The organism is Pseudomonas sp. SLFW (genome assembly GCF_009905615.1).
Lineage (GTDB): Bacteria > Pseudomonadota > Gammaproteobacteria > Pseudomonadales > Pseudomonadaceae > Aquipseudomonas > Aquipseudomonas bambusae.
On sequence record NZ_JAAAKW010000027.1, the window covers coordinates 1 to 53,169 of the forward strand.

At 62.0% G+C, this 53,169-nt stretch carries 38 protein-coding genes and 3 tRNA genes; 22 read left to right on the forward strand and 19 right to left on the reverse strand.

Annotation, left to right across the window (positions count from 1 at the left end; genetic code table 11):
* Both efeU and GVN17_RS26765 read right to left on the reverse strand, forming a co-directional pair.
* Positions 1–818, reverse strand: an 818-nt coding sequence (efeU, locus tag GVN17_RS26760) for an iron uptake transporter permease EfeU (RefSeq protein ID WP_166598303.1), incomplete at its 3' end; no start/stop codon positions are given.
* A gap of 405 nt (positions 819–1,223) precedes the next feature.
* Positions 1,224–2,117, reverse strand: coding sequence for a LysR family transcriptional regulator (locus GVN17_RS26765; protein WP_166598338.1), 894 nt, complete (start codon positions 2,115–2,117; stop codon positions 1,224–1,226).
* A 209-nt stretch (positions 2,118–2,326) separates the two neighbouring features.
* Here GVN17_RS26765 and GVN17_RS26770 point away from each other — a divergent pair, with 209 nt between their 5' ends.
* Genes GVN17_RS26770 through GVN17_RS26780 form a run of 3 tightly spaced genes read left to right on the forward strand, consistent with a single transcriptional unit; the run spans position 2,327 to position 5,304 of the window.
* Positions 2,327–3,619: a CitMHS family transporter gene (locus GVN17_RS26770; RefSeq protein WP_166598304.1), complete on the forward strand. Its 1,293-nt coding sequence runs from the start codon at positions 2,327–2,329 to the stop codon at positions 3,617–3,619.
* The gene (locus tag GVN17_RS26775; RefSeq protein WP_166598305.1) at positions 3,620–4,978 is read left to right on the forward strand and encodes an acyclic terpene utilization AtuA family protein; all 1,359 of its coding nucleotides are present in this window, start codon (positions 3,620–3,622) and stop codon (positions 4,976–4,978) included.
* Positions 4,975–5,304, forward strand: coding sequence for a hypothetical protein (locus GVN17_RS26780; protein WP_166598306.1), 330 nt, complete (start codon positions 4,975–4,977; stop codon positions 5,302–5,304). Before GVN17_RS26775 ends, GVN17_RS26780 begins: the two co-directional genes overlap by 4 nt.
* Before the next feature lie 112 nt (positions 5,305–5,416).
* Here the strand turns inward: GVN17_RS26780 and GVN17_RS26785 are convergent, their stop codons facing one another.
* Positions 5,417–6,118: a DUF3142 domain-containing protein gene (locus GVN17_RS26785; protein ID WP_218576430.1), complete on the reverse strand. Its 702-nt coding sequence runs from the start codon at positions 6,116–6,118 to the stop codon at positions 5,417–5,419.
* A 20-nt stretch (positions 6,119–6,138) separates the two neighbouring features.
* Complete coding sequence (locus GVN17_RS26790) at positions 6,139–8,304, reverse strand: outer membrane assembly lipoprotein YfiO (protein ID WP_166598308.1); 2,166 nt, start codon at positions 8,302–8,304, stop codon at positions 6,139–6,141.
* Positions 8,305–8,624: 320 nt separating this feature from the next.
* On the opposite strand from GVN17_RS26790, the gene GVN17_RS26795 reads away from it, so the two are divergent.
* The 4 genes from GVN17_RS26795 (at position 8,625) to GVN17_RS26810 (ending at position 15,236) form a co-directional block, all read left to right on the forward strand.
* Positions 8,625–10,751, forward strand: coding sequence for a TonB-dependent siderophore receptor (locus GVN17_RS26795; RefSeq protein WP_166598339.1), 2,127 nt, complete (start codon positions 8,625–8,627; stop codon positions 10,749–10,751).
* Positions 10,752–11,392: 641 nt separating this feature from the next.
* Positions 11,393–12,445, forward strand: coding sequence for a LacI family DNA-binding transcriptional regulator (locus tag GVN17_RS26800; protein WP_166598309.1), 1,053 nt, complete (start codon positions 11,393–11,395; stop codon positions 12,443–12,445).
* A 178-nt stretch (positions 12,446–12,623) separates the two neighbouring features.
* Complete coding sequence (locus GVN17_RS26805; RefSeq protein WP_166598310.1) at positions 12,624–13,784, forward strand: mandelate racemase/muconate lactonizing enzyme family protein; 1,161 nt, start codon at positions 12,624–12,626, stop codon at positions 13,782–13,784.
* A gap of 183 nt (positions 13,785–13,967) precedes the next feature.
* Positions 13,968–15,236, forward strand: a complete 1,269-nt coding sequence (locus tag GVN17_RS26810; protein ID WP_166598340.1) for an MFS transporter — start codon at positions 13,968–13,970, stop codon at positions 15,234–15,236.
* 87 nt (positions 15,237–15,323) lie between these two features.
* On the opposite strand, the gene GVN17_RS26815 is transcribed toward GVN17_RS26810, so the two are convergent.
* The gene (locus GVN17_RS26815) at positions 15,324–16,382 is read right to left on the reverse strand and encodes an AraC family transcriptional regulator (RefSeq protein ID WP_166598311.1); all 1,059 of its coding nucleotides are present in this window, start codon (positions 16,380–16,382) and stop codon (positions 15,324–15,326) included.
* A gap of 472 nt (positions 16,383–16,854) precedes the next feature.
* On the opposite strand from GVN17_RS26815, the gene eat reads away from it, so the two are divergent.
* Genes eat through eutC form a run of 3 tightly spaced genes read left to right on the forward strand, consistent with a single transcriptional unit; the run spans position 16,855 to position 20,463 of the window.
* Positions 16,855–18,207 (forward strand): ethanolamine permease, encoded by a 1,353-nt coding sequence (eat, locus tag GVN17_RS26820; protein WP_166598312.1) that lies wholly within the window; start codon positions 16,855–16,857, stop codon positions 18,205–18,207.
* Positions 18,208–18,237: 30 nt separating this feature from the next.
* Positions 18,238–19,626 (forward strand): ethanolamine ammonia-lyase subunit EutB, encoded by a 1,389-nt coding sequence (locus GVN17_RS26825; RefSeq protein WP_166598313.1) that lies wholly within the window; start codon positions 18,238–18,240, stop codon positions 19,624–19,626.
* A gap of 15 nt (positions 19,627–19,641) precedes the next feature.
* Positions 19,642–20,463, forward strand: coding sequence for an ethanolamine ammonia-lyase subunit EutC (eutC, locus tag GVN17_RS26830; RefSeq protein WP_166598314.1), 822 nt, complete (start codon positions 19,642–19,644; stop codon positions 20,461–20,463).
* 305 nt (positions 20,464–20,768) lie between these two features.
* Here eutC and GVN17_RS26835 read toward each other — a convergent pair whose 3' ends face one another.
* On the reverse strand, positions 20,769–21,923 hold the full coding sequence (locus tag GVN17_RS26835; RefSeq protein WP_166598315.1) for a gamma-butyrobetaine dioxygenase: 1,155 nt from the start codon (positions 21,921–21,923) through the stop codon (positions 20,769–20,771).
* Between the two features lie 33 nt (positions 21,924–21,956).
* Entirely contained in the window at positions 21,957–22,928 is a 972-nt protein-coding gene (locus GVN17_RS26840; protein ID WP_166598316.1) for a DMT family transporter, read from the reverse strand.
* A gap of 261 nt (positions 22,929–23,189) precedes the next feature.
* Here GVN17_RS26840 and GVN17_RS26845 point away from each other — a divergent pair, with 261 nt between their 5' ends.
* Positions 23,190–24,092, forward strand: a complete 903-nt coding sequence (locus tag GVN17_RS26845; protein WP_166598317.1) for a LysR substrate-binding domain-containing protein — start codon at positions 23,190–23,192, stop codon at positions 24,090–24,092.
* 6 nt (positions 24,093–24,098) lie between these two features.
* Here the strand turns inward: GVN17_RS26845 and argC are convergent, their stop codons facing one another.
* Positions 24,099–25,022 carry an N-acetyl-gamma-glutamyl-phosphate reductase gene (argC, locus tag GVN17_RS26850; RefSeq protein WP_166598318.1) on the reverse strand — a complete coding sequence of 308 codons (924 nt, stop codon included), beginning with the start codon at positions 25,020–25,022 and terminating at the stop codon, positions 24,099–24,101.
* A gap of 113 nt (positions 25,023–25,135) precedes the next feature.
* Between argC and GVN17_RS26855 the strand changes: the two genes are divergently transcribed.
* The gene (locus GVN17_RS26855) at positions 25,136–26,020 is read left to right on the forward strand and encodes a LysR family transcriptional regulator (RefSeq protein ID WP_166598319.1); all 885 of its coding nucleotides are present in this window, start codon (positions 25,136–25,138) and stop codon (positions 26,018–26,020) included.
* Positions 26,021–26,113: 93 nt separating this feature from the next.
* Here the strand turns inward: GVN17_RS26855 and GVN17_RS26860 are convergent, their stop codons facing one another.
* Positions 26,114–26,425 carry a hypothetical protein gene (locus GVN17_RS26860; protein WP_166598320.1) on the reverse strand — a complete coding sequence of 104 codons (312 nt, stop codon included), beginning with the start codon at positions 26,423–26,425 and terminating at the stop codon, positions 26,114–26,116.
* A 378-nt stretch (positions 26,426–26,803) separates the two neighbouring features.
* Between GVN17_RS26860 and yghX the strand changes: the two genes are divergently transcribed.
* The 6 genes from yghX (at position 26,804) to GVN17_RS26890 (ending at position 37,392) form a co-directional block, all read left to right on the forward strand.
* Positions 26,804–27,691 (forward strand): YghX family hydrolase, encoded by an 888-nt coding sequence (yghX, locus tag GVN17_RS26865; protein WP_166598321.1) that lies wholly within the window; start codon positions 26,804–26,806, stop codon positions 27,689–27,691.
* 1,119 nt (positions 27,692–28,810) lie between these two features.
* Positions 28,811–30,043: a non-hydrolyzing UDP-N-acetylglucosamine 2-epimerase gene (wecB, locus tag GVN17_RS26870; RefSeq protein WP_166598322.1), complete on the forward strand. Its 1,233-nt coding sequence runs from the start codon at positions 28,811–28,813 to the stop codon at positions 30,041–30,043.
* 179 nt (positions 30,044–30,222) lie between these two features.
* Positions 30,223–32,430, forward strand: a complete 2,208-nt coding sequence (locus tag GVN17_RS26875; protein ID WP_166598323.1) for a cellulose biosynthesis cyclic di-GMP-binding regulatory protein BcsB — start codon at positions 30,223–30,225, stop codon at positions 32,428–32,430.
* Positions 32,431–32,442: 12 nt separating this feature from the next.
* Positions 32,443–34,563, forward strand: a complete 2,121-nt coding sequence (locus GVN17_RS26880; RefSeq protein ID WP_166598324.1) for a glycosyl transferase family protein — start codon at positions 32,443–32,445, stop codon at positions 34,561–34,563.
* Positions 34,560–36,527, forward strand: a complete 1,968-nt coding sequence (locus tag GVN17_RS26885; RefSeq protein WP_166598325.1) for a tetratricopeptide repeat protein — start codon at positions 34,560–34,562, stop codon at positions 36,525–36,527. The genes GVN17_RS26880 and GVN17_RS26885 overlap by 4 nt, the downstream gene beginning before the upstream one ends.
* A 19-nt stretch (positions 36,528–36,546) precedes the next feature.
* Positions 36,547–37,392, forward strand: a complete 846-nt coding sequence (locus tag GVN17_RS26890) for a hypothetical protein (protein ID WP_166598326.1) — start codon at positions 36,547–36,549, stop codon at positions 37,390–37,392.
* A gap of 350 nt (positions 37,393–37,742) precedes the next feature.
* On the opposite strand, the gene GVN17_RS26895 is transcribed toward GVN17_RS26890, so the two are convergent.
* The 10 genes from GVN17_RS26895 to GVN17_RS26940 all read right to left on the reverse strand — a co-directional run bounded on the left by GVN17_RS26895 (position 37,743) and on the right by GVN17_RS26940 (position 50,860).
* Positions 37,743–38,615 carry an NAD(P)-dependent oxidoreductase gene (locus tag GVN17_RS26895; RefSeq protein WP_166598327.1) on the reverse strand — a complete coding sequence of 291 codons (873 nt, stop codon included), beginning with the start codon at positions 38,613–38,615 and terminating at the stop codon, positions 37,743–37,745.
* 70 nt (positions 38,616–38,685) lie between these two features.
* Positions 38,686–39,834: an acetylornithine deacetylase gene (gene argE / locus GVN17_RS26900; protein WP_166598328.1), complete on the reverse strand. Its 1,149-nt coding sequence runs from the start codon at positions 39,832–39,834 to the stop codon at positions 38,686–38,688.
* Positions 39,835–39,861: 27 nt separating this feature from the next.
* Complete coding sequence (locus GVN17_RS26905; protein ID WP_166598329.1) at positions 39,862–40,536, reverse strand: DUF1028 domain-containing protein; 675 nt, start codon at positions 40,534–40,536, stop codon at positions 39,862–39,864.
* Positions 40,537–40,770: 234 nt separating this feature from the next.
* Positions 40,771–41,643: a phosphonopyruvate hydrolase gene (locus tag GVN17_RS26910; RefSeq protein WP_166598330.1), complete on the reverse strand. Its 873-nt coding sequence runs from the start codon at positions 41,641–41,643 to the stop codon at positions 40,771–40,773.
* A gap of 163 nt (positions 41,644–41,806) precedes the next feature.
* Positions 41,807–42,691, reverse strand: coding sequence for a LysR family transcriptional regulator (locus GVN17_RS26915; RefSeq protein ID WP_166598331.1), 885 nt, complete (start codon positions 42,689–42,691; stop codon positions 41,807–41,809).
* Positions 42,692–42,818: 127 nt separating this feature from the next.
* Positions 42,819–44,222 carry an MFS transporter gene (locus GVN17_RS26920; protein WP_166598332.1) on the reverse strand — a complete coding sequence of 468 codons (1,404 nt, stop codon included), beginning with the start codon at positions 44,220–44,222 and terminating at the stop codon, positions 42,819–42,821.
* A gap of 17 nt (positions 44,223–44,239) precedes the next feature.
* Positions 44,240–45,130, reverse strand: coding sequence for an NAD(P)-dependent oxidoreductase (locus GVN17_RS26925; RefSeq protein WP_166598333.1), 891 nt, complete (start codon positions 45,128–45,130; stop codon positions 44,240–44,242).
* Between the two features lie 347 nt (positions 45,131–45,477).
* Positions 45,478–47,961: an EAL domain-containing protein gene (locus tag GVN17_RS26930; protein ID WP_166598334.1), complete on the reverse strand. Its 2,484-nt coding sequence runs from the start codon at positions 47,959–47,961 to the stop codon at positions 45,478–45,480.
* A 303-nt stretch (positions 47,962–48,264) separates the two neighbouring features.
* Positions 48,265–49,752, reverse strand: a complete 1,488-nt coding sequence (locus GVN17_RS26935) for an MDR family MFS transporter (protein ID WP_178115768.1) — start codon at positions 49,750–49,752, stop codon at positions 48,265–48,267.
* A 52-nt stretch (positions 49,753–49,804) separates the two neighbouring features.
* A complete protein-coding gene (locus GVN17_RS26940; protein WP_166598336.1) occupies positions 49,805–50,860 on the reverse strand; it encodes an HlyD family secretion protein in 1,056 nt (351 codons plus the stop codon).
* Between the two features lie 239 nt (positions 50,861–51,099).
* Here GVN17_RS26940 and gltX point away from each other — a divergent pair, with 239 nt between their 5' ends.
* The 4 genes from gltX (at position 51,100) to GVN17_RS26960 (ending at position 53,168) form a co-directional block, all read left to right on the forward strand.
* Positions 51,100–52,581, forward strand: a complete 1,482-nt coding sequence (gltX, locus tag GVN17_RS26945; protein ID WP_166598337.1) for a glutamate--tRNA ligase — start codon at positions 51,100–51,102, stop codon at positions 52,579–52,581.
* Between the two features lie 221 nt (positions 52,582–52,802).
* A tRNA-Ala gene (locus GVN17_RS26950) sits at positions 52,803–52,878 on the forward strand.
* A gap of 86 nt (positions 52,879–52,964) precedes the next feature.
* A tRNA-Glu gene (locus GVN17_RS26955) sits at positions 52,965–53,040 on the forward strand.
* Between the two features lie 52 nt (positions 53,041–53,092).
* Positions 53,093–53,168 (forward strand) — tRNA-Ala (locus GVN17_RS26960).
* Position 53,169 lies beyond the last annotated feature (1 nt).

The window sequence follows — 53,169 nt, forward strand, 5'->3', positions numbered from 1 at the left end:
GGCAGACTCACCACCCGCGCCTGCGGCTTGAAGAACAGGAACAGCGCGAAGACCAGGTAGGCGAGGTACGCCACCAGTACGCTGACGGTCGGGGCATCCTGATAACCGAACATGCCAGCCAGCACCGATCCGGTCGGGCCGTCCATCGGCAGGGTCGCGCTGATGTCGAAGACCACGTCCTGGAAGTGGTTCCAGACCCCGGCTTCGTGCAGCGAACGCACGGAGTTGGACAGAATGCCAGCGGCCACGATGAGGATGAACAGGCCGGTGTAGCGGAAGAAGCGGCTGAGGTTCAGACGCAGGCTGCCTTTATAGATGGCCACACCGATGGCGACCGCGATGATCAGGCCGAACAGCGCGCCGAGCGGGCCGGACACGCCTTCGCTCTGCTGGAACACGGCCAGCAGGAAGAACACGGTTTCGAGGCTTTCACGGGCGACGGCGAAGAACACCATGCCGATCAGTGCGTAGGTCTGGTTTTTCGAACCGGCGAGGGCAGCGTCCAGGGATTGGTGCAGATCATGTTTGACCGAACGCGCCACTTTGCGCATCCAGACGACCATCGAACTGAGGATGACCACGGCGATCAGGCCGACCACGCCTTCGAACAGTTCCTGTTGTTTCTGCGGGAATTCGGCGCTGACCAATTCCAGGCCGCCCCCGACGAACAGCGCCAACGCCGCCGCGAGGAACACCCCGATCCAGACGGCGGGCATCCACTCGCCACGGCCGGTCTGTTTGAGGTAGCTGGCAATGATGCCTACGATAAGCGCGGCTTCAATCCCTTCGCGCAACATGATCAAAAAAGGAACGAGCATTTATCACCGGTGTAAATCTGATAGGGTGTGCAGCCTGAACGCGGTCGCAAGCCATTCGCATTCAGGCAATGTGTAACATAATGATACTCATTATTGAATGAGCATACTTGTTTTTTTGCTTTTTCCTGGATTTGTGCAGGTGTTCAGGTGGCGTTCAGCCACGGGAGCAGCGGCGAGCTTCGAGCTTCGAGCTACAAGCTGCAAGAGGGTCGGCGGCGTACGCTTGCTTTTGATTCTGGCCGGAGGCCGTAGGAGCCGGCTTGCCCGCGATCTGGCGCGTAGCGGCAGTAAAACCTGACGACTCAATAGACCTGACACACCGTTAACACCGACTTTACTGCCGCTATGCGCCAGATCGTAGGCAAGCCAACTCCTACGCCTTCGGCAGAAGCGGGTTGCGTTTTGTCAGTTGGATCGTGGAGGCAGTGACCTCTTCATCATGTCAACGAACTTTTCCGCCGCTGGGCTCATCCTGAACCCCACCCGCGTGATCAATCCGATCTCCCGATTCACCCCCGCATGCTCGACCCGCACTTGTGCCAGATCGCCCCGGCCTTCGTCGGCGGATTCCGGCAGCAGTGTCATCCCCAGCCCTTGGCGCACCAGTGCCATGACCGTGGACATGTAGTTGGCTTCCAGTCCCGGTGTCAGGGTCAGGCCTTCTTCGGCGAACAATTGCTCCACTTTTTCACGCACGCTGCTGTCGCGGCCGGTGAGGATGATCGGTTCGCCGGCGATGTCGGACAGCGCAATCGAACGCCGTTTGGCCAGCGGATGATCGAGGGGCACGAACAGGCTGAGTCGGTCCTCCAGCACCACCTCGAACGCCAGCCCGTGGCTCATGCGCGCCCGCACCCCCAGTCCGAAATCCACTTCGCCGTCGCGCACCAACGCATCGATGCGCTGAGCCACCACGTCCCGCAGCCGCACTTCGACGCCGGGGAATTGCTCGCGGAAAGCCTTGAGGATCGGTGGCAGGGCGCCGGAACACAGCGAGGGCAGGGCCGCTATGGTCACCACGCCTCGACGCAATGCCGCCAGGTCTCGCGAACCGCTGACGATGTTGTCCAGGTCCAGCAGCAGTTTCTCCATCGGCCCGCGGTTGTTCTGCCCGGCAGCGGTGAGGCTGACCTGGCGCGGGCTGCGCTCCAGCAGGGTGACGCCGAGCCATTCCTCCAGTTGCTGGATTTGCACGGTCAGGGCGGACGGCGAGAGGTTCAGTTCAAGGGCCGCTTTGGCGAAACTGCCGCTGTGGGCGACGGCCAGAAAGGCGCGGATGTGCTGGATCGAGTTTTTCATGCGGGCCTCGATGATGGGGTTGATCGTGCCCACGCTCTGCGTGGGCACGCACCGTTCGACGCTCTGCGTCATACCTGCCACGTTCTGTTTTTACGAACACAGCCCATCGAACATTTCAATTTACAAAGCTTACCCCCGTTTCGATACTCGGCGAAAACAACAACAGCTCGTTCCGCCGCCCTTCGGACAGGAATGACAAGGACCCGCCCATGCTCGCCACCCTCGGTGTCATCACCATTCTCTGTTTGCTCGCCGCCGTCATGAGCAAGCGCCTCTCGCCTCTGGTTGCCCTGATCGCCTTGCCGATCATCGCCGCGCTCATCGGCGGTTTCGGTCTGCAAACCAGCGGGTTCATCATCACCGGCATCAAGAACGTCGCCCCCGTGGTCGGCATGTTCGTGTTCGCCATCCTGTTCTTCGGGGTGATGACCGATGCAGGCATGCTCGACCCGATCATTGATCGCATCCTGCGCACGGTGGGCACCCGTCCGACGCGGATTGTCGTGGGCACGGCGCTGCTGGCGTTGCTGGTCCACCTCGACGGTTCGGGGGCGGTGACTTTTCTGGTGACTATCCCGGCGATGCTGCCGCTGTACACACGGCTGGGCATCAACCGGCGAATCCTGGCCTGCGTCGCGGCGATGGCGGCGGGGGTGAATTTCCTGCCGTGGACCGGTCCGGTGTTGCGTTCGTCCGCCGCCTTGCACGTGCCCGTGGCCGAGCTGTTCCAGCCGCTGATTCCGGTGCAGATCGTCGGCCTGGCGTTTGTCTTAATCAGTGCCTGGCTGCTGGGGCGTCGTGAAGAAAAGCGCCTGGGGCTTGGCGCCGGAGCGAAAGTCGATGTGGTGCCCGAGCGCGTCCTCACCGAACAGGACGAAGTGCTGCGCCGTCCGCGCCTGTTCTGGCTCAACCTGCTGCTGACCGTTGTCGTCATGGCCGTGATGATCGCGGGCTGGGTCGACCCGGTGGTGATGTTCATGGTCGGCACCGTGCTGGCGCTGTGCATCAACTACCCCAACGTCGATGCGCAACGGGCGCGCATCGACGCCCACGCCAAGACCGCGCTGACCATGGCCAGCATTCTTCTGGCGGCGGGTGTGTTCACCGGGATCATGCAAGGCACCGGCATGCTCAAGGCCATGGCGGAAGTCGCGGTGGCGCAAATTCCGGCAGGCCACGGCAAATTGATCCCGATGGTCGTGGGCTTCCTGTCGATGCCGCTGAGCCTGTTGTTCGACCCGGATTCTTTCTATTTCGGCGTGATGCCAGTGATTGCCGAAGTCGGCCGCGCGCTGGGCGTCGATCCGCTGCAAGTCGCGCAAGCTTCATTGCTGGGCGTGCACACCACCGGTTTCCCGGTCAGCCCGCTGACCCCCGCGACCTTTCTGCTGGTGGGGCTGTGCAAGGTCGAACTGGCCGACCACCAGCGTTTCACCATCCCGTTTCTGTTTGGCGCATCGGTGCTGATGACCCTCACCGCGCTGCTGCTGGGAGTGTTTTGAATGAAAACCTTACGTATGGGCTCCGGCGCCGGTTACTCGGGCGACCGCATCGAGCCGGCCGTGGAGCTGGCCGAAAAGGGTGCGCTGGATTACCTGGTGTTCGAATGCCTGGCCGAGCGCACCATCGCCCTCGCGCAACAGGCGCGGCTCACTGATCCCGACGCCGGTTTCGACCCACTGCTGAGCGAGCGCATGCGTCGCGTCCTGCCGTTCGTGGCCCTTGGCCGTGAGCCGGGGCAGCAACGCTTGCGGGTGATCACCAACATGGGCGCGGCCAACCCGTTGTCGGCCGCGAAAGAGGTGCGGCGGATCGCGGCGACGCTGGGATTGCACGGCCTGAAAGTCGCCGCGCTGACGGGGGACGATGTGCTCGCGCAGCTGGACCCTGAACAGACGCTGGACAACGGCTCGACGATCAAGGCGCTGGGAGACCGGCTGATTTCTGCCAACGCTTATCTGGGGGCTGAAGGCATTGTTGACGCGCTGAAGGCCGACGCTGATGTAGTGATCACCGGACGCGTGGCCGACCCTTCGCTGTTCCTTGCGCCGCAACTGTTCGAGTTCGGCTGGGCGTCGGACGACTGGGCGCGGTTGGGGCGCGGCACGCTGATCGGTCACCTGCTGGAGTGCGCGGGGCAAATCACCGGGGGCTATTTCGCTGACCCCGGCGTGAAAGACGTGCCGGATCTGGCGAGGTTGGGTTTCCCGCTGGCCGAAATCGACGCCGAGGGCAGGGCGGTGATCAGCAAGGTGGCGGGCTCTGGCGGACGTATCGACACGGCGACCTGCACTGAGCAGATGATCTACGAAGTGCACGACCCTAGCGCGTACCTGACCCCTGACGTAACGGCGGATTTTTCGGGCGTTTCTTTTAATGTCGTAGCGCCCAACGAAGTGCGTGCCGACGGAGCGTCCGGTCGCGCACGCCCCGAGACGCTGAAAGTGTCGGTGGGGTTTCTCGACGGCTGGATCGGCGAGGGACAGATTTCCTACGGCGGCCCCGGCGCGCTGGCCCGGGCGCAACTGGCGCGGGACGTGGTGCTGGAGCGGTTGAAAATCACCGGTGTGGTGTTTGACGACGTGCGCGCCGAGCTGATCGGGGTCGATTCGTTGCACGGTGCCGAGTTGGGTTCGCGTGCATCAAGTGAGCCTTGGGAAGTGCGTTTGCGGGTCGCGGCCCGTTGCGCCGACAAGGCTGAAGCGGTACGGATCGGCAATGAAGTCGAAACCTTGTACACCAACGGCCCCTATGGCGGCGGCGGGGCGACCAAGGCGGTGAGGCAGGTGGTGGCGGTCGCCTCGTTGCTGCTGCCCCGCGAGGCGGTCTCGCCGCGCGTTCATTTGGAGGATGCATCATGAGCGTCGTCAAACTGCGCGACCTGGCCCATTCGCGCACCGGGGACAAGGGCGATACGTCGAACATTTCGGTGATTGCGTACCGGGCGGAGGATTACCCGCGACTGGTCGAGCAACTGACGGCCGAGCGGGTGGCAGCGCACTTTGCCGGATTGCTCGATCCGAAGGCGGGGGCTTTACAGCGGTACGCGTTGCCGAAGGTGCAGGCGTTGAACTTCGTGATGCCGGGCATTTTGAAAGGTGGCGTGACACGCTCGCTGGCGCTGGACGCCCATGGCAAAGCGTTGGGCGCGGCGTTGCTGGATATCGAGATTGAATACGGCCCTTGAGCCGGTGAATTGCCCCCAAGAAGTTGGACACCCATCCAACCCGTGGGGGGGCAATTCATTGTCAGCGGCGGTCTGCGGATCATCACCTGCCTACAAGGCCGTGGCGCGATCTTTACCGCGCATTCCTCAAAAACACCACATACCCCCGAAACCATTCGCTCCCGCGCAAATACCCCGGCGCGTCCCATTCCCCGCCCTGCACCAGCCCGACTTTGAATGGCACGCCCAACCGGCTCACCCTCGGCAGGTACGCGGCGTAGTCCGGAATGCTCCGTCGTCCCTGATACGTCTGCACCACGATCTCATCCACCACGCCTTTCAACTGACCGATGGCGGCAGGGTCGGCGTTGCTGCTCCAGTCCATCAGCCCGGTGATGCTCAGTTTGTATCGCGACGGCATGCGCTCGCGCAGGTCGTTGAGGAAGGTCACGTACTCCTGCAAATAGCGGGTGCGGGCGTCGAAGTCGATCTGGATGCCCGTCACCGCGTTGCCCGCCTGTCGCCAACGTTCGACCTGCCCGAAGAGCTGGCGATAGACCGAGTCCGGCCAGCGCAGGGTGTGGGCGCGGTAGACGATCCACAGCTCCGGCGACGGCAGCCGCGTGACGCTCATGCCCTGAGCAATGAAATCCACCCGCTGTTTGTCGCGACGGGGCGCGAAAATCTGCCCCTGCAACACATACAACGTCTTCGCCTGCTCCAGCACCGGCTGTGACGCGACGCCGCTCCACAGCCAGAACGTGTCGTAGTCTCTGGCGTCTACCGAGGCCCACGCTGAACCCCCTGTCGAAACGCAGAACAGCAGCCCGATCAACGCTCGACGCAGCGGCGTTATCACCAGTAATACTGCAACGTCTTGCCCCACGTGGTCCCGGCGTAGGTGCTCTTCAATTGTTTGAACCAGCCTTTGCGCACCGGCGGTGCCACGTCCTTGCCGCCGCAGCTGTTGTAGCCGGATGGCCCGTAACAGTTGATCGCGCGGAACAGCGCATAGGCTTTTTCGTCACGCCCGGCCTTGGCATCGGCGATCACGGTTTGATAGCCGTCCAGACGCGAGAACCCATCGCCCTTGAAACCCGGTTCGCCGCCGCCAAGCTGCGTGGTAGCGGGGCGCTGGTCCAGCGGCATGCTGTCCAAGCCGTTGCGCAGGATGAATTCGCCGAGGCAGTTCAAGCCCTTGGGGTGCTGGCCGTTGGCCTGAAGCGTCGCGGCGGTGTCGGCGATGCCGGGGCAGGCGTAGCTCGACTCAGCCTTCGCGCCGTTCCAGCGGAACAGTTGCAGGCTCTGGCCGTCGCCGTAGACGTAACCCAATTGCGTGGTGAGTTTGTTGTCGGCGGGTTTTTCCGGCAGGGCCTTGAGGTCGTCGCCGAACGCCGCGTACTGGCCGTGCATCAGCTCTTTATAGAGCAGCACGAATTGCGCGGTGGCCTTCTCGTTGTCGCTGATGCCTTGGGCGATCTGCTGACGTAGCAACGGCGCATCCGCCACCTTGCCCAGCAAGATCAAACGCACTTGCGCGGACTGAATCGGCGAGTCGCTGGCGAACACCTTGGCCAGTTGCCCGCTGCGTTCGTGGTTCATCGCCAGCGCCAGTTCCAGTTGTTCCCGTTGCAACGGCTGTTTCGCCAGCGGCAACAGCTTCAGCCACAAAGCCTGGGCGGCGGCCTTGTCACCGGTTGCTTCCAGCGCCAGGCCGCGCAGGGTCTGCTGGCTGAACGCGAAATAATCGAGGGCGGCGGGCACGTCTTTCGGCAGGTGGTTCAGCGCCTCGGCGGGGTTCTTGTCGAGGTAGAACGCGAACGCCGCTTGCAGGTAATCGAACATCGCCGGTTGCTGGGCGAAGAGGGATTTCTGAGCCAGCAGCGCGTCGCGGGTCAGCGATGACTGCGTGTCGGGCCGCATGAGCATCAGGTCGTGAGTGGCGGTGAGCAAGGCCGACGGCGTGGCGCCGGTCATGAGCATCAGCAGCTTGTTGTCAGTTTCCTGAATCAGCGCGTCCACCGGCAGGTTGCGCTGGTCGTCCTTGGCGTCGGCCAGTTGCCAGTTGTAATCCTCGGCGAGCTTGTCGAGGTCTTTCGACAGCCAGTGCACCCGACGCATCAGGCCCTTGGCGGACTGCGCGTAAGTGCCGGTGGGGTAGGCGCTGAGGTAGTGATCAAAGGCTTGCGCGACCTGGGCAAATGGCGCGGGGTCGAGCCCGTCCTTCATCGTGCCGTACTCGTCGAACGCGTCTTTTTGCGCGTCGTTGAGCCGGGTGCGGGCGACCATGTACAGCGCCGTTTCCTTGAGCCACGGCTCGGGGCTGTCGCTCAGGCTGGCAAACCCGGTTTCGGCGGCGGCAAAGCGCCCGCTGTAGAAATCCGAGGCCGCTTGCAGGTAGACGAGGAACGCCTTGCCCTCTGCCGATTGAATGTCGCTCGGCAGCAGCGCGGCCTGTTTTTCGCCTTCCCACGTGCAGGTTTCCAACAATTGCATGCGCGCGCGGGCCAGGGACTGACGCTCGGCGTCGGACAGCTGCGGCGCCTCGACGACGTGCTGGATGAACACTGTGGCGCTGTCGTCGCTGTTGCTGCGGCAGCGGCTGCCTTCCCCTTGCAGGAACGCGTCGCCTGCCGTGTCGAGGCTGTCGCGTTTCAGACCCAGTTTCTCCAGCAACTCGCCCAGTGCTGCCGTGCTGGAATTATCGCCTTGATCGCCTTCCTCGACCGACGTCTCCAGACGTGCCACCGGGAACGGTACCGGACCGAAACCTTCCGCGACTTCATCGTCGGTCAGCGCGTTGGGGCTGAGCTCCAGCGCCTTGCGGTCGGCGAGCATCAGCCGCAGGTTCACCCGGCTGTCGTTGCCGGGGCTGAGAAACGCGAGGTTGTTGCACACGTCCAGCGAGTCGCGCAGCAGCGACCAGTTGGGGTAGCAGGAATCGTCACCGCTAGCCTGGGCCGAGCCACAGAATGCCGTGCCGATGATCAATGCAAGAGGGGTCAGCAAGCGGGTACGCATGAACAATCCTTGATTTCAGTACGCAAGGGGGGGGAGGCGCGGCGAATGATACAGGGTGTTACGGCGGTGCGGATTGCTGGCATTTTGATGCTTCGCCCCATCGAGGGGCCCCCACAGAAATCGCGTGATGCATACGATGGTTTCCCCCAACACAATTATTTTCAAAAAAGGAGTGAGGTAAACCCCACTGGCATCCGTGTAGTGAGAATCAGATGCGTTCCCGACGAACGATCCTTCACCGCTCGACACCTCAGGTGCCTCCGTTCATGACAGCTCAATCCGGTTTTCGTGTGTCCGCCTTGCCCGCCTTTCGTCCCGCCGTGCTGGGGGCGTGTTCGGTCACGGCGTTGCTGTGTTCCCTTGGCCTGAGCACGCTGGCCAGCGCTGAAGAAATGCAGCTGGACGCTGTCAACATCGACGCCACTTCCCAGACCGACATCAGCGAAACCGAGCACAGCCGAACGAGCTATCAGGCGCGCAAGGCCTCGGTCGCGACACGCACCGAAACCCCGCTGGTGGAAGTGCCGCAAACCGTGAACGTGGTCACCAACCGGGTGATCGAAGACCGTCAGCCGAACAGCCTCGACGAAGCGATCAACGCGGTCAGCGGCGTGAAGCAGGGCAACACCCTGGGCGGCACTCAGGACGCCATTCAGAAGCGCGGCTTCGGCACCAACCGTGACAACTCGATCATGCGCGACGGCATGCAGTCGGTGCAGGCGCGCAACTTCACGCCGACCACCGAGCGCATCGAAGTGCTGAAAGGCCCGTCCTCGATGCTCTACGGCGTGCAGGACCCCGGCGGCGTGATCAACGTTGTCACCAAGAAACCGCAGTTGGTGGATGCCCGTTCCATTTCCGCGTTCGGCAGCAGCTTCGGTGGGGGCGGCGAGCAGATCGACCTGACCGGCCCGATTGGCACCAACGGCCTGGCGTACCGCGTCATCGCCGACAAGCAGAATTACGATTACTGGCGCAATTTCGGCAGCATCGACCAGTCGGTGATCGCCCCGTCGCTGGCCTGGTACGGCGACGACACCACGGTCTCGGCGGCCTACGAACACATGGAATATTCGGTGCCGTTCGATCGGGGCACGCAGATCAACACCAAGACCGGCAAGGTGCTGGACATCCCGCGCAACCGTCGTCTGGACGAGCCGTTCAACGTCACCACCGGCCGCTCCGATTCCCTCGATCTGCGCATGGACCATCGCCTCAACGACACCTGGACCTTGCGCACCGGCTACGCCTACAGCCGCAATTATTACAACGACTACCAGTCGCGTTTCATCTCGGCCAACTACACCACCGGCGCCGTCACCCGACGTGGCGATGCCACCCGCGATGCCGTGCAGTTCGCCCACACCGCCACCGTCAACATGCTGGGCAACCTGTACTGGGGCGACGTGCGCCATGAGCTGCTGTTCGGCGCCGATTACATGAAAAACGACCGCGAACTGGGCGACCTGTTTCGCAGCGCCAACAAGGTCGACTTTAACTACAACGCGCCGGTCTACGGCGTGACCCCGCAGCCAAGCGTGGCCAGCGCGCCGAACAGCGACCAGACCGATCACCTGCGCACCCACGCCTTCTTCGTGCAAGACGCCGTGCATTTGAACGATCAATGGATCTTCCAGGCCGGCCTGCGCTACGACGCCTTCGATGAAATGACCGGCAAAGGCCGTCCGTTCGTGGTCGGTGCCGACGTGAAAGACAGCAAGGTCGTGCCCCGCGTGGGCCTGGTCTACCTGATCCAGCCGGACTGGTCGGTGTACGGCAGCTACACCGAGTCGTTCCGCCCGAACACCTCGATTGCCGCGCCGATTGGCGACCTGCCGCCGGAAGAGGGCAAGTCCTATGAAATCGGCACCAAGTTCCAGAACGACGCCATCACCGCCACCGTTGCGCTGTTCAACATCAACAAGAAAAACGTGCAGACCAGCGAGCCGTGCGGCACCGAGACCTGCACGCGGGTGTCGGGTGAGGTGCGCTCCCGAGGACTGGAAGCCGACATCACCGGCCAGATCAACGAATTCTGGAGCCTGACCGGCAGCTACGCCTACACCGACACAAAAGTCCTGGAAGACCCGATCCTCAAGGGCGAGCCGCTGGACGGCGTGTCCAGACACACCGGCGCCCTCTACCTGACCCGCGACTTCGGCCACGTCGGCATCGGCGACTTGCGCGCAGGCACCGGCGCACGTTTCGCCAGCCGCTGGGGCGTGAACGACGGCGCAGGCACCGAATACCACCTGCCGTCCTCGAAAGTCGCCGACGCCTTCGTCTCCTACAAAATGAAGCTCGACGAACGCGACCTGACCCTGCAACTCAACCTGAAAAACATGTTCGACGAGAGGTACTACACCTCCGCCAGCGGCCTCGGCTCACCGGCCATTTCCATCGGCGAGCCACGGCAGTTGGTGGCGCGGGCCAAGTTGGAGTTTTGATAACTGTGGTTCTAACTGTAGGAGCGAATTCATTCGCGAAGGAGGGTGTGGCCGATGGAGATGCGTCGGCTGTACAAACGCTTCGCGAATAAATTCGCTCCCACAGGGGCATTTGGACGCCGCGAAATATGAAGTCAGCCTCGGTTTCAACTGTGGGAGCGAATTCATTCGCGAAAGAGGGCGTGACCGATGGAGATGCGTCGGCTGTACGAATGCTTCGCGAATGAATTCGCTCCTACAGGGCATTTGGGCGCCGCGAAATATGAAGTCAGCCTCGGTTTTAACTGTGGGGGCGAATTCATTCGCGAAGGAGGGTGTGGGCGATGGAGATGCATCGGCTGTACGAACGCTTCGCGAATAAATTCGCTCCCACAGAGATCCATCGGCGCCGGGAAGTGTGAAGTCTGCCCCGGTTTCAACTGTAGGAGCGAATTCATTCGCGAAGGAGGGTGTGGGCGATGGCGATGCATCGGCTGTACGAATGCTTCGCGAATAAATTCGCTCCTACAGGGTTTACTGAGGTCTCACGGCAGATCGCTCGCGTTATTCCAGTGCGTGTCCGTCCCACCTTTGTTAAATTCCCTTTCGGCGCACGCCTAGTCCGGGCGGTGCCTCCCCCAGCGTTGAATCCGGAATCGTTCATGCCGAAGAAATCAGGCAGGTCGGCGGACCTTGTGTCGTCGTCCGAGCCGAAGAAAGCCTCCAGCCTTACGTTGATCGATGTGGCCAAGGTCGCGGGTGTGTCGCCCATGACGGTGTCGCGGGCATTGCATCGGCCTGACCTGGTGAGCGAGGACACCCGCGAGAAGGTGCGCGAAGCGGTGCGCAAGACCGGGTATGTGCCGAACATGCTGGCCGGTGGTCTGGCCAGCAACAAGAGCCGGCTGGTGGCGATTTTCCTGCCGACGATTGCCAACTCGATCTTCGCCGACACGGTGCAGGCGTTGATGGACCGGCTGACCCAGGCCGGTTATCAGACGCTGCTGGGCCTGACCGGCTACGACGCCGAGCAGGAAGAAAAACTGCTGGAAGCGGTACTCGGCAGGCGCCCCGACGGCATCGTGCTGACCGGTACGCTGCACACCGAATCCAGCCGCACGCGTCTGGCGCAGGCGGGGATCCCGGTGGTCGAGGCGTGGGACTTGAGTGAAGACCCCATCGACATGCTGGTCGGTTTCTCCCACGAAAAAGTGGGGGAGGACACCGCCCGGCACCTGCTGCAAAAAGGCTATAAGCGCTTCTCCGTCGTGGCCATCGGCGACCCTCGCGGGTTGCGCCGTTGCCACAGCCTGATCGCGGCACTCGAACAGCACGGCATCAACAACGTACCGATGGAAGTCCTCGCGCCGCCCGCCACCCTTCAAGTCGGGCGGGAGGGCCTAGCGAACCTGCTGGATCGCGGCGTCTCCACGGATATTGTCGTGTGCAGCTCCGACACCGTCGCCCAAGGCGTCCTGGCCGAAGCGGCGAGTCGCGGCCTGCGGGTGCCTGAAGACCTGGCGGTCATGGGCTTCGGCGATTTGAGCAGCGCGGCGCAGGTCTATCCAGCGTTGTCCACCGTGCGCGTCGATGGCAATCGCATCGGGCTACAAGTCGCCCAGGCCTTGCTCGACCGGTTTCAGGAACACACCTCCAGCGCCACGCGCGTCCGCGTCGACACCGGATTTACCCTGATCGACCGCGCCAGTACCTGAACCCCGCTTTTCGATTGTCCGACAAACGTGGTGTTGAATGATTGCGCAATCAGTGTAAGATCCGGCTCATAGTGATCGCCTGTTCGAGGCGGATCGCTTTTTTTATCGGCTGGAATGATTGCGCAATCATGGCAGTCACTATCACCGGATTTTGCAGACAGATCAGGGGCGCTTGCCAATGCTCACACAACAACAAAACGTCACGTCTTCCGATAACGACCAGATCGCCTGGGTCAAGGTGTCTTCGGTATTCCTGCCGCTGGCCAACCCCATCAGCGACGCCAAGGTGCTGACCGGACGGCAGAAGCCGATGACCGAAATCGCCATTCTGGTGGCCGAGATCGAGACCACCGACGGCCATCGCGGTATGGGGTTCAGTTACTCGAAGCGCGCAGGCGGCCCCGGCCAGTTTGCCCACGCCAAGGAAATCGCCCCGGCGCTGATCGGCGAGAACCCCAGCGACATTGCCAAGCTGTGGACCAAACTTTGCTGGGCCGGGGCGTCGGTGGGGCGTAGTGGTTTGTCGACCCAGGCCATCGGTGCCTTCGACGTGGCGCTGTGGGACCTGAAAGCCAAGCGCGCCAACCTGTCGCTGGCGCGTCTGCTGGGTGCGCATCGGGATTCTGTGCGTTGCTACAACACCTCGGGCGGCTTTTTGCACACGCCGCTGGAGCAACTGCTGCACAATACCGACATGTCGCGGGAGAAGGGCATCGGCGGGATCAAGCTCAAGGTCGGCCAGCCGGATTGCGCCATCGACCTGCACCGCGTGGCCACGGTTCGCAAGCACCTTGGCGATGACTTCCCGCTGATGGTTGATGCCAACCAGCAATGGGATCGCCCGACCGCCCAGCGCATGTGCCGTCGCTTCGAAGAATTCAACCTGATCTGGATCGAGGAGCCGCTGGACTGCTACGACGCCGAAGGCCACGCCGCCTTGGCCCAGCAATTCGATACCCCGATCGCCACCGGGGAAATGCTCACCAGCGTCGCCGAGCACGCTGAGTTCATCAACAAACGTGGCGCCGATTTCCTGATGCCGGACGCGCCTCGGGTCGGCGGCATCACGCCGTACCTCAAGGTGGCGGCCATGGCCGAACAGGCGGGGCTGATGCTGGCCCCGCACTTCGCGATGGAGCTGCACGTGCACCTCGCGGCGGCCTACCCGACGGAGCCGTGGGTCGAGCATTTTGAGTGGATGGAGCCGCTGTTCAACGAGCGTCTGGAGACCCGCAACGGGCGGATGCTGGTGCCGACCCGTCCGGGCCTCGGGCTGTCGTTGAGCGAACAGGTCAAGGCCTGGACCGCGCAAACCGCCGAGGTCGGTTCCCGCCCCTGATTCATCAGCGAACACCGTGTGTGCATGACCGGGAGCGCTTCCCCACGGGGCGCTCTTGTGGCCGATCTATAACAACAAAATGAGGGCTTTCATGTGGAACATTCCAACACCGCCAGCGCGGCCGCTTCGGCTGCGGGTGCTACAACCGCCGTGCGCAGCAAAGTGCGTTTCGGCATCCTTGCGATGCTGTTCATCGTCACCGCGATCAACGTCGGCGACCGCGCCACGCTGTCGATCACAGGCTCCGCACTGACCGAAGTGCTGGGCATCAACTCCGTCACCCTGGGCTACATGTTCTCGGCGTTCGCCTGGGCCTATGTGCTCGGGCAGTTGCCGGGCGGCTGGTTGCTCGACAAGTTCGGCTCGGTGCGCGTCTACGGGCTGTCGTTGTTTCTCTGGTCCACCATCACCGTCGCGCAGGGCATGATCGGCTTCTTCTCAGTGCCGGTCGCGATTGGCACGCTGTTCGTGTTGCGCTTTTTGCTGGGGCTGATCGAGGCGCCGGTCTATCCCGCCAACAGCCGCATCGTCGCGGCGTGGTTTCCGTTGCAGGAACGCGGACTGGCGACGGTGATCTTCAATTCGTCGATGTACATGTCGGTGGTGCTGCTGGCGCCGGCCATGGGGTTCATCGCTCACCGCTACGGCTGGGAACACGTGTACTGGTTCATGGGCGGGCTGGGGATCGTGGTCAGCCTGATCTGGTTCAAGTTCGTGAAAACCCCGACCGAGCACCCTTCGGTCAACCGCGCCGAACTGGAGCATCTGCGTGAAGGCGGCGCTCAGGTAGACATGGACAAACCGAAGGAAAAAGGCGCGTTCGTGCCGCGCTTTTCAGACCTGAAGGTCCTGCTGAAAAGCCCGATGATGTGGTCGATCTACCTCGGCAAATACTGCGACACCTCGCTGCAGTATTTCTTCCTGACGTGGTTTCCGGTGTACTTGGTGAAAGGGCGCGGGCTGAACATCATGGAAGCGGGCGCCATTGCAGCGATCCCGGGCATCTGCGGCCTGCTCGGCGCGTTGTGCGGCGGGGCGGTGTGCGATTACCTGATCCGCAAGGGCTTCTCGCTGTCGGTGGCGCGCAAGATTCCGCTGGTGTGCGGCATGACGATGGGCGCGACGCTGGTGTTCTGCAACTTCACCGAATCGATGTGGGTCGTGACGATCCTGATGTCGCTGGCGATCTTCGGCAAAGGCGTGGTCGCGGTGGACTGGACGCTGGTGTCCGACACCTCGCCCAAGGAAATCACCGGGATGGCGGGTGGCTTGTTCAACATGTTCGGCAACCTCTCGGGCATCTTCACCCCGATCGTGATCGGCTACATCGTGCAGTCCACCGGGTCGTTCTCCGGGGCGATGTACGTGGTGGCGGCACATGCGTTGGTGGGTGCGCTGGCATTCTTGAGCATGGGGCGTTTGCAGCGGTTGGTGTTGCAACGCACGGCCTGATGCATCTGTAGCAGTCCGGCTTGCCGGCGGTGGCAATGTTGAGGTCGCTGCCGTCGGCAAGCCGTGCCGCTAAAGAGGACGGTGTGATTACTGCGTGGTGGTCGCGCTGCGCCACTGCTTTGGACTCACCCCAAACCAGCGCTTGAACGCTCGCGAGAAGGCGCTGGTTTCGGAGTAGCCCAGCAGCGAGGCGAGTTGGGTGACGCTGAGGTTTTGCTGTTTGAGGTGGGCGAGGGCGGTTTCCTGGCGGATTTGGTCCACCAGTTGAGTGAAGCTCAAACCGTGGTCGCGCAGTTTACGTTGCAGCGCCCATTCCGACAGGCCGAGGTTGTGGGCGATCTCGTCGAGGGCAGGTTCACCCAAGTGCAGGGTGGCGAGAATGGTCTGGCGGGCGCGTTCCAGCAGCGTGGTTTCGCTGCCGTTGTCTCCCAGTTGGCGAATCGCGTCCTTGATCAACATCAGCAGAATCGGATCGCTGCCGGGCATCGCTTTGCCGATCAACTCGGATTTGGGAATCAACAAGGAATTGCACCCTTGGGCGAACTGCACATCGGCGTGAAACACGTCGCGGTGTTCGTGCCAGTCCTGGGGCCTTGCGTGTTCAAAGGCCACTTGCCGAGGCGCCCAGTCCGGCCCCAACACATGGCGCACCAGGTTCAGCGCCATGCCCATGGTCAGCTCGGCGTCCTGCCGACGTTCGTGAATCGCACCGTGCCGCACCTGATAATCGAAGCGGTAACACTCACCTTGGTCCACCAGTTCGATCAGCGTGCTGTGCTGATGAAAGGGAAAGGCCTCGGAAAAGTTGATCAGCGCGGCTTCCAGCGTCGGCGAACACAGCCCGATGTAGCCCAGCAAACCCAACGCCTGCGGCTGGAACTGCTGGCCATAGCGCAAGCCGAAATTGTCGCAACCCGTTTGCCGAGCCGCTTCTTCCAGCACCTTGCAATAGTTGGTGAGGGGCAGGCTGAGGGTCGGGTGCAGGAGTTGTTCGGGGTCGATGCCGGAGCGGCCGAACACCTGATCCAGATCGCCGCCATGCTGCACGATGAGCCCGTCCAGACCGTTGGCGGCAGCCGACAACACCCCGCGATTGCTGGCGGGGGAGGTGTTCGGCGTGGCCTGCGGAATGAGGGTCTGAAGCATGGACGTGAGCGGCCTTCAGGGTCTGTATGAATTTCTTTCAAGCAAATGTCATACCTTGTTACGGATGAATGCCAATACCTTTAGCAATCCGCTGACGAACCTGTAGGAGTGAGCTCGCTCGCGATAGCTATCGGACGAACGCTAAAGGTGCATTGGATGTACCGACGTCATCGCGAGCAAGCTCACTCCTACTCAGGTGTAACGGGTTGAGAATCGATGCGCTGCTCAGTAGCTGCTACCCATCGACCCCCCCCACTGGGTACTGAGGTGGCACCCAACCCCCGTCAAACATGACCCGAGATAAAGCAAAGCAGGCTCACGGCGCGCCAGCATGGCGCACCCCGCGCAAATACCCGGAAAACTTGACCGCACACGACAAACCCCGCTTTGCAGGGTCAAGCCTTGGCCGCAAACCTGTGGCTATGCTCGACGTCAGGCAAATTCCGTCGATTGGCTACCGGGGTGCACGCACATGACTGTTACACAACTCAAACCGACATTGGGAACCCTGCACCTGTGGGGATTGGCCGTGGGCCTGGTGATTTCCGGCGAGTATTTCGGCTGGAGCTACGGCTGGGGCACCGCAGGCACCCTGGGCTTTCTGGTCACCACGCTGATGGTGGCGGTGATGTACACCTGTTTCATTTTCAGCTTCACCGAACTGACCACCGCAATCCCGAATGCGGGCGGCCCGTTCGCCTATAGCCTGCGGGCGTTTGGCGTAACCGGCGGGATGATCGCGGGCCTCGCGACCCTGATCGAATTCGTTTTCGCGCCCCCGGCCATCGCCATGGCCATCGGTGCCTACCTCAACGTGCAATACCCGTCGCTGGACCCGAGGGTTGCGGCCATTGGTGCGTACATCGTGTTCATGACCCTGAACATCCTCGGCGTCAGCATCGCCGCCACCTTCGAACTGGTGGTGACCGTGCTGGCCGTCGCCGAGTTGCTGGTGTTCATGGGCGTCGTCGCGCCGGGCTTCAGCTTCAGCAATTTCGTACTGGGGGGCTGGGCCGGTTCCGACACCTTCAGCCTGCCCGCGATCAGCGGCATCTTCGCGGCGATCCCGTTCGCGATCTGGTTCTTCCTCGCCATCGAAGGCGCCGCCATGGCGGCCGAAGAAGCCAAGGACCCGAAACGCACCATCCCTCGCGCTTATGTGGCGGGCATTCTGACGCTGGTGGTGCTGGCGATTGGCGTGATGATTTTCGCCGGTGGCGTGGGCGACTGGCGCACGCTGTCGAACATTAACGACCCGCTGCCCCAGGCGATGAAAGCCGTGGTCGGCAACAATTCCAACTGGATGCACATGTTGGTGTGGATCGGCCTGTTCGGTCTGGTGGCGAGCTTCCACGGCATCATTCTGGGCTACTCCCGTCAGTTCTTCGCCCTGGCCCGCGCAGGTTTCCTGCCCCCGAGCCTGGCCAAATTGTCACGTTTCCAGACGCCGCATCGTGCCATTCTGGCCGGCGGCGTGATCGGGATTCTGGCGATCCTCAGCGACGGCCTGGTCAATCTGCAAGGCATGACCCTGACCGCCGCGATGATCACCATGTCGGTGTTTGGCGCTATTGTGATGTACATCGTCAGCATGCTTAGCCTGTTCAAACTGCGTCGCAGCGAGCCGAACCTCGAACGCAGTTTCCGGGCGCCGGGCTACCCCATCGTGCCGGGCATCGCGCTGGTGCTGGCAGTGGTCTGTCTGATCGCGATGGTGTGGTTCAATCTGGTCATCTGCGGCATCTTCATCGGCTTGATGGCCGTGGGTGCGCTGTTCTGCAAAGTGGTGCGTGGCCGTGGTGCCGTTGTGGCGGTCGCGGGTTAAGACGTTCGGTATCGAGAGAGGAAGCGGGCGATGAGTTTTTCCCACAGCATCGGTGGCATGGTCTGGCGTTTCGACAGCCTGCGCGAGCTCATGGCCAAGGCCAGCCCCGCACGCTCTGGCGACTTTCTCGCCGAAGTCGCGGCCAGTAGCGATGCCGAGCGCGCGGCGGCCCAAATGGCCTTGGCCGACGTGCCGCTCAAGCGCTTCCTCAACGAGGCGTTGATCCCTTACGAACAGGACGAAGTGACGCGTTTGATTGTCGACACCCACGATCTGGCGGCCTTCTCGCCGGTCAGTCACCTGACCGTCGGCGGCTTTCGTGACTGGCTGTTGGGGGACGACGCCACGGAGGCCAGCCTGAAGGCGCTGGCGCCGGGGCTGACACCGGAAATGGTCGCGGCGGTGTCGAAGATCATGCGCGTGCAGGACCTCGTGCTGGTGTCGCAGAAGATCCGCGTCGTCACCCGTTTCCGCAACACCGTGGGCCTGCGCGGGCGGATGTCCACCCGCTTGCAGCCCAACCACCCGACGGACGACCCGGCCGGCATCGCCGCCAGCGTCCTCGACGGCCTGCTGTATGGCAACGGCGACGCCATGATCGGCATCAACCCGGCCACCGACAGCATCAGCGCCATCACCGAATTGCTGAAAATGCTCGACGGCGTGATCCGTCACTACGAGATTCCCACCCAGTCCTGCGTGCTGACCCACGTCACGTCCTCCGTGGCCGCCATCGAAAAAGGCGTGCCGCTGGACCTGGTGTTTCAGTCCATCGCGGGCACCGAAGCGGCCAACAGCGGCTTCGGCATCAGCCTGGAAATCCTGCGCGAAGGCTACGAAGCGGGGCTAAGCCTGAAGCGCGGGACGCTGGGCAATAACCTGATGTATTTCGAGACCGGGCAAGGCAGCGCGCTGTCGGCCAACGCACACCATGGCGTCGATCAGCAGACCTGCGAAACCCGCGCCTACGCCGTGGCCCGGCATTTCAACCCGTTCCTGGTCAACACCGTGGTCGGCTTCATCGGCCCGGAATACCTGTACAACGGCAAGCAAATCATCCGCGCGGGGCTCGAAGATCACTTCTGCGGCAAGCTGCTGGGCGTGCCGATGGGCTGCGACATTTGCTACACCAACCACGCCGAAGCCGATCAGGACGACATGGACGTGCTGCTGACGCTGCTCGGGGTCGCCGGGATCAACTTCATCATGGGCATTCCCGGCTCCGACGACGTGATGCTCAATTACCAGACCACCTCGTTCCACGACGCGCTGTACGCACGCAAGACCATTGGCTTGCGCCCGGCGCCGGAGTTCGAGGCATGGCTGACGCGCATGGACATCCTGCGTCAGGACGACAACAGCGTGCGCTTGGGGCAGGGCGTGCCACCGCTGTTTCGCAAGGCGCTGGCGCAGTTGTAGTGAGGACGTTTGGCCATGAGTGACGACCACAACAAGACCCCGGCCCAGGCCGACGCCTGGCAGCAGTTACGCTCGCTGACCTCGGCGCGGATTGCCTTGGGTCATGCTGGAACCAGCCTGCCGACGGCGGCGCAACTGGACTTCCAGTTCGCCCACGCCCAGGCCCGCGATGCCGTGCATTTGCCTTTCGATCACGCGGCGTTGAGCGAGCAATTGAAGGGCCGTCAACGGGAAACCCTGACCGTCCATAGCTCGGCGCCGGACCGGAACATCTACCTGCAACGGCCGGACCTGGGGCGGCGCTTGTCGGCGGATTCGGTGGAGCAGTTGCGTGGGTATGCCGAGGCGCACCCGGAGGGGTTCGATCTGGCGGTGGTGGTGGCCGATGGGCTGTCGTCGCTGGCCGTGCAACGTCATAGCCCGGCCATGCTGGAACGTATTGATGAACTGGCGGCGGCTGAAGGCTGGAGTCTCGCGCCGGTAGTGCTGGTGGAGCAGGGCCGTGTCGCGGTGGCGGACGAGGTCGCCGAACTGCTCAAGGCGCGGATGGTGGTGATCCTCATCGGCGAACGTCCCGGCCTCAGTTCGCCCGACAGTCTGGGCCTGTATTTCACCTACGCGCCCCGGGTCGGTTTGAACGACGCCGCGCGCAACTGCATCTCCAATGTGCGGCTGGAAGGCATGAGCTACGCGATGGCCGCGCACAAGTTGCTGTACCTCATGCGCGAGGCCTGGCGCCGGAAATTGTCCGGGGTGAAGTTGAAAGACGACGCGCAAGTGCCGGTGTTGGAGGGCAGTGACGCCGGACGGCCTGGGAATTTTTTGATTGGTGGGTGATGCATGATCTCTGCGCCAACATTAACCTCGTAGGTGCGAATTCATCCGCGAGACGTCGGGACATCCGACACCTCTCTGTCGCCTGTACCCTTTTCTTCGTCGGAATGCCGCCCAGAATGAATTCGCTCCCACAGGGGGATCGGCGTTCGACGCTGGTTCCTCTACTGAAACGCAGTTCCTCTGTGAGAGCGAATTCATTCGCGAATAGGCCGGTCCAGTCGACACCTCTCTATCGCCTGTACCTTCTTCGTCGGAATGCCGCCCAGAACGAATTCGCTCCTACAGATGGGTTGGAGCACTCACGATCACCGCTGCAACACCCATATCCGCGATAACAACTCATCCCGGTCCACATAGCACCCCTGAAAATGCCGCGCCCCGCTGGCCGGGTCGAACGCGTCGCGGGCGTGGAGGGTGCGGCGGTTGTCGAAGCACCACAGCTGTCCTGCTTCCAGCCGCTGGCGAAACTGAAACCGGGCCTCGCGGGTCATCTCGATGAAGCGCCGGTAGGCCCGGTAATACGGCTGCATCAGCGCAGGCTCGATGTCGAACGGCCCGCGCAGAAAGTTCGCCATGCGCACCTCCGAAACCTCCCCCCGAGCGTCCAGCGCGATGACCGGCGCCAGACAGCGGTAATCGCTGCGACGGTCCTTGTTACGAAACTCCACCGGCACCTCACACAGCAAGCGATACGCCTCCGGGTCTTCCATCCGCAAGGCCTCGGCCACCGAGAAACCATCGACAAACCGGCTGTCGCCCCCTTGGGCGTTGTTCACCAGGCAATGCAGAAACTGCAAACCCGGCTGCAATTCTCGCGTCGGCAAATCCGTGTGCAGCGGCAGGTTGAAGGCGGTGTAGGCGTTGCTGTCCGCATTGGCTTTGGATTGCACGTTGAACAACACCCCAAAGTTGCTTTCGCGAATGAACGAAATCCGTCGCGCCAACGGGCTCAGTGAGTCAGGTTCGGTGGGCACGCCGCGCACCTGGGTCAGCCCGACATCCCGTACCGCCAGCAGCCAGTCGAGCAGGGCGTTGTCGTCTTCCATCACCGCCGCGTAGTCGAACACTGGCAGCTCAAGCCCAGCGACCCAGCGCTGCTTGCGCGGGCGTTTGGCTTCCCGTTCCTCGCGGGAGTCGGCGTCGTAGGCATGGGCACGCAGCCAGCCGGGGTCGAAGCGGCTTTCATGGCCGTCCTGCCACCGCACCTGCAGGGCGCCGAGCTTATCGATGTCGGCAGCGCGAACCTCAAGGTCGAGCGGCACGTCGGCGATCTCGAACACCTGTTCGCGGGTAACGCTGTACACGCACGCCTCGCAGGGACAGTTATCCCGCAGCCACAGCAGGTGAAAGGGGCTGCGACGCTGGTCAGCCCACAGCACTTCAATCAGCTCGGGCGTGGCGGTGACGCTGAGCAGCGGGCTGATCAGCGGGTAGGTGCGGTAGTCGGCGATGGCGTTCATGGACGAGGCTCCTTGGGCATGATGGGGCGAGGTTCAGGGCGTAGCGGGTTGTTCCGAGGCGAGGCGGGTGGGCGCGAGGATGACCCGGACGGCGTACACAGTGCCGATCAGAATCAGCACCAGACCGAGGGTTTCGGCCATGCTCGGCAAGCGACCGTGGAACGCCAGGCCCAGCAGGCTGGCGAACAGCGATTCCAGTGCGATCAATTGCCCGGAGAGCACCATCGGCAGGCGTCGCGAGGCGACGTTCCAGGCCCCGGCGCCGATCACCGACGACAGCAGCGCGATCAACGCGGCCCAGCCGTACAGGTGCAGGGCGTCGGGGGTGGTAACGCCCAACGACGGAAGGCGCAACAGATTTGCACCCCACGCCAGCGGGGTCAGCGCGACGGCGGCAAGCCCTGCGCCAATGGTCATCAGGCAGGTCCACGCTGCCGTCGCCTGAGTGTGCAGATGCACCATCGCCGCTTGATTCACCGCGCTGAACGACAGCCACAACAGCACTGCACCGAAGGAAAAGGCCAGGCCGAGCCCCAACTGCGTCGGGCCGCTGGCGGATTCGTTCAACAGGTTCAGATTGATCGCTACCAACCCGAGGCACAGCACCGTCACCGGCACGGCCAACTGGCCCCAGCGCAGCGAACGCTGTGTCGCATTGCCAAGCAAGGCCTGCAACACCGGCACGGCACCGATGAACGCGGCGATCAGCAACGGCCCGCCGTAGATCACTCCACCCGCGATGCAACTGCTGTAGCCCAAATACCCCACCACACCGAGGCCCATGCCGGTCAGCCACTGCCGAGGGCGCAGGGCCCGCAGCTGGGCGCGGTAGAACGGCAGCACACAAACGCCGATCAGCCCGGCCATCATGAAACGCACGAGCATGAAGTCCTGAATGCTGTAGCCCTGCAACACGTACGGCGAGATGAAATTGCTCGCCCAGCACAGCGTCGCCAGCACGGCGAAGGCGACGCCTTGGAGGAGGGTGGAGCGCAACGGATTCATGGTAGTAGTTCCCAGTCTGGGTGAACTGTAGGAGCGTGGCTTGTCCCGCGATCGGCGGGGAACCCGTCGCAAAACCGGCGCATCCATTGTTCCAGATACGCCGCATGAGCCAGTTTTACGACGACTGCGGTCGGACGTGATCCCGGCGCGATCGCGGGACAAGCCACGCTCCTACAGGGGCGGGTGCGAATGCGGCCATCTTGCCGATCCACCCCGCTGTGCTACAAATGATGTCTTCGTCGCGATGTATTACCTGAAATTATGAATAAGCTCGGCAAATCCCTCCCGCCGCTGGCCAGTCTGTTGCCCTTCGAGGCGGCCGCTCGGCTGTTGAGTTTTTCCCGTGCTGCCGAGGAGCTTAACCTCACGCAGGCGGCGGTCAGTCGGCAGATTCGGGCGTTGGAAGATGACCTCGGCATCGCCCTGTTTCAGCGCCGCAACCGGGCCGTGTTTCTGACCGATGCGGGACGCGAGCTCAACCTCACGTTGGGTAATGCATTGCGCGACGTCGCCAGCACCTCGGACCGACTGCGCGGGGTGGCGGGGAAGAATGAAGTGGTGTTGCTGTGTCAGCCCTGCGAGGCGTTTCACTGGCTGATGCCGAGGCTGTCGAATTTCCATCAGCAGTACCCGGAAATCGAACTGAAGATGGTCACCTGGGCCAATCCACTGACCGACTTTCAGGGCTACTTCGACGTGGCGATGCAGAGCAGCAACCGCGACCACGGCCTGCACCCGTTGCTGTTCACGGCCGCTGATGAAGTCTTTCCCGTGTGCAGCCCCGCCTATGCGAACGGGCGAACGCTGCCCATCGCCCTCGACGATCTGCACGGCCACACGCTGCTGCACCACGATGCGCAGCCGGTCTATCAACTGGAATGGGACACCTGGCTGGCGACGTTCGGCGTTGACGTGCCGCGACAGGCGAGGGGGCTGGCGTTCGACAGCTACTCGCTGATGCTGCATGCGGCGGTCGAAGGGCATGGCCTGGCGATGGGTTGGCGACGCACGTCACAGCGCATGCTCGACAGCGGCGCCCTGATCGCGCCGTTCACCCAGAGCGTGCACCTGGACAACGCGCTGTCGGTCTACCACCGTCACGGTCAGGCGCGCCGTGAGGAGGCGAGCCTGTTGGTGGCGTGGCTGAAGGCCGAATTGGGGTAGGGAACGTCAGGCCCCGGTGAGCATCAGGTCGAGGTTCTGCACCGCCGCCCCGGCCGCCCCTTTGCCCAAATTGTCGAAGACCGCCGCCAGCATCACGTGCCCGGCGTTTTCGAAGACCATCAGGCGCAATGAGTCGGTGTCGTTCAGCACACGAGGGTCCAGCCCCGACAGCGCTTTCGCCTCGTCCATGCCTATCACCTCGACAAACCCGCTGCCTGCGTAATGCTGCGCGAGGCACGCGTGAAGCGCCGCGCCATCCACGCCCGGCGGCAACAAACGCACTTGCAGGGCGATGGTCAGCACGATGCCCTGGCGAAACGAGCCATAGGCTGGAATGAACACGGGCCGCTCGGACAATCCGCTGTACTGCTGAATCTCCGGCACGTGTTTGTGCGCCAGGCCCAGTCCGTAAATCTGGAAGGGCGTGGCTTGGACCGCGTCGGGCCCTTCGAACTCATCGACCCCGGCGCGGCCTTTGCCAGAATACCCCGACACCGCGTTGATGGTGATCGGGTAGTCGCGTGGCACCAGACCCGCGTCCAGCAGCGGCCGTAACAGGCCTACCGCGCCGGTGGGGTAGCAACCCGGATTGCTCACCCGCTTGGCCGTGGCGATGGCGGCCTGTTGCTCCGCGCTGATCTGTGCAAAGCCATACACCCACTCCGGGTCGGTGCGGTGCGCGGAGCTGGCGTCGATCACCCGGACGTTGGGGTTCTCGATGCTGGCAGCGGCAGCGCGGGCGGCGTCGTCCGGCAGGCACAGAATGGCGATGTCACAGGCGTTGATCGCGGCCAGGCGGCTTTGCGGATGCTTGCGCTGCTCGGCAGGCAAAGTGACCAGAGTCAGATCGGCGCGCCCCTGTAGCCGCTGATGAATCTGCAAGCCGGTGGTGCCTTGGTCGCCGTCGATGAAAACCACAGGAAGGGTCATGTCGATGTCTCGTTGAATGCTGTCGATGGCAATCATCTTCGGGCAGGGCGTAGGATAGGAAAAGTTGAATTTTATGACGCTGATCGTCAGCTTTTCTGAAGGAAAAATGCGCCATGCGCGAAATCAGTCTCGACCGTTTGCGCACGCTAGTGGCGATTGCCGATCACGGCTCGTTTGCCGAAGCGGCGCGGGTGTTGAACCTGGCCCCGCCGACGGTCAGCCTGCACATCGCCGATCTGGAAGCGCGGGTGGGCGGCGCATTGCTGTCGCGCACCCGAGGCAAGGTGCAGCCGTCGGCCATCGGTGAAACCCTGATCGAGCGCTCCCGGCGTCTGCTGGCCGATGCCGAACAGGCGCTTGAAGACGTGGAACGTCAGGTATTGGGGCTGGCGGGCCGCGTACGACTGGGGGCGTCCACCGGGGTGATCGCGCAGTTGATCCCTCAGGCGCTGGAAACACTCGGCCAGCGCCATGGCGGTATCGATGTGCAAGTCGCCGTGCTGACGTCGCAGCAGACCCTGCAAAAACTCGTCGATGGCAGCCTCGACATCGGCGTGATCGCCTTACCGCAACCGCCCGTCAAAGGCCTGCGCATCACGCCGTGGCGGCGGGACCCGGTGATGGCGTTTTTGCCCGCGCGATGGGACAGTCCCGAGGTGATCACGCCGTCGTGGCTGGCCGGGCAGGCGCTGATTCTCAACGACCCCTCGACCCGGCTTTCGCGTCAGGTGGGGGAGTGGTTCGCCAATGAAGGACCGCAGCCGACGCCGCGCATCCAGCTCAATTACAACGACGCGATCAAGAGCCTGGTGGCGGCAGGTTACGGCGCGACGTTGCTGCCCCACGAAGCGTCCACGCCGTTGCCGGACAGTCGCGTTGTCATGCGCCCGTTGCAACCGCCGTTGTCGCGGGAATTAGGGATCGCGCACCGGGCCGGGGAGGTCGAGCGTTCGACCGGGCATGTGCTGGAGGTGTTGTGGGGGTTGCAGGCGTGGTAGCGGTGCTGCGGGAGGGTGTGTCGGCGACGATGCCTGAACAGGTCATCGCCACCGCCTGGTGCTGTTACGCATAGAGACGCGCGTCAGCGGGTGTTAGCGTGGGTGGCATTCGCCGTCGTTCCACGCGGCCTTGTCCAGAGGGGTCAGCCCCGGAATCACGAACGCGCTGCAGGCGAACTTGCGGCCGCGCGCGGTGGTGGCGTCGTAAGTCAGTTTTTGTCCGCCGAGGGCGTTCTGCTTGGCGTACTGAATGTTGGTGACGGTGATTTCATCCGAGGACGCCAGACCCAGGGTCTTGGCCGTGGCCGTTTGCACTTCGGTCATGTTGACCTGCGCAGAACCGCACGCCGACAACAGCACACTCATCCCCGCGATCATCACGGCGCGCAATTTCCATGTAGTCATTTTCACTCTCCATCCCAAATAAAGTTCAGGCACGGGCGCACCTGAAATATCTACCGTGTTGTTCTTGATTTTGTTGAAAACCGACAGGGTTCAGCGCTCCGGCAGCTGTCGAGGCAGAGACGATAGGGGCATTGAGAGGGCTTCGCAACATTGAAGGGATCCAATAGCGTGACGCTGTTCTCATTTCTGAAACGGCTACTAGCACGTTGCCAGTAATTGTGATCGTTCGGATCGGCGCTGCTGAACCTCTGCTGACAGGCCGATTCGTGGAGCAGCAAAGCGTCTGAAACGCTGCTTTAATGAGCGCTCATTGCAGCGCCGTCGCGCCGGTGGGTTCAGGTTCGGTGGCTATTCGACCATTGCTGAGGAAGTGCACAGATGACCCGTCTCACTGCCAAGGATTTCGCCCCCGAGTTGCTGGAGCTGTATGACTTCTACGTCCACGGCAAAATCAATCGCCGTGAGTTTCTCGACCGCGCGGCGGTCTTCACGCTGGGCGGCCTGACCGCCACGTCCATCCTTGCTTCGTTGACCCCCCATTACGCGCTCGCCGAGCAGGTGGCGTTCACCGACCCCGACATCGTGGCCGAGTACATCACCTATCCGTCGCCCAAGGGCAATGGCCAGGTGCGGGCCTATCTGGTACGACCGGCGAAGGCGTCGGCCAAGGTGCCAGCGGTGTTGGTGGTGCATGAAAACCGAGGCTTGAACCCGTATATCGAGGATGTGGCGCGGCGGGTCGCGAAGGCGGGTTTCGTAGCGCTGGCACCGGACGGGTTGTCGTCGGTGGGTGGCTATCCCGGCAACGATGACATGGGCCGCGACCTGCAATTGAAGGTCGATCCGGAAAAGCTGATGAATGATTTCTTCGCGGGGATCGAGTGGTTGATGGGGCATCACGCGACGACGGGCAAGGTGGGGATCACCGGGTTCTGTTACGGCGGTGGGGTGGCGAACGCGGCGGCGGTGGCGTATCCGGAGTTGTCGGCGGCAGTGCCGTTTTACGGGCGGCAGCCGAAGGCGGAGGAGGTGAGTCGGATCAAGGCGCCGCTGTTGTTGCATTACGCGGAGTTGGATAAGCCGATTACGGATGGCTGGCCGGCGTATGAGCAGGCGTTGAAGGCGGCGGGGAAGACGTATGAGGCCCACATTTACAAGGGTGCGAATCATGGCTTTCACAATGATTCGACGCCTCGGTATGACGAGGCGGCGGCGAAGCTGGCGTGGGATCGGACGGTGGCGTGGTTTAACAAGTATTTGGTGTAACGGGATCTGGATCTGGATCTGGATCTGGTGAATATCCATTCGCGGTGGTGTTGCTGATATCGGTTCCGCTCTTACAGCGGGTCACTTTTGTAAGAGCGACAAAAGTAACCAAAAACGCCTGCTCCTGGTTTGGCCCTGACTTCGTCAGGGTTCCCTCACTCCGGCGACGCTCCGTGGGCCCGCGCCGAACGGACATCCATGTCCTTGCGGCGCTCTCGCGGCATCCATGCCGCTCGGCCCACTCCGCGCCGCCTGCGTTCGGCCTGCACCCAAGTCGCGTTCTGCGGCGTCTGATCCATCGTGTGAGAAAAGCTTTGCTGGCTGGAGCTAACGCTCTTCGCGGGTGCGCAGGTTTTTCTGACACACCTCGATTCGCCTGTGGGAGCGAATTCATTCGCGAATGGCCGGTACAGCCGCCACATCTCCGCCGCCAGATCCATTTTTCTTCGGAATGCCGCCCACAATGAGGGCTGCCGTGTGGCCTGCGACCGAGGGGGTTCTGACTGATATGTTCTTCAAACTTCCGCTCATCACAAAACAACACTTCCACGGCTGTTCCGTGTATCCTGCGCAACGTGTCGCCAAGTGCTCTGGAAACCATGTATACAATTTCTATGTCACTTCCGTGGCGTCAACAATTTGAAACTTGCCGGAGCCGGTCGTCTGTCTTTGGATCCCTGTTCGGTAATCACTGCTACATTGAACTGTAACTAACAGGCAGTACGGGACGCGTCGCCCGCGACACTGTTAATGTCCAATAAGTTCAACGCTTTACATTCAAGTGTGGACTGGCGCACACTCTTCTCTGTCCTGAAGCCCCCGTTGTACGGGTGATGGCGCAATGCCAAACCTTTCATTGACCCTCCTTTTCGATAAAAGTTTAATCGTTGCGTAAGTTGTTAAAAGCGTTATAAAACCTTTTGCAATGTGTTTTTTATCTGCTAATAATCTGTCCTGTTTCGGGCACTAAGGACTGCTCCAGTTTCACAGTGAAGTGAACATCGAATTGAATTTCCGATTACCGCCGTCCGACCATTACTAAAACTTTCGAGCGACTTGAGCACTTTCGCTGCAAGTACGCTGCCGTGCGGCGCATGCAAATGCGCGGGAGGAATACGAATGGCTCGAGCTCACCCCAAACTCAAAGTGCTGTCGATTTTTGGCACACGCCCGGAGGCCATCAAGATGGCCCCGCTGGTCAAGGCGCTGGCTGCCGAACCTGGCATCGATTCGCAGATCTGCATCACCGGCCAGCATCAAAGCATGCTGCAGCAGGTGCTGGACATGTTCGAGCTCAAGGCCGATTACACCCTCGACGTGATGACGCCAGGGCAGACGCTGAACACCCTGACCGCCGCGCTATACGCGGCCATTGACCCGGTCCTCGACGCCGCCCGGCCTGACAAGGTGCTGGTGCATGGTGATACCACCTCGGCGATGGTTGCGGCGATGTCGGCGTTTCACCGGCGGATTCCGGTGGCGCACATTGAAGCGGGTCTGCGCACCGGTGATATTCATCAGCCGTGGCCGGAAGAGATGAACCGCCGCAGCATCGATCTGATTTCCGATCACCTGTTTACCCCCACGGCCCAGTCTCGCCGTAACGTGTTGGGCGAGCGGTTGCAGGGCACGTCGTTCGTCACGGGCAACACCGTGATCGACGCGCTGAAAATGACTGCCGAACGCATCGACAGCAACCGGCAGTTGCGCGTCGCCCTCGACCGTCAATTCAGCTTTCTCGACGCCAGTCGCAAGTTGCTGTTGGTGACCGGGCATCGTCGCGAGAACTTCGGTGACGGCTTCCTTGATATCTGCAAGGCGCTGCGCACGCTGGCCAGCCGCAACGATATTCAGATCGTCTACCCGGTGCATCTGAACCCGAACGTGTTAGGGCCGGTGACCGATCATCTGGGCGATCTGCCCAATGTGCACCTGATCAAACCGCTGGACTACCTGTCCTTTGTGCGCCTGATGCAGCTGGCCCATGTGGTGCTGACCGACTCTGGCGGCGTGCAGGAAGAAGCGCCGTCCCTAGGCAAGCCCGTGTTGGTGATGCGCGACGTGACCGAACGCCCGGAAGCCGTGGCCGCCGGTACAGTGCGGCTGGTGGGCACTGACCCCGACACCATCGTGCGTGGCGTGTGCGCGCTGTATGACGATGAACACCTGTGGCGCATGGCGTCGCAATCGGCCAACCCCTATGGCGATGGCAAGGCGTGCTCGCGCATCGTCGATGCGCTGATGGGCCGGCCGGTGGACGAATTCGTGGTGGAGACGCCCGCCCGGCGATCCGAATCCGTCGAGGCGCAGCGCCCGCAGCCTCATCTGCGTTCGGTGTCCAGTCTGCATTAGCGACAGCGTCAGTCGCCTGCTGAACGCCCGCCTTGGCGTTCGGTTTCCGGCGTAGAACGCCCCAAAAGAAAAAACCGTGCCGCGAGCCCCGCGACCCTGTCACGGCTGACACTGTCAGCCGCGGCTTCCGTTCGCCGGTCTCCCGTGTTTCGTCCGATTTTTGACCGAGATCTGCCTGAATGAAGTCTTCCGTTACCGTTCACTCGGGGGCGCTCAGTGCCCTTGCCTGCAGCATGAGCCTGCTGGCCGTCGCGCCTGCCTTCGCCGCCGAGAGCCCGTTGAGCCAGGCCATCAGCCGTCTGGCGGCTGATACCCGTCAGCAGCGGGTCATTGACCTGAAGGACTTGGGCATCGACCGCCCGATCATCCTCAACGCCACGGACGCTCGTCGGGAGCTGTACCTCCCCGTGCCCGCCGACGTGCCGCTGACCGACGCCACGCTGCATTTCGACGCGAGCTACCTGAACGGCGAATCCGGGCGCAACACGCTGCTGCTGTCCCTGGACGGTTACCCGGTGCGGGCCCTCGGGCTGAACGAAGGGGAGGGCGACGCCAGCGCCACGATCGGGGTCGACAAGTCACCCCGGGACAGCGGCTCGGTGCGTCTGGGCGTGGCGTGGTCGTCGATCATTTCCCGCGTGCAATGCGAAGACGAGCGCGCCATCGGCAACGTGCTGCGCATCGATCCCCACAGCCGTTTGAGCTACAGCTTCGACGCCAGCCAGTTGCAAGACGTCGGCGCCGCGTGGAATGCGCTGCCGGGCAAACCGGGGATTCTGGTTGCGCCGGGTGCGTTGTCCAGTGCCAGCTACGACGCCGCCTGGCGTCTCGGCGTGGCGCTGGAACGCATCGGCAAGCAGGCGCGCATCGTGTCGTTTCCTTCGGTCAAGGACAGCATCGACCTGGGCGACCTGAACATTCCCACCGAACTCAAACAGATCCCGGCCTTCGCCAGCCTCGACGGCAAGGGCCTGCACACCCTCGACGACCCGGCGCAGATCGGCGCGCTGTTGGTGTTGGGCCAGACCCCGGCGCTCAATGCCGACCTGGCCATCAACGACCCTCAGTTGCTCAAGGCGGTGACCGAATCGCTGGACGCCTTGCAGGCGCAGATTCAACGCCTCGACGCTTCGGCGGGCAGCGCCTTTACGCAATGGCGCGACCGTCACGTCAACGGCGCGCTGGCCTCGGGCACCGACAACGTGCGTCTGGCCATGCTCGGCGCGCACCCGCTGCTGCTGATCAATCAGGACGCCGCTGGAAAAGCCATCGGCCTGTTCAGCGCCGCCTGGAACAAACTCGCCCGCACTCGCCAATTGACCGTCGGCGAAGAAGCCAACATGCCGCTGAGCGAAGACGGTCGCGTGGCGCTGAGCCGACTGGGCGGCAAGCCCGGCAGCGTCGATGTGCTGGCCAAGACCGACTGGAGCGCGAGCTTTCCGCTGGGCAGCGTGGCCTACGACGGGCGCGTGCCGGTCAGTGCGGCGGTGGACGTGTCCGCTGCCCCCGGCGCTTCCGGCACGCCACCGATTGCCAGCCTGTTCCTCAACGACTATTTGATCGGCGCCAAACAGCTCGATGCGGATGGCCAGAAAGAACGCATCGAAGCACGCATTCCGCGTTATGCCTTGGGTTCGCAGAACATTCTGCGCGTGTCGTTCCAGCGTCAGCCGGTCAGCGACCTGTGCCGTGAAACGCCGCAAGCGTTCCCGGTTGCGGTCCTGCCGAGCAGCCACATCACCCTGGACAAGGCGCCGCTGGACAGCGACTTCTCCGGCATGGCCGCGCGCTTCGCGGCGGGTGCTCAAGTCGTGGTCCCGCAAAGCTACCTCGACCGCCCGGCGGCCAGCCTGCCGCAGGTGATCCGCATCGCCAGCGCCAGCGGTGTGTCGCCGTTGCGTGCCGGCTTCGAGGTCAGCGGCGACGCCAAGGCCGCGCTGTCGCCGGACAAATCGTTCCTCGCTTTCGAGGTGCCGGTCAAAGACAGCACGGAGTCGGTGCAGGTCAACGGCGAAGGCCACCTGCTGATCAACCAGAAGGAACAAACCCTGCTGGACCTGAAAACCCTCAATCACCTGGCCGCCCTGCAAGTGGTCGATTCCGGCAGTCAGCACGGCATGATCTACCGCACCCTCGGCGGACAGGCGCCTAACTTCGCTCGCCCGGTCCTCCTGGAGCGCGGCAACGTCACGGTGCTGGGTGACAACGGCCCGCTGACCACCTTCGACGCGAAGGACCCGACCGGCAGCCAGATGATCGACGACGAAGAACCGAAAGGCTTCGACGCCTGGCGTAAACCGTCGGCCTTGTGGCTGATTCCTGCGGCCGTGATCGCCTTCCTTCTGTTGTTGCTGGCCGGCCACCGCGCCCGTCGCAATCGCCAGTAAACGGGAGCCGCGATGACCTCGCTTTATTGGCCCTACTGGCTGGCCCATTACTACAGCGCGCTGGAAGTCGCGACCATCGTGGTCGCGGCGATCATCCTGATTTCCAGTCTGGACGATCTGTTCATCGACCTGTGGTACTGGGCGCGGCGCGTTTACCGCAAGTTCACGGCCGAGCGGCGCTACCGTCCGTTGACCCCTGAACAGTTGATCGCCCGCGACGAGCAGCCGCTGGCGATCATGGTCCCCGCGTGGCTGGAATACGACGTCATCGCGCCGATGATCGAGAACATGGTCTCGACGCTGGACTACCAGAACTACGTGGTCTTCGTCGGCACCTACGTCAACGATCAGCGCACCATCGACGAAGTCGAGCGCATGCGCCGTCGCTACAAACAGCTGCACCGGGTGGAAGTGCCCCACGCGGGTCCGACCTGCAAGGCGGACTGTCTGAACTGGGTGATTCAGGCGATCTTTCTTTACGAAAAGACCCACGGCGTGAACTTTGCCGGGGTGGTGTTGCACGACAGCGAAGACGTGCTGCACCCGCTGGAAATGCGCCTGTTCAATTACCTGTTGCCGCGCAAGGACATGATCCAATTGCCGGTGGTGTCGCTGGAGCGCAACTGGTACGAGTGGGTCGCGGGCACCTACATGGACGAGTTCGCCGAGTGGCACGGCAAGGACCTCGTGGTGCGCGAAAGTATGACCGACAGCGTGCCCTCGGCGGGCGTCGGCACCTGTTTCTCGCGCCGCGCCCTGCAAGTGCTGGCGGACGAAAACACCAACCAGCCGTTCAACACCGACAGCCTCACCGAAGACTACGACGTGGGGGCGCGACTGGCCCGTTACGGCATGAGCGCAATCTTCGTGCGCTTCCCGGTGCAGTACCGGGTGCTGCGCAAATCGTGGTTCCGTGAACCGTACGAATCGACGCTGGAAATGCCGCTCTGCGTGCGGGAGTTCTTCCCCGACACCTTCCGCACCGCGTTCCGGCAGAAAGCCCGCTGGACATTGGGGATCGGCCTGCAAGGCTGGGAACAGATGGGCTGGAGCGGCTCGTTGGCCAACCGCTATCTGCTGTTTCGCGACCGCAAAGGCATCGTCACGTCGTTCGTCAGCATCATCGCTTACCTGATCCTCGCGCAATTGCTGGCGCTGATCGTGCTGCGCGCCAGCGGGCTGTGGAACACCAGCTTCCCGACGCCGTTCGAGACCAACGGTTTCGTCGGTTTCCTGCTGGCAGCCAACGGCATTGCGCTGCTGTGGCGCATGGCGCACCGCTGTTACTTCACCACCATCATTTACGGCTGGCAGCACGGCCTGCTGTCGATGCCGCGCATGGTGGTGGGCAACTTCGTCAACTTCATGGCCGCCGCCCGGGCCTGGCGTCTGTTTTTGGTGGGCAAGGTGCTCAATCGTAAACTGGTCTGGGACAAGACCATGCACGATTTCCCCTCCACCGATTTGGTCGCCCGTGCGCCGCGCAAACTCGGCAGCGTGTTGCTGTCGTGGCAGGCGATCAACGACGAAAACCTGCAAAGCGCGCTGGACGAACAACAGACCCGGCAAATGCCGCTGGGCCGCATTCTGCTCAGCCACGGCTGGCTCGACGACGAAACCCTCGCCGAAGCCATCGCTTTCCAGAACGACCTGCCACGGGTGTTTGACCTCGCGGCCAAAGTGCAACCGCAGTCGGCGCTGGCGGATGAGTTCTGCCTGCGCTGGCGCGTTGTGCCTTTGGCGCTGGACATTGACGGCCGCCCTGAAGTCGCCGTGGCCAGCCCGCTGTCGGACGAAGGCGTGCAGCAGATCACCGAACAGATGGGCGCTGAACCCGTGCAGCTGATTGCCCGGGAAAGCGAGATCGTCGAGCAATTGCGCCGTCTCGACGTGGTGGCGGGTCAGCCGTTGCCATCGGCCACGCCGCTGCTGGGCGACCTGCTGATCGAGCAAGGCCTGCTGGACCGGCAGACCTTCAACCGCGCCATGTTGCAGTACCGCCCTCACGTGCATGGCCGCATCGGCGATTACCTCGTCGACACCGGCGTGCTGTCGCGGGAAACCATCGAGCAGGCCGTGGCCCGGCAACACCGCCATTCCTCACCGGACGCCTCAACGGAGCAGCCCTCATGAGACTTCGACTTTTTCTGGGCCTGAGCGTCCTGCCTGCGCTGTGCCACGCCGAGTTCAACTCGACCACGCAACCGCAGATCCTGCCGCTGGCCCTGACCGGCCCGGCATTCGAGATCGCCAATCAGGCCTACGCCGCCTACAACGACAAGGATTACGACCTGGCCATCGCCAAGGCCCAGGAAGCCTTGCGTCAGCGCGCCGATGTTGACCGCTTGCGCAAACTGATTCTGCTGGCGGAGCGGGACAAGGATCGTCGCGATCACCCCGAGCGTTACCCCGGCAACAAGAAGGGCTTTCAGAACGGCGACCGCTCGTTGCGGGCCTACGCCAACGGCGATTACAACCGGGCAGCAGATTTCGCCCGAAAAGCCATCGCCGAGTCGCCGAAGAACCCGGACTACCGGATGATGCTGATCGAAGCCCTGCAACGTCAGCAAAACCTGGACGGGGCCGAAGCCGCCATCAACGACGCCGTGGCCGTGCTGGGGGACTCGCCGCAACTGACCCGTCGTCGAGAGGCGCTGCACGAACAACGGGCAGTCAACATCGCCGCAGCGGGGTACGCCTCGCTGGCCCGTGGCGACAACGATGCCGCCGTCAGCTACGCCCGCGACGTGGTGCGCCAGTACCCGCAGGAAATCGCCTACCGACGCCTGCTGGTCAGCGCGTTGATCGCTCAGGAGCAATACGCGGCAGCCCGTTCAGCCGCCACCGAAGCACTGGCCCTCAAAGGCAACGACGCGCCGCTGCTGGCCCAGCGCGGGCAGATGCGCATGCGTTTGGGGGACAAGCGCGGCGCGCAGCAGGATTTCAGCCAGGCGCTGGCCGTCGGCACCTTGCCGTTGCGTGATCAGGCGTCGCTGTATGCGGCGCTGGGTCAACCGAAAGAGGCCTTGGCGCGCATGCAACAGGCGCGGGCCAAGGGCGAGCTGAAGCGTGGCGACGAAGTGCAGATTGCCTACTTTCTGAGTCAGGCGGGGGATGATCGCGGCGCGCTGGCGGAATTCAAACGCGTGGACCGCACCAAGGGCCTGAGCCCCAAGGAAACCCAGGACGCCGCTTACAGCGCCATGCGTGCACCGGACGACGTGCAAGCCATCGCCTATTTCAAGCGTGTGCTGGATTATCAGGAGACCGGCGATCTGCAGATGCCGGATCAACAGGTGTTCGACACCCGGCGCGCGGTGTCCGACCTGTCTCGCGTCTGGGGCGTGACCAACACCACGACCTATCGCGGCGCCAGCACCTCCAATGGTTTGAGCGGCGCACCGAGCAGCAGCAACGACAGTGTGCAGAACAGCACCGAAATTTTCTGGCGTCCTGAAGGCTATCGCGATGCGCGCTTCGTCGAGCTGTACGGTCGCGTGACCGACACGTTGTGGAACAAGGAAAGCGGAAACGATAAGGGCCTGGATGCCTTGCAAGGCGCGGTCGGGATTCGCGTCAAACCGTTCACCGAATACAACGTGATGGCCGCGTTCGAACGCACCTTCCCGTTGGCGGGCAGCAATGTCAGCGGCGACTGGCTGGTGCGTCTGGGCTACGGTTCGAGCATCGGCACGGACCTGCGAGTCGATGTGCCGAGCTGGTGGACCTCGCAGTTCTACGCCGAAGGCGGACGCTACCTGCGGGACAAGCGCAATTACTTCAACAGTGAGTGGCAACTGGGGCGCAGCATTCGCCTGGACCGGGTCAGCCCGCGTCTGGTGATCTTCCCGCACGTCGTCCTTGCGGCGGATTACGACTCGAAAATGCACAGTTCGGTTGATGCCCTCGGCCGCAACAAAACGTCTTCCGACAACGCGGGGGGCGCGGGTGTCGGTATCGGGGTGCGCTACTGGTTCCGCGAAACCAAACACAAGGCGCCGCAGTCTTACATCGACTTCTCCGTGCAGTACCGGGAGAAGATTTTCGGGGATGACAGCGCGCAAGGCGTCTTTGCCCGCATGACCTATTCGTGGTGACGTTTTGTAAGGATCTGCCATGTCACGCCTGCTGAAGACTTCCCTCGCCGCGCTGTTGATCGGCGTGCTGGGCGTGGCCATCGATGCGCTCTACGAACTGGGGCAAGACATGCGCCCCAACATCGTGGGCATCGTCTGGCAGCCGGACAACGCCACGGTAGGGATTCAGGGTGACTGGCAAAAACTCGGCGTGCGCGAATTACTGGTGCAGTGGACGGCAGTGGACGGGCAGGCGTTCGTGCTCGGTTCCGGCCTGCCTGAAGTGCCGGTGTTGCCGGACTGGGCGCGCATCGGCAAGGAGCCCTGGGCGCAGGACGCGATCGTCGGGTTGGCCGGGTTCTTCAGCGAAAACCGTTCGCGGGACAACATTGAGGAGCTGGCGACATTGTCCGAACGGCTGGCCAAGGTGAAGACGCCGCTGAACGTGACGGGCTGGTATTTTCCGGCGGAAGTCGACCCCAGCTGGAGCCGCGCCAAGGAACTGCCCGCGCTGCTGGCCCGTTTGCCGAGGCCGTTATGGATCAGCGTCTACGACGGCGCCAACATCGGACCCAAGGCGACGGCTGACTGGCTCAAGACCTGGCTGCCGGACGACATCGGTGTCTTCTTTCAAGATGGCGTCGGCGTTTACGCCCGCACTGCGCCCGTGGCCCGAACCTATGCCGACGCCTTGCGCCAAAAACTCGGGAAACAGCGGGTGAAAATCATCGTCGAAGCCTTCCGCCCGCAAGTGGGCGGAGGGTTCCGACCGGCGACCGTCGATGAACTCAGGCCGCAACTCGCTGCGTACCGGGGCTACCCGCTCTACCTGTTCGACGGCCCGCATTACGTCCCTCCGGACGTGGTGAAGGGGTTGGCGAGGTAAGCGGGCGTTTTGTCGGAGGCACCGCGTATTCAGGGTTTGCTGCCGCTTCGGTCGGGCGCGACCCCGGGCCGATCGCGAGCGGGCTGGCTCCCACGCCTTCGGCAAAAGCGGATTGAGGCACGGCTCACGCTTTTGATTCTGGCCGGAGGCCGTAGGAGCAAGCTTGCTCGCGATCTGTCGCGAAGCGGCAGCAAAATCAGACTCCCTCGGCTTCGCCAGACACACCGCATGCGTTGATTCCACTGCCGGTGCGGCAGATCGCAGGCAAGGTGGAGCGCCACCCCGGCAGCTCCTACGGCCTTCGGCCAGAATCAGAATCGCTGTGACATTTCACACCCACCGCAATCCCATCAACGCGGATTACGCCGCTCTTCCACCTCAGCCAACACCGCCAGGTCCATTTCACCCTGACCGTGATCCACTGCGTCCTGCAAATTGGCGCGGACCCGCTCGGCGGTCGGCATCTCAACCGACACCTGCTGAGCCGCCGCCAACACCAGATCGACATCCTTCAGCCCCAACACCGCCTTGAACGCTGCCGGCTCATATCGACGCTCACCGATCAACCCGCCATACCCCGCATACACCGGGCCGGGGAAGATGGTGTTGGAAATCAGGTCGACGAAGTCCTTCGACGCCAGACCATGCCGTGTCACCAGCACCGCCGCTTCGCTGACTGCCTGCACTGCCGAAACAATCATGAAGTTGGCCGCCAGTTTCATCGCGTTCGCCGCCGAGGCTTTCTCCCCAAGCGGCCAGGTTTTACGACCGATCAAATCGAACAGCGGCTGAACCTTGGCAATCGCCTGTTCAGGCCCTGCGGCCAGGATATTGAGTTGCGCCGCCGCTGCCACGTTTGGCCGACCCAACACCGGCGCCGCAATGTAATCCACACCCTGAGCCTTGTGCAGTGCAGCCAGCTCATCGGCGAATTCCACCGAAATGGTCGCCATGTTGACGTGGATCAGCGGCCCTTTGAGCTGTTGCAGCAGCCCTGAATCCAGCAACACCGACCGCAACGCCTTGTCGTCGGCGAAGATGCTGAACGCCACGTCGACGGCGAACGCCTGCGCCGGTTCTGTCGCGGCTTTGGCGCCCAGCGCCACCAACGGCTCAGTGGCCTTCGGCGAGCGGTTCCAGACCACCAATTCGTGGCCACCCTTCAACAGATTGGCCGCGATGGCCTGACCCATGTTGCCCAGTCCCAAGAAACCGATTTTCATCCGAAGTGCCTCCAGAAAGTGATGCCCGCAGGCCACGCACTCTAGCACCTCGACCGGTCAACGCACGCGATCAGCCCTGCAACGTCGCGGTGATCCGCCGCAGCATCGCGTCGCACGCCGCCAGTTGCGCCACGCTGACGAACTCGTCCGGCTTATGCCCCTGATCCATGCTGCCCGGCCCGCACACGACGGTGGGGATGCCGATGGCGTCGAACAACCCGCCCTCGGTGCCGAACGCCACCGTGGTGAACGCGTCCGAACCGCAGAATTGCGCGATCAACTGCGCGGCCTGACCCTTCGCGTCTGTCGCCAGACCGGGGTACGCCGACAGCTCGGTGAACCGAATGTCGCTGTCCGGATGCACCGCCTGCATGCGCGGCAGCACCTGATCCTTGGCGTAGTCCTGCAACTGCTGCGCGACGTCGAGCGGGTCATGGGCGGGCAGGGCGCGCACTTCGAAATCGAAGCGGCAATCGGCGGGCACGATGTTCAACGCCTTGCCGCCGCTGATCACGCCCGTCTGCACCGTGGTGAACGGCGGATCGAAGCGTCCGTCGTGCAGTTCTGGAGCGCGCAACGTCGAGCCGATGCGGCCCAATTCGCCGATCAGTTCGGCGGCGTATTCGATGGCGTTCACGCCCTGAGGTGCGTAAGCCGAGTGACAGGCCGCGCCGTGCACGTCGCAGCGCATGGCCAGTTTGCCTTTGTGGCCCAACACCGGCTTGAGTTCGGTGGGTTCGCCGATGATGCACAGCAGCGGCTTGACTGGGCGTTGCTCCAGCTCCTCCAGCAACGAACGCACGCCGAGACAGCCGACTTCTTCGTCATAGGACAGCGCGATGTGCACCGGCATTTTCAGCGGCGCGGCCAGCAAACCGGGCACGGCCGCCAGCACGCAAGCGATGTAGCCTTTCATGTCCGCCGTGCCGCGCCCGAACAGCTTGCCGTCATGCTCGCTGAGTTCGAACGGCGCCACGGTCCACGGCTGGCCGTCCACCGGCACCACGTCGGTGTGCCCCGACAGCACAATACCGGGCAGGTCCGCAGGGCCAATCGTCGCGAACAGATTGGCCTTGCTGCGCGACGCGTTGTAAATCAGCTCGCAGGGCACGTCGAACCCGGCCAGATAGTCCCGCACGAACTCGATCAAATGCAGGTTCGATTCGCGGCTGGTGGTGTCGAACCCCACCAGCGCGGCCAACAGGTCCCGGCTGTTCATGCTGTGCACCCTCGGTTCATTGACGCATCATTCATCGCCCGGCACACCATAACGGGGGGCCTTGGTCGGGTCGAGGGCGCGGGCCAGGTAATCCTGCATCTGCGGGCGGTAATCGCTCCACAGGTTTGCCAGTGTGCCGATGGGGTCTTCCTCTGCCCAATCGACGCGCAGATCGACGATGGGCCAGCTGTGATCACCGACCACCACCAGCGCCGCCGAATGCACCGGACCGGCTTCACCCCCGGCTGCAACGGCCGCTTGCATTGCGGCGATCAGCCGGTCGGCGAGCAGGCCGTCATGGGTTTCAAAAGCGTGAACCAGCGCTTCGATCACCGCTCGGTCCGCGAGCATATTGCCCGCGCCGACGCACTGTTCCCCCGATAACGCATGGTGCGTGCCGAGGGTTTCGCTGCCGCTGAAATGCGCGGTTCGACCGAGGTGGTCGATGGCCGTGAGCTGACGAAACTGGCGGTAATCATCAAGGCTCAGCGCCTGCGCCACGGCCTGCTCAGAGGACAGGCCATTTTCCATCTGATCGAGTGTGAGCGCGCCAAGGGCCGGGAGGGTGATGTTCTGGGTCGACACGGCGCCCACGCCGGGTCGCAGCCACGGACAACGGGCGCCCACGGCAATGCTCGACGAGCTGATGGCGATGCCCAATTGGCCGGTGTCGGCGCAACGGCCAACGATGGAAAACGTCATGGTGTGTTCATCCTGTTTCGTCCTGACCTGCCATTCACTGCTCCGAAGCGTGGCGGAGTGCATGGCGCATGACGGCATTCTGGAGCGGTGCCGTCGTGGACGAAACGAGGATTTTCGTGAGCGCTGGTTAGGGAAAACCGTATCAGCCTGAACGTGATGCAGGCAGACGAGGCTCTTCGGTGCGCCCCGTCCGCCACACGCAAGGTCGCCAGTCCGAATCGTCGGCTTCGCCCGTCAACGCAAGTAGCGTCGCTCGATGTCGCGCATGCGTTCATCACCTTGCAACATGATGATCTCTTTCACGGAGGGAAGATGCGGGTCCACGTGCTGGATACCGCGGTCTTTGATGATTTGCGCGAACGTTGTGCGCATCGCACCCACGGCCGCTCTGATCGCGTGATTGCCGTAAATAACGATCCCGACCTTGCCCAAGGCTTCGATGTCTTTCTCGGTCAGTTGAGGGTACGCGGTGGGCACGAGCACCAGCGGCACGGTTCCCGACCATGCCTTCACGAATTGAAGGATTTCATCGGGCGTCGGCTGCTTGGAGTGAATGAGGATGGCATCGGCGCCCGCCGCTTCGTATGCCAAGGCTCGGGTAATCGCTTCCTCTTGTCCCAGCCCTGCGATCAAGCTTTCAGTGCGTGCAATGACGACGAAGTCCTTATCGGACTTCGCCTGCACCGCAGCGGCGATCTTGCCTTGAAACTCTTCGAGACGAACCAGTTCCTGCCGCCCATCAGCGCGCAGGCTGGTGTCTTTCGGAAATGTCTTGTCTTCCATGACCACCGCCGAGGCACCCGCCGCCTCATAAAGGGGGACGACGTAACTGACGTTGACGGCATTCCCGAAGCCTGTGTCGATGTCTGCAATGAGCGGGATGGACGTGACCGAGGCAATGGCGCGCATCATGTCGAGGTGCGTTCCGCTGGATAGAATATTCGCGTCAGGCACCGCGTAACTGGCAGACAGTTCGAAGCCACTGCCCCAAATACCGTGAAAGCCCGCTTCTTCAGCCAGGACCGCTGACAGAGGATTGTGTGCCGCCATTGCCGTGAACAACTGGCGGCTGTCGAGGGCTGCGCGAAGGCGTTGATGCTTGCTCATATAAACTCCTGAAGTGGCGTTGGAACTTGCCCTTTACAACGAGGACAGAGTCAGTGTTGACGCGACATCACTCACCGCGCTCGGGACTGAGGCGGCGGAACGATCGGTCAGCGTGAGTAAAACGGGCAGTCCTGTTTCAGAGGACGGCTTCAAACATGCGTTTTCAGAACAGTGTTGTCAGGCATCTCTCGACCATACTCAGCCCTTCGCAGACTTCTGCTGAAGGTTGTTTGTGCGTGATCTTGAAATACTTGCGGGCGGGCGGCGCGTCTTTGATCGGCTCGACGACGAACTCATCGGGCCGGATTTTCCTGACCCATTCGCCTACCGAATTCACGACAATCGACCATTGCTGCTCATCCACCAGCAAGTCAGGAATCAGACTGGCCATGTCCAGCTGTACCCGCCTGACCTGCAGGCTGCCCAACGTCCGCTCATGCCATAACTGAAAGTCCTTGCTCCAGCGCCAGAAGATTTCCTTTTCAGGATCAAGCTGAGCGACATTGACTTCCGTTGGTTCCTCACGGGAGGGTCCTGAACGGCGTAGCAGGCAAAACCCTTCTTCCGTGAACGGTGACATCAGCACATTGGACGGCACCGAAACTTCGCGTGCGAGAAAGGCAATATCCATGACTTTCGTGGACACCGACTCCACGGACTCTTCGGTATGTTCCGTGTGAATGCGAAGGGTCATGCGAGGCGCACACTGATAAAGCATTGAATACAGGGGCGGTAGCAAATACATGTTCATGCTGTTTGGCGCACTGATATTCAAATGAAGATTGAAGTTCGTGACGCCAAACCGGTCGATATCGTTCAGCACGTCCTGGAAGCGTTCGGCCAGCGGCAAAAACGCCTTTCCCGATGCCGTGACCCTGATACTGTCGACACCCTTATGGCGTTCGATCAACGTCACGCCCAGCTTCTGTTCAAGTTCTTTCAAGCGATAACTGATGGCCGACGGCGAAACATGAATACTGTCCGCCGCCGCCCTCAGACTTTGCTCTTTGACGATGGCAAGAAATGCACTCACGCCCAAGTAATACATGCCACCTCCGCACGCTGGATTAAAGCAATGATGGGCGCCGATAACGCATCCTTGCGACGTCATGACAGGGCGCATTGCAGGTCGCCGCAGCATAGCAAACGTCCTCCGGACCCGAAGGATGTGCAGGTCATACTGTCGTGCGCGAAACGGGGGTTGGCGTGTCGGTGACGGTCGGCGCGGGCGTCACATGGCGCCGATTCATCTTCAGCACCTGAATGTGCGCGAGAATGCAAAACAGCACGCAGAGCAGCGACCCGCCGAACAGCACCATTATTCCCCCATCCCAGCCCATGCGGTCGACGGCGATGCCAATCAGCGTCGTACCGGCGGTTGCGCCGATGATGTAGCTCATGAAGCCGCGAAGCCCGGTCATTGAACCCACGGCGAAGGAAGGGACGATTTCCATGCCCTGGACGCTGGCCAGAAACTGTGGGATGTAAATCAGGCAACCGATCATCGCGGTAAAAATGACCACCGATACGACGCTCGTGGCTTTCCAGTAGCCGACGATGCAGACGATGATCATCAGCGTCGAGATGATCGCCAGTGGCATGCGCTGGCCTTTGAAAAACGTGTCGGAAATCCAGCCCGCCAGCAGCGTGGACGGAATGGCGGCCCATTCGAACAGCAAGAACGCGACTGACATTTCGGCCATGGAGAAGTGTTTGTATTCCGTCAGATAAAGCGGCATCCAGGACACCATGCCGAAACGAATGACATACACGCAGGCATCCACCATCGCGGTGTACCAGGCGGATTTGTTCGGCAGCACGTACCGACGGAAGATCTGCCACGTGGACAATTCACGGCCGGGATGCGCTTCATCCCACGGCAAGGGCTTACGTGCCGTGTGAACGGAAGGATCCTCTTCAAGAGGGGTGAATCCTTCGGCGCGTGGGGAGTCCTTCCCAAGCACCAGAACCAGAGGGACAACCGCCAGGGCAAGCATGGCAGGCAACACATAGACTGCGTACTGCCAGCCGTCGACCCCGAAGAAAACGATGCCGGCGGTGATCACCGGCGCCACGATGCCTCCGCCGATGTTGTGCGAGATATTCCAGAGCGCCCCGACGCGTCCGCGCAGCCTTTTGGGAAACCAGTTCGCCATGGTGATGTAGGCCGGTGCTGCCCCGGTCCCCTGAAACAGGCCAAGTAAGGCCAGAAGGATGACGAACTCCCACAGGCCTGTGGTAAACACGAACGCGAGGTTGACCAATGCACAGCAAGCAAGGCCCACGGCAAGGTATTTCCTGGGACTGGCCTTATCGGCCAACGCACTCATGAAACCCTTGCTGAGTCCGTAGGAAATCAGCAGGACGCTGCTGAGCAAGCCGATTTGTGTGGACGTCAAACTCAGATGCTGTTTCAGATAAGGCGTCGACAGAGCAAAGTTGTTGCGGACGATGTAATAGGACATATAAGCGAGAAAGCACGAGGCCACCGCACTGATGCCATATTTCAGAAACGTTCTTCCGCCCGCTCGGTGTTGAGCATGTTCGCTGCGTTGTTTTTCTTGTAATAGAGAGATCATGTAAATGCCCCGACGTGTTATCGATGACTGTTGAGCGCTGTACGCATTACATTGATGGCCTGCGATACGCCATCCACCGGCTGCGCCCGGGTCTGATGACTGAGTTGCAAATCGGTGGAGCGCTTGAAGAACGCCAGCGTTCCCTGGGTGACACAGGGCGTGACATGCAACTCCTCCAGCGTTTCCACCACCTGTTGCACCTCGAAGTAGCGGCGTTCGCATGCATTCAAATGACTGACGATCCAGTTGCTCGCTGTCTTTTCAAACGGCGTATGCGTGACGGTGTGGACAATATCGGCCCAGAGCGCCTCATCAACCCCGGACTCGGTCGCGGCCAGCATCGTCTCGATGAGGATGGCCTCGATGCCCTTGGAAAAAACACTGCGCAACATTTTGAAGGTGGACGCCTGGCCCAGTGTCGGGCTGAAGAACCGGGTGTTCAAACCGGCACCGTTGAGGCGTTCACTGAGTTCGCTGGCCTGCGCGCCCCCCAGTAGAATCTTGGTGTCTGCGCCCGTTGCACCCAGTGCACCTAATATCGCGCCCTCCACAAAGAGGGCTGCGGACGGCTGGATGATGTTGAAGATGGCCTGTTTGATCGAAGGCGAAGTGGAATTCAAGTCGACGTAGTACTGCCCTGGCCTCAACTGCTGTGCACTTCTTTGCGCAACGTTCAGCGCGGCCTGCGTCACCACGGTCGATAAGACAATGTCACAGTGCTTAAACAACGCCTCGAACCCCATGACCGTCACTGGCGTTGAGCCTATTCGATCTTTCAGTGTTGCCAATCCGCCTTCCTGTTCGGCCAATACATCATGCACAACAACGCTGCATCCGTTTTCCGCCAGGCGTCGAGCAAAATGAGAAGCCACTTCACCGTAGCCGATAAAGCCCACATTAAGTTTCATACGTGTTCTCTTATTCAAAGTAAGACGGTGCGCCCTTCCCTAATTGCAGGGCCTTTCGTTCGCGCGAGTTTTAGCGACTTAGTTCGATGATTTATCGCTAAGTGACGGGCTAATTCAATGAACGATGTGGACGCGGGATCAAGGCTAATGTGAGGGGAGGGGGGGGTAAAGTGAATTGATTGAGGTATTAATCACTGATTTTCTGCGAGGTCCGCGCGCGCTGGGCGGATTCTTATCGCAACTTCTGACCATGGTGTGGACGGCTGAGTGGGCCAGTGTCCGAAAGAGGTCGATTGAACGCAGGCCGGGTGCGTCAGTGCCTGGCCTGCATGGGAACGTACGCCCTTCTAGAGCTCGTCCTTCAACGTGATCAGCCGCTCATCCGCCGGCACCGGTCGGCCGAAGAAAAAGCCCTGAAAGTGCGAGCAGCCTTCCGCTTGCAGCTGAAGCATCTGTTCGTGGGTTTCCACACCCTCCGCGGTGGTCTCGATCATCAGGCTGTTGCCCATGCCGGTGATCGCCCGGATGATCGCCAGCGCCTCTTTGTTCTCGGCCATGTCCTTGACGAACGAGCGATCGATCTTGATGCGGTCGAAGGGGAAGGAGCGCAGGTAGCCGAGGGACGAATACCCGGTGCCGAAATCATCCAGCGAAATCGCCACGCCCAAGGCCTTGAGGGCGCGCAGGGTCGAGACGTTCTCGTCGCTGTCACCCAGCAGCACCGATTCGGTAATCTCCAGTTCGAGGCGTTCGGGCGCCAGGCCCGAGTCCGCCAACGCCAGTTCGACGATGGCGATCAGCCCCAGGTTCTTGAACTGGATCGGTGACAGGTTCACCGACACCGTTTGCAGTGTGCCCCAGCCAGCGGCTTCCTGGCAGGCGAGGTTCAAGGCGCGGGTGCCGACTTCGTGGATCAGCCCGGTTTCCTCGGCCATCGGGATGAAGTCCATCGGTGGAATGATGCCCTTGATCGGGTGAATCCAGCGGATCAGCGCTTCGTAGCCGGAAATGTCCTGACCGTCCCGGCTGACGATGGGCTGGTAATGCATCTTCAACTGGCCGAAATGCAGCGCGGTTCGCAAGTCGGCTTCGAGGGTCCGGCGCTGGCGGGCGATCTCGTCCAGTTCCTGGCGGAAACGCTCGAAACGGTTGCGACCATTGCGTTTGGCTTCGTACAGCGCCATGTCGGCGTAACCCATCAGTTGCTCGGGTTTGACGTGGTCTTCGGGCGACAGCGCGATGCCCACGCTGACGCCGACCGAGCAGCTGTGGCCGTCGATCAGGAACGGTGGCCGGATGGCCTGAATCATCCGTTGCGCCGCCAGCTCGGCGGCCTCTTGGGTGTCCAGCTCCGGCAAGATGACCGCGAACTCATCGCCGCCCAGGCGCGCGAGGGTGTCGCGGTCGCGCAACTCGGACCGCAGGCGTTCGCTGAGGGCGCGCAGCAGTTTGTCCCCGAACGCGTGGCCCAGCGCGTCGTTGACGTCCTTGAAATCGTCAAGGTCCAGGCACAGCGTGCCGGTAATTTTTCCTGAACCGGTCGGCCCGTTGGAGCGGGCCAGTGCTTCCTTCAAACGCTGCTGAAACAGCGTGCGATTGGGCAACCCGGTCAGCGCGTCGTGGTGGGCCATATGATGAATCTTGGCGTTGGCCGCCAGCTCATCGGTCACGTCTTCGGCCACGAACAGCACGTAATCAGAATGGCTTTCGGTGTCCTGATTGAGCACCGTGCGGCTGCGCAGCGTCCGCAGCCCTTGTGCCGTGTGGACCTGCATCTCGGAGGTCCGGACCTCGCCCATCGACAGGGTCTGGTTCATCTGCTGATTGATGTAATCCGCCACCTCCGGCCGCAGGCATTCACTGGCAAAACGACCGACCATTTTGGTGGCGGCGAACAACCGTTCCGCCTGCTGATTCACCAGCAGAATCTTGTGCGAGCGTACGTCCTGCACGATCACGCTGGCCGGAATGTTGGCGATCACCGAGTCGAGGAAGCGCGACAGCGTGGCCATCTCGGCGCTGCGCTTCTCCGCCAACTCCTTGGCTTCCAGCAATTGCAGTTCGGTCTTGCGGCGCTCGGTGATGTCCCGGGTGATCTTGGCGAAACCAATCATCTCGCCGTCGTCATCGTGGATGGCGTCGATCACGACGTGGGTCCAGAAATGCGAACCGTCCTTGCGCTGACGAATGCCTTCCGCTTCGAATCGGCCATCCCGGCGCGCGGTTTCCAGACCTTTGGATGGCAGCCCTAAGGCGCGATCCTCCGGCGTGTAAAACACCGAAAAATGCTGGCCGACGATCTCATGCTCCAGATACCCCTTGGCCCGCTGGGCACCGGCGTTCCAGTTCACCACGTTGCCGTCCAGGTCCAGCATGTAGATTGCGTAGTCACTGACGCCCTGGACCAGCAAACGGAAGCGCCGCTCCTGCTCGCGCTGCACCTGCAGCGCCTGATGCTGTTGGGTGCAATCGCGGGTAATCTTGGCGAAACCCAGCAGCTCGCCCACGTCATTGCGAACGGCGTCGATGATCACGTGGGCCCAGAACGCGCTGCCGTCCTTCTTCAACCGCCAACCCTGAGCCTCGAACCTCCCCTCAGTGCGGGCGATCCGCAGGTTCTGGCCCGGCAAATCAGCGCGTCGTTCGTCCTCGCTGTAAAACAACGAAAAGTGCTGCCCCACGATCTCCACCGCCGTATACCCCTTCGCCCGCTGCGCCCCAGGGTTCCAGTTCGCCACGATGCCTTCCGGCGTCAGCATGTAAATCGCATAGTCCACGACGCTCTGAATCAGCAGTCGGTACATCGCGTCGGAATCCTGGAGTAACGGCATTCAAAGCACCTGAAGGGTGGAAAAGCGTGATGTGGCGGAGTATGGCGTGAAAGTGATGCAAAATCAGGTTGCTGTATAGGTATCGGCTGGGGCACAGCGGTATTGAGGGCGCGAGAGCGGAGAAAGATGTAACAGAAACCCGCTCTTCATATTCCGGTTCAGGTGTGCAGCGGCTCATAGAGACGTGCATAAAGCCCCCATCCTTTTCCTGAGTTTTGGAAATCAGGGGAGGGTGCCGGGCTGAGCGCCCGAAACAGAAGTGTGTCGTGAGTGGCCTGAGCAGTTCGCCCGCTCAATACAGAGTCAGTGCGCGGCCCCACCCTTGACTCCTCCCGGCAATTTCTTGGTCAGCATCACCGCCACCATGCTGATGCCCAGTGCCAACCCGACAAAATGGAACGCGTCGTTATAGGCCATGATCGCCGCCTGCTGATGGGCGATTTCACTGAGTTTGCCCAGCGCTGCCGTTTCATTGCCCAGTCGGTCGGTGAGCTGTGCCATGCGTTCGGCGACTTGAGGGTTGGCAGGGGAGATCGACTCACGAAGGTAATCGAAGTAGGTCTTGGTCCGCGCGTCCAGCAGGGTGGCGAGCAGCGCGATGCCGATGGCGCCGCCGAGGTTGCGCAGGATGTTGAACAGGCTCGATGCCGACCCTGCGTCCTGCGGCTGGATGAACGCGGTGGCGATCAGCGAGATGGTGACCATGATCAGCGGCTGCCCCAGCGCGCGGACGATCTGGATGTGGTTGAACTGCGGCCCGGCGAAGTCCGGGTTGAGCACCCCTGAAGAAAAACTGGCGATGCCGAACAGGCCGAAACCGAGGGTGCAGAGCACTTTGGGCGGGATGATCTTCATCAGTTGAGGAACGAGAGGGATCAGGAACAACTGCGGCACGCCCATCCACATGATCACTTCGCCGATTTGCTGCGCGTTGTAGCCCTGAATCTGCGCGAGGTACAGCGGCAGCAGGTAAATCGAGCCGTACAGTCCGACACCCATGCCGACGCTGGAAATGCTCGACAGGCCGAAGTTGCGGTTGCCGAGGATGCCCAGGTTGATCAGCGGCTTGGGTTTGGAGAACTGGATGATCACGAAGGTGATCAGGCTCAGCAACGCGACGCTGCCGAGGGTGACGATCAGGTTCGATTCCAGCCAGTCCTTGCGGTGGCCTTCTTCGAGGAACACTTGCAGGCAGCCCAGTCCGACCCCGAGGGTGACGATCCCCGCGTAGTCGGTGCTTTTGAGCAACTCCCAGTGCGCCGCCTTTTTCTCCAGGCCGTAGAGCAGCCCGGCGATCATCACCAGCCCCGGTGGGATGTTGATGTAGAAAATGTATTCCCAGCCGAAATTTTCCGTCAGCCAACCGCCCAGTGTCGGGCCGATGGAAGGGGCGAAGGTCGCGGTCATGGCGAACAGCGCCATGCCTTTGGCCCGGTGATGTTCCGGGAGTTTGATCAGGGTCAGGGTAAATGCCAGTGGGATCAGCGCGCCGCCCGTGAAGCCTTGCAGCGCGCGGAACACGATCATGCTTTCCAGACTCCAGGCCATTGAGCACAGCAGCGATGAAATCAAAAAACCGAGCGACACCCACACCGCCAGCCTGCGTGCCGAGAGCAACTGCACCAACCACGCGGTCAGCGGGATCATGATGATTTCCGCCACCAGGTAGGACGTGGAAATCCACGAGCCTTCTTCCAGCGTGGCAGACAGCGCGCCCTGGATGTCTTTCAGCGAGGAATTGGTGATCTGGATGTCCAGCACCGCCATGAACGCGCCGAGCATCACGCTCATGACCGCGATCCAGTCGCGCCGGGTCGGTTCGCCGACCGGGCGAATCAGCGCGTCACCGGCCACTATGTGGGTCGTTTGCCGGTTTGATATTGACCGAGACCGTCACCGACATGCCCGGACGAATCTTGCCGTGTAACGGGTTGTCGGGCACGAACGTCAGCTTCACCGGAATGCGCTGAACGACCTTGGTGAAGTTGCCGGTGGCGTTGTCCGGCGGCAGCAGACTGAACTGCGCGCCCGAGGCGGCGAACAGGCTGTTGACCCGGCCCTGAATCGGCGTGGCGGGGAAGCTGTCGAACGTCAGCTCGGCGGACTGGCCAATCTCCATGTGCTCGATCTGGGTTTCCTTGAAGTTGGCCTGCACCCAGATGTCTTCGTCCGGCACGACCGACAGCAGGTACGCCCCAGCTTGCACGTATTGGCCATTGCGCGCCGCCCGCTGACCGATCAGGCCGCTGATCGGCGCGTGAATTTCCGTGCGTTGCACGTTGATGTCGGCCTGAGACAGGTCGGCGCGGGCGGTGGCGATCTGCGCGTCCAGCCGTTTGATTTCAGCAGTCAGGGCATTGACCTGCTGGCGCTGACTCTGGGCATCGGCTTGAGCTTTCGTGACCTGCGAACGGGCGACGCTGCTGTCGGCGGTCATGGTGGTGACCTGTGCCTCGGAGACGAATCCCGGCGTGCGCAATTTCTGCAACCGGGCCAGATCCAGTTGGGTGCGGCCCAGGGTCGCCTGATTGGCCTGGACTTGCGCGTCACTGGCGGCGATCAAGCTCGATTGCTGGGTCAATTTGCTTTGCGCCTGCACCCGCTCGGCTTCACGTGTGGCCAAAGTGGCCTTGGCGCGGTCGATGGCCAGACGAAAATCATCCGGCTCCAGCTTCACCAGCAACTGACCTTTCTCCACGTGCTGGTTGTCCTGCACCAACACCTCGCTGACCCGCGCGCCGAGCTGGCTGGACAACCGGGTAATCTCACCCTGCACGTAAGCGTTGTCGGTGGTTTCGTAAAAGCGTCCTTTCAAGTACCACTGGGCGAAGAAGGCGAGTGCGATCAGCAGGACCACCCCGAAAAAGATGAACAGGCGGCGTTTGAGTTGGGCAGGCATGGTCGTTCTGAATTTTTAGAATGTAAGGAAATTTATCAGCTAACCGAGTCTGGCACCTAGCCATCGTTGCAATAATGACTCGAATTGATAATCGAGTATTCATTCCCTGGCGTAACGCCATGGCCTGACTATGCTGCATGCCCATCCCTCGAAATCCGCTCGCCTGCGCGCCGACGCTGGAGCCGCGAGGGCCGTGCCTGTTAAGATTCGCGGCTTGTTCGACCTATCCGGAATTTTCCATGACCACCGTTCGCACCCGCATCGCGCCATCGCCCACCGGCGACCCCCACGTTGGCACGGCTTACATCGCACTCTTCAACTATTGCTTTGCCAAGCAGCATGGCGGCGAATTCATCCTGCGCATTGAAGACACCGATCAGCTGCGCTCGACCCGCGAGTCCGAACAACAGATTTTCGACGCCCTGCGCTGGCTCGGCATCGAGTGGAGTGAAGGCCCGGACGTCGGTGGTCCTCACGGCCCTTATCGCCAGAGCGAGCGGGGCGACATCTATAAGAAATACACCCAGCAACTGGTCGATGCCGGTCATGCCTTCCCATGCTTCTGCACCGCCGAAGAGCTGGATCAGATGCGTGCCGAGCAGATGGCCCGAGGCGAAACCCCGCGTTACGACGGCCGTGCGCTGCTGCTTTCCAAGGAGGAAGTCGAGCGCCGTCTGGCCGCAGGCGAACCCCATGTCATCCGCATGAAAGTGCCGAGCGAAGGCGTGTGCGTGGTGCCGGACATCTTGCGCGGCGAAGTCGAAATTCCGTGGGACCGCATGGACATGCAGGTCCTGATGAAGACCGACGGGCTGCCGACTTACTTCCTCGCCAACGTCGTCGATGACCACCTGATGGGCATCACCCACGTGCTGCGCGGCGAAGAATGGTTGCCATCGGCGCCGAAGCTGATCCTGCTGTATGAATACTTCGGCTGGGAAAAACCGGCGCTGTGTTACATGCCGCTCCTGCGTAACCCGGACAAGAGCAAGCTGTCCAAGCGCAAGAACCCGACCTCGGTGACGTTCTACGAGCGCATGGGCTTCATGCCCGAAGCGATGCTCAACTACCTGGGCCGTATGGGCTGGTCGATGCCGGATGAGCGCGAGAAGTTCTCGCTGCAGGAAATGGTCGAGCACTTCGACCTGAACCGCGTCTCGCTCGGCGGGCCGATTTTCGACATCGAGAAACTGTCCTGGCTCAACGGCCAGTGGCTGCGCGAGCTGCCGGTCGAAGAATTTGCCGCCCGCGTGCAGAAGTGGGCGTTCAACAGCGACTACATGATGAAGATCGCGCCCCACGTGCAGGGACGCGTCGAAACCTTCAGCCAGGTTGCGCCGCTGGGAGGATTTTTCTTTGCCGGTGGTGTGAACCCGGACCCGAAGCTGTTCGAGCACAAGAAGCTGTCGCCTGAGCAAGTGCGTCAGGTGCTGCAACTGATCCTCTGGAAGCTTGAGTCGCTGCGTCAGTGGGAAAAGGACACCATCACCGGCTGCATTCAGGCGGTGGTCGAACATTTGGAGCTCAAGCTGCGTGATGCCATGCCGCTGATGTTTGCGGCCATTACCGGTCAGGCGAACTCGGTCTCGGTGACCGATGCGATGGAAATCCTCGGCCCGGACCTGACTCGCTACCGTCTGCGTCAGGCGCTGGACCTGCTGGGCGGCGTGTCGAAGAAAGAAAACAAAGAGTGGGAAAAGCTGCTCGGCGCCATTGGCTGAGGGGCACTCTGTCGTTGCGTGCCGCTTGAGTGCGGCATGCAGCGAGCGAAAGGTCGAGGTTTTCCGGGGGAGGGCGGTAAGTGATTGTTATCCCGGAAAATTCTTTTGAAATATGTTTAAAAAAAGTTTGACAGGTATTCGGGTCGCACTTAATATGCGCCCCGTCCACACGGCAACACAGAAACACGGCGGCAACGCAGTGTGATGTGACGGTGTAATGTGGGGCTATAGCTCAGCTGGGAGAGCGCCTGCATGGCATGCAGGAGGTCAGCGGTTCGATCCCGCTTAGCTCCACCAATTTAGAAGTTTCAAGGTCGGCTACACTGCCTTGGAGTTTGTACCGCAAATCGGAACCAGCACCGATCAGGTACACAAAGGGTTACGTCCCCTTCGTCTAGTGGCCTAGGACACCGCCCTTTCACGGCGGTAACAGGGGTTCGAGTCCCCTAGGGGACGCCAGCTTTACCGAGTGATGCCGCAAGGTTGATCTCCGCCGCGAGGCGCTAAATCTGGGGCTATAGCTCAGCTGGGAGAGCGCCTGCATGGCATGCAGGAGGTCAGCGGTTCGATCCCGCTTAGCTCCACCAA

Bases quoted from the DNA above. Each gene is read 5' to 3' on its own strand.
- GVN17_RS26905 (WP_166598329.1), bottom strand. From the start codon at position 40,536: ATGACGTTTTCCATCGTTGGCCGTTGCGCCGACACCGGCCAATTGGGC.
- eat (WP_166598312.1), top strand. From the start codon at position 16,855: ATGACTGTTACACAACTCAAACCGACATTGGGAACCCTGCACCTGTGG.
- GVN17_RS26770 (WP_166598304.1), top strand. From the start codon at position 2,327: ATGCTCGCCACCCTCGGTGTCATCACCATTCTCTGTTTGCTCGCCGCC.
- GVN17_RS26860 (WP_166598320.1), bottom strand. From the start codon at position 26,425: ATGACTACATGGAAATTGCGCGCCGTGATGATCGCGGGGATGAGTGTG.
- GVN17_RS26935 (WP_178115768.1), bottom strand. From the start codon at position 49,752: ATGAGCGTGATGCTCGGCGCGTTCATGGCGGTGCTGGACATCCAGATC.
- argE (WP_166598328.1), bottom strand. From the start codon at position 39,834: ATGAACAGCCGGGACCTGTTGGCCGCGCTGGTGGGGTTCGACACCACC.
- yghX (WP_166598321.1), top strand. From the start codon at position 26,804: ATGACCCGTCTCACTGCCAAGGATTTCGCCCCCGAGTTGCTGGAGCTG.
- GVN17_RS26925 (WP_166598333.1), bottom strand. From the start codon at position 45,130: ATGAAACTTAATGTGGGCTTTATCGGCTACGGTGAAGTGGCTTCTCAT.
- GVN17_RS26810 (WP_166598340.1), top strand. From the start codon at position 13,968: ATGCTGTTCATCGTCACCGCGATCAACGTCGGCGACCGCGCCACGCTG.
- GVN17_RS26780 (WP_166598306.1), top strand. From the start codon at position 4,975: ATGAGCGTCGTCAAACTGCGCGACCTGGCCCATTCGCGCACCGGGGAC.
- GVN17_RS26910 (WP_166598330.1), bottom strand. From the start codon at position 41,643: ATGAGCAAGCATCAACGCCTTCGCGCAGCCCTCGACAGCCGCCAGTTG.
- GVN17_RS26805 (WP_166598310.1), top strand. From the start codon at position 12,624: ATGCTCACACAACAACAAAACGTCACGTCTTCCGATAACGACCAGATC.
- GVN17_RS26765 (WP_166598338.1), bottom strand. From the start codon at position 2,117: ATGAAAAACTCGATCCAGCACATCCGCGCCTTTCTGGCCGTCGCCCAC.
- GVN17_RS26940 (WP_166598336.1), bottom strand. From the start codon at position 50,860: ATGCCTGCCCAACTCAAACGCCGCCTGTTCATCTTTTTCGGGGTGGTC.
- GVN17_RS26880 (WP_166598324.1), top strand. From the start codon at position 32,443: ATGACCTCGCTTTATTGGCCCTACTGGCTGGCCCATTACTACAGCGCG.
- argC (WP_166598318.1), bottom strand. From the start codon at position 25,022: ATGACCCTTCCTGTGGTTTTCATCGACGGCGACCAAGGCACCACCGGC.
- GVN17_RS26890 (WP_166598326.1), top strand. From the start codon at position 36,547: ATGTCACGCCTGCTGAAGACTTCCCTCGCCGCGCTGTTGATCGGCGTG.
- GVN17_RS26800 (WP_166598309.1), top strand. From the start codon at position 11,393: ATGCCGAAGAAATCAGGCAGGTCGGCGGACCTTGTGTCGTCGTCCGAG.
- GVN17_RS26920 (WP_166598332.1), bottom strand. From the start codon at position 44,222: ATGATCTCTCTATTACAAGAAAAACAACGCAGCGAACATGCTCAACAC.
- eutC (WP_166598314.1), top strand. From the start codon at position 19,642: ATGAGTGACGACCACAACAAGACCCCGGCCCAGGCCGACGCCTGGCAG.
- GVN17_RS26825 (WP_166598313.1), top strand. From the start codon at position 18,238: ATGAGTTTTTCCCACAGCATCGGTGGCATGGTCTGGCGTTTCGACAGC.
- GVN17_RS26930 (WP_166598334.1), bottom strand. From the start codon at position 47,961: ATGCCGTTACTCCAGGATTCCGACGCGATGTACCGACTGCTGATTCAG.
- GVN17_RS26885 (WP_166598325.1), top strand. From the start codon at position 34,560: ATGAGACTTCGACTTTTTCTGGGCCTGAGCGTCCTGCCTGCGCTGTGC.
- GVN17_RS26840 (WP_166598316.1), bottom strand. From the start codon at position 22,928: ATGAATCCGTTGCGCTCCACCCTCCTCCAAGGCGTCGCCTTCGCCGTG.
- gltX (WP_166598337.1), top strand. From the start codon at position 51,100: ATGACCACCGTTCGCACCCGCATCGCGCCATCGCCCACCGGCGACCCC.
- GVN17_RS26815 (WP_166598311.1), bottom strand. From the start codon at position 16,382: ATGCTTCAGACCCTCATTCCGCAGGCCACGCCGAACACCTCCCCCGCC.
- GVN17_RS26895 (WP_166598327.1), bottom strand. From the start codon at position 38,615: ATGAAAATCGGTTTCTTGGGACTGGGCAACATGGGTCAGGCCATCGCG.
- GVN17_RS26915 (WP_166598331.1), bottom strand. From the start codon at position 42,691: ATGTATTACTTGGGCGTGAGTGCATTTCTTGCCATCGTCAAAGAGCAA.
- GVN17_RS26775 (WP_166598305.1), top strand. From the start codon at position 3,620: ATGAAAACCTTACGTATGGGCTCCGGCGCCGGTTACTCGGGCGACCGC.
- GVN17_RS26835 (WP_166598315.1), bottom strand. From the start codon at position 21,923: ATGAACGCCATCGCCGACTACCGCACCTACCCGCTGATCAGCCCGCTG.
- wecB (WP_166598322.1), top strand. From the start codon at position 28,811: ATGGCTCGAGCTCACCCCAAACTCAAAGTGCTGTCGATTTTTGGCACA.
- GVN17_RS26790 (WP_166598308.1), bottom strand. From the start codon at position 8,304: ATGCGTACCCGCTTGCTGACCCCTCTTGCATTGATCATCGGCACGGCA.
- GVN17_RS26855 (WP_166598319.1), top strand. From the start codon at position 25,136: ATGCGCGAAATCAGTCTCGACCGTTTGCGCACGCTAGTGGCGATTGCC.
- GVN17_RS26875 (WP_166598323.1), top strand. From the start codon at position 30,223: ATGAAGTCTTCCGTTACCGTTCACTCGGGGGCGCTCAGTGCCCTTGCC.
- GVN17_RS26845 (WP_166598317.1), top strand. From the start codon at position 23,190: ATGAATAAGCTCGGCAAATCCCTCCCGCCGCTGGCCAGTCTGTTGCCC.